This is a genomic window from Flavobacterium rhamnosi, from assembly GCF_048286515.1.
Classification (GTDB): domain Bacteria; phylum Bacteroidota; class Bacteroidia; order Flavobacteriales; family Flavobacteriaceae; genus Flavobacterium.
In genome coordinates this window covers 115343-173013 of the sequence record NZ_JBLVPS010000005.1, presented here as the reverse complement: position 1 = coordinate 173013, position 57671 = coordinate 115343, and the positions used below count along the sequence as shown (strand labels likewise).

The window sequence follows — 57671 nt, the reverse complement described above, 5'->3', positions numbered from 1 at the left end:
TTTTTACATAAATCAGAAGTTAATCTGGGATCTAAAAGAAAACGATTCCTATCACTCCTCATCTGTTCCTATATAACTCGATTAACAGTCACATCTTTTATAGTGCGTAGGATGATAAATTGATAGCTTTGTTCTTGCTAATAAAGAACTTAAGTAAAAAAATAAACAAATTATTTTTCAGTTACTGAAACAAATCCAAGACAATACATTATATTGCGTAGTCCTAAAATCTACCACGATGAAAGTTCTAAAAAAATATAGCAACAAAACAAAAGCTGCTTTTACTATACTTATTGTTATGGTTATTATCTTATTGAGTAATTTTAACACGCTACAAAACTCCAAAAAGACAAATGAGACGATCAATGGAATCTATAACGACAGGTTAGTAGTGGCTCGTTATATCTTTCAATACGCAAATGAGCTTCATTACATAAAAGCAATTACGGTACAAACGAAATTAAATGATACTCAAAAAAAAGATGAAATTACAACAGCATTAAAAAACATGAAAAATATTGATAAATTATATTTCAAAACCGTTCTAACTCCCAAAGAAAAAATATCTTTTGCGGCATTACTAGCTTCTTGTTCCACTATTGATAAACAAGCTCAAAATAAATACTGGCCTCAAGTAGCCTACTCCAGTAATCAGGCTTTAGAATCTCTGGAGCAGCTGTCCCAAATTCAAATTGACGAAGGCAGATCAAAATTGGCATACTCAAATTCCTTGTATAGAGGAAATAATACTCTTGGTGAACTTCAGATTGCCTTACTGGTTATTTTAGGTGGTATCACCTTATATTTGTTAGTGGCCAAGAAAAATAAGATAAACATCAAAATACCTCAACCTCCAAGTATGAATTAAGTAAAGGCTAACTCGGTTTAGCTCTATTTCCTCTTTTTGAATATTTAATAAGATAATGTCTGAAGATTAAACACTACTTCAATTTTTGTTCCTTCTCCAATTTTTGATTCAATTTTAAATCGGCCTTTTAAAGAAAGTGCTCTTTCTTTCATATTACTTAATCCAATACCGTTTTTTTTAATTTTCATATCAAACCCATCTCCGTTATCACTAATAGTCAGGCACAAAAGATTGTTATCCTTTCTTTGAATTAGTACATCACAATTTTTTGCATTTGCATATTTACTAATATTTAAAATTGCCTCCTGAATGATACGGTATAAATTTATCTTATAAATATTTTCAATCGTTGGCCATTCAAACATTCCATCATTCACATATTTAAACTTGGTAGTAGTATACTCTTTTTGATTTTCGATCAAACTTGACAATAATATATTAAAGTCATTACCCTCAATAAAAGAGCCCCGCTTTAAGTCATGTGCTATCATTCTTATCTCACTCTCAATATTTTGCAATTCAGAAATATATACTTTTCTTTTTTCAATTACTTTCTCGTCCATTACAGAATTAAAGAAACCTAAATTCATTCGAACACCATAAATTTTATTCATTACTCCATCATGCAATTCTTTTGCTATTCTGGCCTTCTCATTTTCTTTTGCAATATCTATTTTTTTATTTTGCTCTGTTAATAGCTTGTATATTTCGTCATTAGCTCTTTGCTGTTTCTTAACAAACTGTAACTCTTTGTTTCGATATTTTAAATACCTTAAAACTACTACTACTATAAGTACTAAAACCAACCCAAACGAAATAATTAAAATATAAAAATTCTCTTTTGTCAAAATTTTATTTTCATCCTCTATTCTTGAAGTTTCATATTCTATTCTGGCATATTTATTATGAGCATTTTGTTGAACTCGATTAATACTGTCACTTACTTTAATATATTCATTTGCATAAAAAAACCTATTATTTTGATCTAATTTGGATAGCAATTTTAATGAAGATAAAATCTCATTACTATTTTTAATTTTAATAGCTAACTGATTGGCTTCTTTTAAACTTTGAACTGATCTGATAGTATCCTTCTGGGTTAAAAAATATTCCCCTATATGTATCTTTTTATACAAAATATCCGACTCAACCCCCATGCTGTCAACAATTCTTAAGGATTCAAAAAGCATAGAATCAACATTTCTATAATTCCCGTTTTTCATTTTAGAATAAGCCAAATTGCTTAAAACATTAGCATACAATCTGGGTGATTTTTTTTTTAAATCTTCAGAACGCAAACTTTCTAATTTTGCAATAGACTTCGAAAATTCTCCTTTTAAATCGTATAAATTGCATATATTTATAACAGAAATTAAATTATAATTATTTATTTCATCATTGTCTTTACCATAACGTTTCATTTTTTCTAAACCAAGCAATGCTAATTTATGATATTGTAATGCTTCGTCATAGTTAACCAATTTTTCCAAACAATTCCCCATTAATGTATTACAAGAATAAATCAAGCGGTGATTATTCGATTTTTTCAAATACAGTAGTGCTTTAGAAATTTGAACTTCACATTCTACATAATTTCCATCATAAAATAAAACATGGGCTTTATTGAATAACATACTCCCAATATTATCGAAGTCATGCAATTTATAATATATTTTTTCTGCCTGTAAATAATAAAAGTAAGCACTGTCCCTTTTTGAGTTTTGATAACAATCGCCTATATAAAATAAAGCCTTCGGAATTCTGACACTATCGCCAGCCTGTTTTGATAACTTTAAAGCTTTTAAACTGAAAGATAAAGATTTTTCTAAATTATCAATATTATAATATTCTGTTGCGGCTTTTAAGTATACCTCTCTGACAACGGAATCATTTTCTTTGGATTTTAATAAATCACCTAGAGAATCTAAGTATTTCTCTTTTTCATTTTTTTTTAAACCAACTAAATAACTTTTATCAAATGTTATAGTTTTGTTTTTTGCAGAGCTATCTGAATGATTCTTTTGGCATGAAAAAAAAAAAGCTATTAGAAGTAAGCAGATCGTTTTTGTAAGGGTACTCAAAATGTAATTTATTATTTTATAATTTCAAATATAGCATTTTGAAACAAAAACACCATATGAATTACAAATAAATCATATGGTACTTTTGTTTCAATTAATTATATCTAAAAACTATCTTGGAGGTTTTGGATTAATTGGATCACCTTCCTGTTCAGTAACATTTGTTTCGAATTTTACTGTAGTGGAATCAATTCTTTTTGCAGTAATTTCTTTGATTAAAAGAGACTGGGGCGTACTCTTAAAATCAATCGCTTTTACTTCTTGAACTTCATAACTGTCTTCGTCGGTCGAACAGGAATAAGTTAGTAAAGCAACGGAAACTAGTCCCGCAGCTAAGTACAATTTACTTTTCATAAAAATGTAGGTTAAGTTAAACATAATCTATAACAAAATAACAACTTTGCTTTGTTTAAATATTACGGAATAACCGTAATATTAATTAATTTTGTCCCAAATTGAATAAAATATGAATAAGCCCCTTTCTATTTTGATAGTTGACGACCACCCTATGACAGTTGATAGCTATAGTAACCTTTTATCTGATAACCAATTTCAAAAAAATACGCCAAATTTTATAAAGAGCTATAATTGTCAAGATGCATACAACCAGATATTTTTTCATCTGCAACAAGATACAACTATTGATTTGGCTTTATTAGATATTAGCCTTCCTCCTTATAAGGAGTTTAACATTGAAAATGGTATTGATTTGGCTTCGTTACTACGGGAAAATTTTATAAATTGTAAAATCGTTCTTCTTACAATGCATAGTGAACCCCTTACCGTAGACAAAATTATTAAAGATATAAACCCAGAAGGTTTTGTATCAAAAAATGATATTAGCTTTGAATCATTCCCTATTATTTGTAAAAAAATTATAAGTGGAGATATCTTCCGAAGCCCTACTATACAAGAATCCCAGCGAGATTTGTTTAAAAGAAATATCAATTGGGACAAACATGATAGTCAGATTCTAATCTTACTTTCAGAAGGAGTTAAAACCACTAATCTACCTGACTATATTCCTCTTTCTATGAGTGCTATCGAAAAAAGAAAAGCAAATATAAAAGAGCAGTTACTAATGGGAAAAGGCAGCGATAGGGATTTAATAAATAAAGCCAAACAATTAGGATTATTATAAATCTAACCAATCACCAAATACTATTGTCCATTGTATTTTATATTGTTATTTTTCGCTGAGACTCCTTGAAAATGCTTGTCCATTCCTCAGCCTCTTTTGCAACCCAACACTACTTTTTTCGCCACACTCCAAAAGTCAAAGAAGGCCGTCTCAAAATAAAAGAGAAGGTCTGTATGTTTTTAAGACACCCAAACCATTTTCAAACCTCAAAAAAATAAAATACATCAGACTTTTATCTAATCTGACAATAACTCCAAATAGTGCTTTAAACTGCACTTTCCACAAACAAAATCTACATCATGTAATATACAGCTCTTTTTGTTTTGTTGCTATATCCCAAACCATTTCTTGCAATTCTACACAGATAAAAACTTTTTACCTATACTTGCAAATGCTATAAAATGACTCGATGCTTTTTAAATTAAACTCATTCCAAACAAAACCATTGTTTTACGTCTTCAGCAATCGTTTCTTCACTGATTAGACTTTCGAATTCATTATTACAAGGATTATATTGATAGGCTTTTTGCCATTCTTCATAGTTAAAAACTATTTTTTGTATCGCATCACAAACAAATAAAAGTTCTTCGTTTGCCATTGTCGGATGCAACGATAGACGCACCCAACCCGGTTTATCACTTAGATTTTTTTGAAGGATTCCCTTGGTAATTTTTCCTGACGCTTCCTGATCTATATCAAATAAATAGTGAGCATATGTACTGGCACAGGACCAACCTCCACGCACCTGAATCCCAAAACGATCATTTAAAAGTCGGACGATTAAATTATAATGACAATTTTCAACAGTAAAAGAAACACATCCAATACGTTCGGTTTTAAGATCTCCTAAAATAGACAAACCTTTTATCTTTTGAAGTTCGGCATAACCAAGAATCAACAATTCAGTTTCTCTTTTTTTCACCTTTTCGATACCCATTTGTGCTTTAAGCTCTAAACATAAAGCAGTTCGTATCACTTGTAAAAACCCTGGAGTTCCTCCATCCTCTTTTACCTCTATTCCATCACTATAACTATATTCTCCCCACGGATTCGTATACTTTACGTTTCCTCCACCTGGATTATCAGGAAAATTGCCTTTATACAGTTTCTCATTAAAAACCAAAACACCGCACGTTCCCGGTCCACCCAAAAATTTATGAGGAGAAAAGAAAATAGCATCTAATTGCTCTTCTGGATCTTCAGGATGCATATTCATTTCTACATAAGGTGCCGATGCCGCAAAGTCAACAAAACAAAAACCTCCATGCTGATGCATGATTTTGGCTAATTCATGATAAGGAGTAATGATTCCCGTAACATTGGAACAAGCGGTAAAAGACCCAATTTTTAAACTTCTATCCGAATATTTTTTAAGTGCTTCAACTAGTATTTCAGGAGCAATCAAATTGTTTGCATCACCAGGTAAAATGACAACATCAGCAATGGTTTCATACCATGGAACCTGGTTTGAATGATGTTCCATATGACTAATAAAAACTACTGGTCTGTCATCGTCATAATGAAGTTTAACATTATAAATATTATCTTCAGAACGAAGTCCCATAATTCGTTGCAACTTAGACAAAGCGGCAGTCATACCCGTTCCTGTAGTTATTAAAACATCTGATTCGTTTGCATTTACCTGCTTTTTTATAAGCTTCCGTGCATACTGGTATGCATAAGTTGAGGCCTTGCCGGTCTGACTTGAAAAAGAATGCGTATTGGCAATCATCGGTCCAATCATATTTTGCATAATCTCCTCAATTGGAGCATATAATCTTCCGCTGGCAATCCAATCGGCATATAACAGTTCTTGTTTTCCATAGATAGATTCAAAACTATGATTTACTCCAACAGTATTTTCTCTAAACTTAGAAAAATACTTTTCTAATTGGTTTGGTTTAGTTTGGTTAAGAATAGCATTCATTACTTTTATTTCTTTTAAAACAGCTTATTTTCTAAAGTTTTTGATTCCAGAATTTAGCCAGTTATAATAATTCTCAACATTAGGATTATAGGCCGAAGGCTCCGTTAAATTAGCACTCTGATGATCAACAATAACATAAAATGGTTGTGCATTCGCTTTATAGGTTTTAATTTGTAAGTCACTCCATTTGTTTCCAATTGTTTTGATTTTTTTTCCAGTGGTTTCAGAAACATACTGCTCGTTTTCTGGCAACTCCTTTTTATCATCTACATAAAGTGAAATTAAAACCACATCGTTTTTTAAAACCCCTAAAACGTTAGGATCTGACCAAACCAATTCTTCCATTTTTCGGCAATTAACACAGGCATACCCCGTAAAGTCTAATAAAACTGGTTTTTTCGCTTTTTTTGCGAATTCCATTCCCTTGTCATAATCATGGAAAGTGATAATATCCTGTGGGCCAAATTCGGCTCCTTCTGGTAAGGCAGAGGAACTTGCTGTTTCTGTATTTTTGGAAAAGCCAACTCCATAAGGAGATTCGCTGTATTGCATTGGTGGAGGGAATCCACTAATTAATTTAAGAGGTGCTCCCCACAGTCCCGGAATCAAATAAATAGTAAAACTCAAAATAAGTAATCCAAAACCCAATCTTCCAACCGAAATATGATTTATCGGCGAATCATGGGGTAATGTAATTTTTCCAAATAAATAAAATGCTAAAACTCCAAAAACGGCAATCCAAATCGTTAGAAATACTTCACGTTCTAACCAATGCAATTGTAAAACCAAATCGGCATTGGATAAAAATTTGAATGCCAAAGCCAATTCTAAAAACCCAAGAACCACTTTAACAGTATTTAACCAGCCACCTGATTTTGGCAAAGCATTTAACCATCCCGGGAAAGCGGCAAATAAGGAGAATGGTAAAGCAATAGCTATTGAAAACCCTAACATTCCGATAATTGGAGCAATCCCTCCTTTTGAGGCCGCTTCAACCAATAACGTTCCTACAATTGGCCCAGTACAAGAAAATGAAACAATAGCCAATGCCAAAGCCATAAAGAAAATCCCGATAAGCCCTCCCCTATCTGCCTGTGAATCTACTTTGTTTGCTAATGCATTTGGCAGCATAATTTCGAAAGCTCCCAAAAATGAACAAGCAAAAACCACTAGTAAAACAAAGAAAATTAAATTAAACCAGACATTCGTTGAAAGTGCATTTAAGGAATCGGCGCCAAAAACAGCGGTTACAATCGAACCTAATAAAACATATATAATGATAATCGAAAATCCGTAAATCAATGCGTTTCTGATTCCAGCTGCTTTGGTTTTACTCTGCTTTGTGAAATAACTTACCGTCATCGGAATCATTGGAAAAACACATGGTGTTAGCAAAGCGGCAAAACCAGATAAAAAGGCAATGATAAAAATGCTTATAAGTCCCTTTGATGAAGATTTTGGACTTGAATGTGTTGTAACTGCCTGGATCGTCTCCTTTTTTGTAACGTTTGTCTCCTCTTTTGAAGCTCTTGTCGAATCCGCTGCAACTACTGCTTCAGCAACAGCTACTTTTTTTGCATTCGGAAATTTAAAAGATAATTGTTCAGAAGACGGTGGTAAACAATTGCTGTCGTCACACACCATAAATTCTACGTCTGCCGTAATATTGCCAATTTTATCCGAAGTAAATAGTATCTTTTGTTGAAAAAGCGCTTTCTTTTCAAAATATTTTATCTTCATATTGAAGATTTTATCGACAACTTCGTGCCCTTTATCTTCCTCAGTTTTCCCAACTAATTTAAATTTTTTTTGTGGATTTTTGAATATAAAAGCGGTTGGAGACGGCCCGCCTTCTTCAATATATTGTCCGTACAAATGCCAGCCCGATTGTATCACGGCTTCCGCCTTCAAAATGTATTCTTTTTCTGAAATTTTTTCCACCGAAGTAGACCATTTTACAGGATTATATATTTGTCCAAACGTTGTTCCGCTAAGCAAAATCATTAAAGCGATTATTATATTTTTCATTTTTTTTGATTTGGTGTTAAAAAAAGAGCTGTCGGCAAACAGCTCTTTTAGGTCTTTCACAGAAATAATTAACTAATTCAATTCTAATAAAAAAGATGAAAGACGACTACTAAAATTTATTATAACGGATTGCCGTCCTTGTCAAGAGAGCCTGATTTGATGATAATCATTTTATCTAATTGGATATACTTTTTAATGGCATCGTTAACTTCTTTTAACGTTACTTTTTCGATGTCTTTTGGATACTGTTCAATATAACTTGGTTCTAAACCTCTTTCGATAAAACCTAAAATGGTTCTGGTCATACCGTTTGTTGTTGCCATTCCCACTTTAAAACTTCCAATTAAATTAGTTTTTTTATTTCCTAATTCTTCTAAAGTAATACCCTCTTTTACCCATTTCGTAACCTGAACCATCGTGGCATCTAACCCTTTTTGAAATAATGTAGGGTTAAAAGAGGCATTTACCATCCAGTATCCTCCAGTATTAATATTTCCTCCTAATCCTGATGATATATTATAAGTCAAACCATCTTCGTCACGAACAGTCTGCATCAAACGTCCTGCAAAACCAGCTCCTAAAGTGTAATTGGCAATGTAAAATGGAATATAATCGGCATCTGCTCTTTTTAAACCCGTATATTGTCCGATGAATAATTCGGCACTGGGTTTTTCGGCAATAGTAATTACCTCAGCTTTTGAAGTTGCTTTTGAAGTTTGTCCAAATTGTAAAGGCTCGGTAACACCTCCGTTCCAATTCTTAAATGATTTTTCTAAGGAAGCAGCCAAATTAGCACCTTCTGTATCTCCAACTATTACTAAATGCATCGAAGCTGGTCCGAAATATTTTTTGTGGAATGCTTTTACCTCGTCAAGAGTTGCATTTTTAATATTGGCTAGATTCTCTTCAACACTTAAATCATAATTTGGATTTTCTTTTGGATAAATTGCTTGCGTCAAAGCAATACTGCCTCTGGTATTTGGATCGTTTAAATCTTGCTGTGTATTTCCAATATATTGTTGCTTCAGATTTTCAAATTCAGTTTTATCAAGTAATGGAAAACGTAATTCTTCCGCTAATAAAAAAACCACCTGATCTAAATCTTTTTTAAGACATTTAAAACCAATATTAATTTTAGTTGTAGAAGCACTAACATTCAGATTAACGCCTAGATTTTGCAGTTTTTCAGCAAACTTAAATTTGTCATTACGTGTCGTTCCTTTAGATAACATTGAAGTTGTTAAAGAAGGAATCATTGTATTTTTATTTTCATTGGTAAAATTTCCTAACGAAATACTTGCAGCTACAGTGACAAAATCCTTTGCCGAAGTTTTTACCGAAACCACATCAATTCCTGCGACTTTATATCTTTTATAAGATGCTGCCCTTTTTTCAATTACATATTCATCTGTTGCTGCATTAGCGTTTGCACTATTTTTTTGTTCCGAAGTTATACTTGGCGAAGTTTTTTCTGCCGGATCATGTTTTGGATCTCTATAATAAAACGGACCATTCTCAGTCGCAAAATTGCTGGCTTTTGCTTCCATTTCTTTTTCATTGGATCCGGATTGTTTTGGAATAAAATAACCCGTTGTACTTTGATCTTCAATCAAATATTTCTGGGCTGCACGCAAAATATCTGAAGGCGTTACTTTCTTAAGTCGGTCCACTCCAGTAACATAATCAGTCCAGTCACCAGATGCAATTGCTTCCGTTAAACCAGATGCTATAACGCCTGATCCGTCGCGGCTTAAAATAGTTTGGGCACTAATTTGGGCAACAACGCGATTAACTTCATCCTGAGTTACACCATCTTTTTTAATTTTAGCGACAATCTCACTTATTTTGGCATCGATATCTTCGTGTTTTGATGTGGTTGAAAAACCTACTCCAATGGTAAAAAGCCCCACTTCTTTAAAATTAGTCGCACTTGCATAGGTATAAATTCCCATACCTGAATCCACAAAAGTTTTGTTTAGGATCGCTGAAGGCCCAGAACCAATAATTTCCGCCAGAATATTTAAGGCTGGCAAATCTTCATGAAGAGCACCCGGAATTTTGTACGCTTTATTGATTACACCTAATTCTCCAGGTTTTTTCATGATAATTTTTCGTGGCCCGTATTGCTTTGGTTCTTCGGTATACGGATATGGCATTGGGTTTGGAGCTTTTGTAATTTTTCCGAAATATTTTTCAATTAATTGAAAAACATTCTCTTTTTGAAAATCCCCTATGATCGTTAAAGTAGCATTATCCGGCCAGTAATACGTATTATAGAAATTACGCAATACTTCAATAGGTGCTTTTTCTATATCTGATTTCCAACCAATTGTAGTATGATGATATGGATGTGCAATATAAGCTGCTGCCCATATTTCCTTGGCTAACAAACTATTCGGATCGTTTTCTCCACGTTCAAATTCGTTTCGTACAACCGTCATTTCGGCATCTTTATCTTCTTTGGTCAACAAAGAATTACGCATTCTATCGGCTTCAATTTGAAGTGCCAATGCAATTTTATCACTTGGTAAAGTTTCAAAATAATTGGTGCGGTCATACCAAGTCGTTGCATTTAACTGAGCTCCTGTATTTTGCAGGACATCAGTAATGGTATTTCCGTTTTTTTTATTAAAAGTAGGAGTTCCTTTAAACATTAAATGTTCTAAAAGATGCGTTGATCCGGTATTCCCTAAAACTTCATTTTTAGAACCCACTCGATATACGATTTGTACCGTTGCAACTGGCGATGCATTGTCTTGTAAAAGCAATACATTCATACCGTTTGGCTGATACAGATACTCTTCAATTCCACCTAACTCTTTTATTTTAGTAAAGTTAGCTGATTTATTCTGCGCTGAAATCAGGGTGCAAAATGCTAATGAGCAATAGCCCAGAAAGATATATTTTTTCATTTTTTGTGATTGAGAATTTTATGAATAAGGATATAAAACGATCATTGAAGCAACAATCGTTTTATATTTTACATGAAAAATTGATTATGATTTACTGAAAATTTCTTTCAATTTTGATTGAAGTTCAGCTTCTCTTAGATTTTTAGCAACAATCTTTCCGTCAGGACCAACTAAGTAATTAGTAGGAACCATTTTTACGCCATACATGACGGCAACATCATTTTTCCAACCTTTTAAGTCAGAAACATGTGTCCAGGTCAAACCATCTTTTTCGATTGCTTTTTCCCAAAGATTCTTTTTATCATCCAATGAAACTCCTAAAACATTAAATCCTTTCTCGTGATATGTTTTATAAGCCAAAACTACATTTGGATTTTCTTTTCGGCACGGTCCACACCAGCTTGCCCAAAAGTCAACTAAAACATACTTTCCCTTGTAATCCGATAATTTTACAATTTTCCCGTTTAGATCGGCTTGAGAAAATTCAGGAGCAGTAACACCTATGGCAGTTTTATCATTAAGATCTATTGTTGCTTTTAATTGTTTTCCGTAATATGATTTTTGAACTTCCGGAGATAAAACAGCGTAGTATTTTTTTACCTGCTCAGGCGTTCCGTAGGATACAACACGATCACTAATTATTAAAGCTGCAGCAAGTTTGTCTTTATGGCCTTTGATAAATTTATCGGTAAGATTGTCTGCAAAAGCCTGCAAATCTGCCCAACGCTTATCTATTACTACTTTTTGTTCCGGAGTCAGTTTTACTTTTCCATTTTGAGTTAAGGAATCAGACGCTTTATAAACCGGACCTGCAATATTCTGAATCTTTTTAAATTCATTTTTATAAAATGATTGATAGATTGAATCCTGAGCAGCACCAGAAATTTTAGCTTTAAAAAGAGAATCCTTTTTAGCAGTAAAAGTTATCAGCTCGTTATCCAGTAAAAAATTAGTTCCAAATTCTGTGCCTTTTAGTTTTACAGAATATAATAAAGGTTCCGCCACTTTACCTTTAAAAGTAAAATGACCATCTACGACATTGGCTGAATCTTGGATTTTTTTATCACCTTCCGCAAATTCCAAATAAACGGTTCCGTCTTTCAATCCGGCAATTGTACCGTTTATAGTAAAACCTTCCTCTTTTTTAGAGCACGAAGTAACTGTGCTTATCAGCGCTAACGCCAATAAACCTGATTTTAAAATTGTGTTTTTCATTATATTTTTTTGTTTATGAGGTCAAATTATGATTTCAATAATTCTTTCAATTTTTCTTCTAAAGCTTCACCTCTTAAATTATCTCCGATAATGACACCTTTACTATCGACTAGATAAGTTGCAGGAATTGCTTTTACATTAAATGCTTTGCTTACTTTATCATCATCCAAAAGATTATGCCACTGCATGTTTTCTTGACCTAAAGCTTTCAACCAAGCTTTATCATCTTTATCAATTGAAATACTTAAAATTTCAAATCCTTTGTCTGAATAATTAGCATAAGCCGTTTTTAAATTCGGAATTTCTTTGCGGCAAGGTGCACACCATGAAGCCCAAAAATCAATTAGAATGTATTTTTTTCCTGAAACGATTTCTTTTACATTGTATGGTTTTCCGTCTTTATCTTTCAATCCAAAATTAGCAACACTTGTTCCAATTAATGATTTTGGGTTCAAATCTTTATTAACCAATTGTCCGTAATAACTTTTCTTAGCCGTTTCTGAAAATTGTTCAAAAATTGGTTTTTGCTCCGGAGTAAAATAACTGTATTGCATCATCATGAAAAATGGTCCCCACCAGGTCGCTTTATGTTTCGAAATAAGGTTTTCTGAACTTGACTGCACTTTGGCAAAAAATGCTTTTTCTTTTGCTTCAAAATTTTTCCATTCTACTGAATTTCCAATAGAATCCATTACTTTATTATTTCCTGCAACTCTTGCCTTCGAATATAGTATACCCAGCTCTTCAGTACCTTTATGATACTCTTGGTAGTCTTTCTCCAAATCTAATCGAAAAGCTGTTTCCTTACTATAATAATCATGCGATTTCGATCCTGAAATAACCTCATTTTTAAAGTTAATTCTTTCATCTTCCTGTTTTGAAACTTCGGCTTCTGCTGTTACTTTTATTTTAGAATTTTCAACTAAAACTGGAATGAATCCTTTATTTTTTCCAAACGTTGCATAAAACAAACGAGGTTCTTTTAGCTTTCCTGTAAAAGTAAATTTGCCCTCTTTAATTGTGGTTTCAGCCACTGCTGATTCAGAGGAGTGTGTCGCTCCAGGAACTAATGTTACTACCGTTCCTTCTTGAAGTCCTTTAATCGTCCCTTCAAGAGTATAAGATGAAGATGGAATTGCTTTTCTATTTTGTGCCTGATTGTTGTATGAAACCATAAACAAACAGATACACAGTCCTACTATTTTATATTTAATTGCATTCATTTTTGATTGATTTTTTTAGAAAAAGCTTCCGTTTTGGAATTCCTAATCAGGAAGCTTTTAGTTATTTATTTAGCTACATTTTGAGTTATAGTTCCATTTCCTGGATTTTTTGTCGCACCTTGAGGAAAAGGCATAGTCCATAGATAAGAATCTGAGGATAACGTATAGGTTGTGCCACTATTAACTTTAGTAAAACTAACTTTATAAACACCCTCTGCATTTAAACGGCGGGCATCGCTAAACGGAATTAAAGTTAAAATAAGCTCGTTGTTTTTAGTTTTCAAAATAGCGTTGATAGCAGCCGTTTTATCTGCAGCCGTTAAATCCTGATATGCACTTGGAAGTATCCGTGTTTTACGAACTGTATTTAATAGATCCATCGCGTCATTTAATTGATTGGCACGAGCGAAACATTCCGCTTTAATCAAATAAACTTCTACAGTTGTAATACCTCCATAATTAAAGTTGCCAGACAAGGTTCTTCTGTAATACGTTTCAGCACCAACGGTTCTAATTTTCCAACGAGACAAGAAACGAGCATCTCCAGTTTCAAAACGCTGCGCACGTTCTACCGGAATATCATTTTCTGTTGTTAAACGAGCAATGGCGCCATGACGAAAATTGTAATTCTCTACATAATTATACCCCATAGGAGATACTGTTGTGGTATACGAATTTGGAACCTGTATGATTGCTTTATTAGCATCATAATAAGCGGTCCAATCGTATAGTTTATCATTCTCTGCCAAAGCCAAATCGGCATATTTTAAAGCCTCTGTATAATTATTCATTTGTAAATAAACGCGTGAATAAAAAGCGTAACCTGCTCCTAAATTTGGGTGTAAAGCAGTTTGAGAAACCTTTGGTAAATAAGGTAAAGCCTCTTTTACATCTGCCAAAATGAAATCGTACATTTCCTGAATACTTACTTGTTTACTTGGTGCATTAATAACAGCACTTGTAATTAAAGGCACTGATAATTTTGTACCGGCAGTTGCTGCTACATAAGTATCCGCATAGAAATTTACTACATTAAAGTAAGACATAGCACGCAAAACTTTTGCTTCCGCCCAAACTGCTCTTTTTTGTTCTTCAGTAGCTTCAGTCGAAGTTAAAGCATTCTCGATAATTAAATTGAAAGTTGAAATTCCAGCATATTGTCCATAATAGCTTCTTTCGTCTGCTCGATTTAAATCTATACGGTCAGCAGTTTCATCCCACATATAATTGGCTTTTACCAATCGGTCGGCAGATAATCCGGCTATTGTCACATATTTATCGTTCAACAAGTTTAATGCTTGTGTAACATCCACGCTTTGGTTCGCGTATTCATCGCGAATAAAAGCTTCAAAATCTGCTAAAGTTGTAGGTACTTTATTCCCTTTTGGCACATCGTCCAAATAACTATCGCAAGATGTGAGAGTCAATCCTAATGCTAATATCAATACTGTCTTTATATATATTTTTTTCATCGTGTAGTCTTTTTAAATTAGAAATTAACGTTTACACCAAAAACTAAACTTGGAGATTGAAAGCCATTTAAAAGATATTTAGCATCTCTGCTTTTGGCTACAGTAAAAACATTTTCTGCATTCAGATTGAAGCGTACGTCTTGTAATTTTACTCTTTTGATAATGGCTGAAGGCAGTTGATACGCCAGCGAAACATTGCTCAATCTCACATTTGAAGCATCAAGAATATTGATATCTGCATTACGATAAATGTCACGAGAATCTGAAGTGAAATCTGATTCGTATTCGTATACTGCACGAGGTACATTTGTAAATGCTTCGTCACCCGGCTGCTGCCAGCGGTTTTCGATATTTTTATTCACAACCGTTATATCTGTTACATAATCACCCAATGCCCCAGAATAATTATTGTTTAGCATTGGTAAAAATGTATTTCTGATTTTATGTCCTAACTCGTAGATAAAAAGTGCTGAAAGCGAGAAACTTTTATAGTTTACCGATGTATGAAATGATCCGCTATGAGTAGGTACCGTTGAACCATAATCATGGATTGCCTCTAAATCACTTGGATTATAAATAACTGCAGTTCCAGACGCATCATAAACCTGAGGTAAACCTGTGCTGCTTAAGCCTGCCCATTTGTACCCGTAAATAGAATTAAAATTTTTACCAATTCTAGGATACGCTGACGGGTAATCTAATTGCAGGAAATAAACCGGAGCTTTAACATTTACATAGGTTACTTCGTTTTTGTTGTTAGCATATAAAACTGACGCATCCCAAGATAAAGAAGGTGTTTTAATGATTGTTCCTTTTAAACTAACTTCAAAACCTTTATTCGTCATTTTTCCATTATTCAGGGTGTATGTAGAATATCCCCAGCCCTCTGTTGGAATTCCGGTACTGCTGGCTAATAAATCTTCCCCTTTTTTGTTGTAGAAGTCTACTGTTCCGCCCAATCTGTTTTTAAAGAATGAAAAATCTAAACCTATGTTGGTTGTTGTCGTTTTTTCCCAAGATAATTCTGGGTTAGGTCTTGAATTGATACCTCCCTGATTTCCTCCAACATTCGGATTCGCATAATAATATGCAGTAAGATAAGGTGCAGAATCTTTAGCTACATTTCCTCCAATACCATACGAAGCACGAAGTTTAAGTGCATTTACCCATGAGACATCAAAAAACGATTCTCTGTCAATATTCCATGCCGCTCCTGTAGACCAGGTTGGTTTGTTTTGATATTTGTTATCTGTTCCCCATAGATTAGAACGGTCCCAACGCAAACTTCCTGTTACAGAATATCTTCTGTTATAAGAATAACCTCCAGTTCCATAAAATGATACATAACGATTTACCAATTCACGTTCTGCAGAAAAATCGTTTTGAAATAAATAACCGTTAAAAACAGTTCCGTAAACTTTCAATAAATCTACCTGATTTACCGGTGTAAACGATAATGTCTGCTCATCCCATCCGTATCGTGTGTTATCGCCGTACTCCGCCTTTGTGTGACGCATTTCCATACCTGCAATTGCGGTTACATCATGTACATCTTTAAAAGTCTGATCAAAATTTAACTGCTGACGGAAGTTGTAAGCATTAGAAAACTGATTCGTTTCTTTTAAAATATCACCGTAAGGTAAATTATTGACAGCCTTATTAGACGCAACAGTTACCAAACCATTAACCTGATTTCTAACACTAAACGATTCTTTGTCTCTTAAGTAACTGGTACGATCAGCACCATATTCATACTGAAACATTGCGTTGTATGTAATTGCTTTACTAAATTTCACATTAAATTTTGCAAAAGTCCTGTTCACGAAATTTTTAGTTTCATTTAGATTTCTTCCCAATTCATCCATTGGTGTGATGTCCATATTGTACAAGTCATAATTTTGCATCGATTGAAGCGTAAAATCATTGTAACGAGATGCTGCGGTTGAAGTAAAATTAGAACCATCAGCATTCACTAATTGGTTGTACGGCTGATATTTAAATTCTGGAGAAAAAGCATTATAACTTTGTGTATTGCCCTTACTGTAGTTAATATAAGTTCCCAAGTCTAAAGACAACCAGCTGTTGATTTCGGTTGAATTTTTCAAGTTGATACCAACGGATTCGTTTTCAGAATATCTATCTTCAAATTTATTTCCTTTGTAAGTCAAAGAAGCGTTAAAACTATTTGTTTCTGTTGCTTTACCTAAACTTACGTTGTGCTGAATAAAGTATTGATCGCGTTTTGCGTATTTGGCAACGTCATCGTAATATTTATATCCCTGAGACCCCAGTTGGTCTAAACGATTATTCATTTCTACCTGCGGAATTTTTCCTGCATAACCATTTAACAATGTCTGCATTCCCTGACTTGTAAAAACGGCATTTTGCAATAATGAATTAGCATAAGTACTGCTATTTGCACCTTGTAAATTAGGATTTCCTGTTGCCCATGCTCTTTCTAAACCAATAATATCAGCTGAATCAGTAAGGTTTCCTGTAAAATTTCTATAAGGAGTAACCGTTAAATTGCTTGAAAAAGAGATATTAGTTTTTCCTGCTTTGGCTTTTTTAGTCGTGATTACGACAACGCCATTAGCTGCACGCGCACCGTAGATAGATGATGCTGCTGCATCTTTCAGTATTGTAATACTTTCTATATCTTCTAAGTTTAAGTTTGGAAGATTTTCTTCTATATTAAAATATTGATTGAACTTTGTATTCTCTATTGGAAAACCGTCAATTACATACAAAGGCGTTGTTAAACCATTCATAGAAGTTGTTCCACGAAGTTTTCCGTCCTGATATCCAACAATACGTCCTTTTAAAACTGCGTCTAAGCTACTTAAACGCTGCTCTTTAAAATCTTCAGATTTTAGTTTTGAAAATGATCCTGTTGCTTGTTCAGCAGAAATATTCTGATATCCCGTAACTAGTATTTCTCCTAACTCAAGTGTTTCTTCTTTAAGAGTTACATTAATTACAGCTCTGCCCTGAACTTTAATTTCCTGTCTTACAAATCCGATGTAACTAAAAGCTATTGTAGTTTCGCTGCTAACTGCAATAATCTGATATTCACCATTAAAATCTGTCGCCACACCTCTGCCTGAACCATTATCAGAAACTGCAGCCCCAACTAATGGTACGCCTTTTTCATCGGTAACTTTACCCTTTACAATAAAATCCTGATCTTTTTTTGCTCGTACAGGCTGTATTTCTGCTACTGCAGTTTTAGGCGTTAAAATAATATGAGTACCAGTAATTTTAAAATCGGTACCCGTATTTTTAAAGATCGTGTTTAAGATCGTCTCCATAGAAACATCATTTGCTTTGATGTCAATTTTGCGCTCTAAATCAACCGATCTTACATTATATACAAATCTAAAATCGGTAGTGTATTCAATCTTTTCAATAACTTTTGCAACCGTCATGTTAATAGCATAAAAAGACATTTTGGCCTTTTTTTGCGAATACGTTACGCTGGCATGCATTACAGACAAACTGGTCAATAAAAATAATGTGGTTAGTTTCATTTTTAAATCAAATTTAAAAAAAGGCTTATCAAACCTGATTTTGTTCAAGAGTTTTTTCATACTTTTAAATGTTTTTAATTGTGGTTAGTTTAGTTAGCTGATCGCGTCTATAGACCGGGAAATGTTGACGCATTTTCCGGTTTTTTTTTTTAAAACAAACGATCCTTTTTTCCGGATTTTTGTTACATAGGCATTCTTTTTTGTTTTTTAATTTTTATCGTATTATGACTTTATTGTCTTTTACCTCATAGTCAATAGCATAACTATCACTAAAATACTTCAGCACAACATTAATAGATTCTTTTTCATCAAAACGTGCATTGAAAATTTCCTTGCTAAGGGTTTTATTTTTATTTACAAAAGTCACATTGTAATGCCGTTCCAGTTTTTTGATGATAGCATCAAAAGTCATATTTTTGAACACTAAATTTCCATCTATCCAAGCTGTATAAATATCGGTATTTACTTTTTCGGTAGTAATGTTTTGCTGACCTTTAATGTTAGAACCTTTTAAACCAGGTGTTAACTTAACCCAATTATCCTTTGTTTTTTGATCTTTATAAAGCCCTACTTTACCTTCAACAAGAACAACATCTGTTGTACTATCTTCTTTATAAGTACTTACGTTAAATTTGGTACCCAACACCTCAACATTCATTTCTTGCGTATTTACAGTAAAAGGATGTGCTTTGTCTTTGGCAACTTCAAAAAAAGCTTCTCCTGTCAAGAAAACCTGTCGGTTTTTATTTTTAATAAATTTCACAGGGTATCTCAGTGAAGTTCCTGAATTCAGGTGTACAATAGTTCCGTCTGATAGTTCTACCCCAAAACGTTTTCCGTAAGGTATTTTTAATGTATTGTAAACTAAACGCTCAGCCGAAACTTCATCATTGTAACTGATTTTACTTTTGTCTTGTTTTCCAATTATTTTACCAAATTTATCGGTAACGTTACTAGAACCGGAAGGATTAATTGTCTGTACACTTCCATCCCCTAATAGTAAAGTAATTGCCTCTTCTTTAGGAATTAATACATTGTCTTTTTGTTCAAATAAATTATTTTTTTGAAAGAAATAGGCTAACCCAATAAATAATACCAGTATAGCTACATATTTAAAATAGGATTGTACTCTTCGGTTGTAAAAAACACTATTGTCTTGTCTGATTTTTTGTATCAGTTGTTTTTTAGCTTCTGCTGTATCAAACGTATGCATCGCATAATCAATAGCATAATTGGTTTTTACAAAATCCTTAAATACTTTTTGATTATCCGTATCTTCAAGCCATTTAGTAAGAATTTCGATTTCTTCGTGATTGGCTTGATTTGTGATAAATTTCACAATTAATCGTTCTGACTTATTTACTGTCATTTTATTCTTTTTATTACTATTACGAAGCAAAAAAACAAAACCCTAACAATTTGATAATCTTTTTTTGTTTTTGTTTAACTAATCCGGATCATTTTTAATTCGGATACATTAAAATAGACTACTTAGTAATGTATTGTTGAAATTGATAGTGTTCTATGGAAGCCAAATACCTTTCAGTATCCAGAGCAGCCATACAACCTGTCCGGCAATAGTGATTGCCTGACGATACATATGATCTGCAGCATCACCCGTTAATCAGGCATTTTATTTTTTCAATTGTATTAGACATAATATGTTTTTATGTTTTGTTTCTAAAGCAGACTAACTTTCACTAGAAATGAATCCCTTTTTACTGCTATTTTCTATTTATTCTTGACGCAGTCAGTAATAAGTCGCTCTAACTTTTATAGCCTTTTTATACTATTTTTATTATTATTACGAGGCAAAAAAGAAAAACCCTAACAATTTCATAATATATTTTTGTTTTTGATAAATATTTAATTATTATTTCTTTTATTTGTTTTCATGAAAAGGGAAGATTATAATGATAATGATGTTTTACTTGAATCGCTCAGAAGCGGTGATGAAAAAGCATTTTCTTATCTGATAGATAACTATCATCATAGGCTTTGTGTGTATGCAAACAGCCTCATTAAAAATGCATATACTGCGGAAGATATTGTTCAAAATGTTTTTGTCAGAACATGGGAACAACGCGGCCGGTTGAAGCCTAATCATTCGATTAAAAGTTTCTTATATAAATCAGTATATAATGAGTTTATAGATCAATATCGGAAAAATCAATCTCTTTTTACCCTAGAAAAAAACTATCATGAGGCATTAAATTCAATTGTCATCGAAGAGGATTCGGAGTCATTTGATAAAGTACTTACAGTTGTAAAAAAAGAAATCCAGAATCTTCCTCCAAAATGCAAAGAAGTTTTCATTTTAAGTAAACAAGAGGGTTTGACTAATATTGAAATAGCGGAACATCTTAACGTATCAATAAAAACAGTCGAAGCCCAAATTACCAAAGCTTTTTCTATTTTACGTTCTTCTCTTGAGGAAAAAGTAAAAAGCTTCTTGTTTTTATTATTCGGGAAAAAGAAATTTTTCAGATTAAATTAAATCCTAATAGATCCACAAAAAGCGTACTTAATCTTTCTTAAAGCCATTGAAATTGAGATTGAAAAAGAATAAACGTTAGATGCTAAAAATTCTATTGAAGAACTTTTTGAACGATTGAGAATGGTCAAAGCCATGCTAGAACCTCTGCAATTGTTAAATTGGTACTCTAATAATCCTTTCGTTTTTTCATCTAGTTTATGGAAGACATAGGAGCCTCTTTATCTTTATTATTTCAACTTTGAATCTTCAATATTCAGCATAGGATCAATTACTGCAAAAAAAATAACACTAATTTTAACAGCAAATTATTCCTACATACTAATCAAACTTCTATTTTTGTCACTTAATTTAAATAACGCACTATTATGAAAGATTTATTCGCAAAAATTACAGCCGAAATCGAGACATTTAAAACCGAATCTGAATTACACATCGAAAAAGGAAACAAAGCTGCCGGAACAAGAGCACGTAAATCAACTTTAGATCTGGAGAAACTTTTAAAAGAGTTTAGAAAAGTTTCTGTAGAAGAATCAAAAAAATAATTCTGTTTTCAATTACTAGCCCTTTGGATTTTTCAAAGGGCTTTTTTTCGTTGGATCCTACCCTATCTCGTTTTACAGGTCCAGCCTTGCCCGGTCGTTCCAAAAATAAATCTCCGGTTACCGCATCGATGTTCTCCATTTCTTTAACTAACCAGTACGCTTTGCCAGCTTAGGAATTTTAATTTAATCATTATCCATCATTACATTAAACTCCAATTTCGACCAGTATATGCGGTTCAAGTCGGAACAATCCCCCATGTCGCTGTAATACAACATCAAATACTATGTTTCATCTTGAATTGATAAGCAAAAAAATCATATTCTGTAATGCGATATGCAATAGTACCACTAAAACATAACCGATAAGGCATAAATAGTAAAACTCATCTTACTGAATCTTGCCATTCCTTTGGTTTAAAACAAAACACAACAATCACCAATACAGCACTTTAAATCCGTAAATTACGTTAATAATTATTAAATTTACAGGATGGTTTCTACTATAGATTCAGTACTAAATCAACTTGCAATGATGTTGGATAAATACAATCAGAAACGTAATTTTAATTCCACCGGGGAACCCAAAGCGGAAGTCGAAAACTCACAAAAGGACTTGATTTTTGTCGTTCAAAAACATGCTGCCTCACATTTACATTATGACTTTCGTTTAGAATTAAATGGTGTTTTAAAAAGTTGGGCAATACCGAAAGGTCCGTCGATGAATCCAAACGACAAACGACTTGCGATTATGGTAGAGGATCATCCGTATGCATACAAGGATTTTGAAGGAAGGATTCCAAAAGGAAATTATGGAGCCGGTACTGTGATTGTCTGGGATAACGGAACGTATACATTACCGGAGGTGCAATCAAAAATAACTACTGAAAATAAATTACAAACAGATCTAAAAAAAGGACATCTGAGTTTTATACTGAAAGGAAAAAAATTAAAAGGTGAATTTTCATTGGTTAAATTAAATAGCGAGGAAGATAACACATGGCTTTTAATTAAAAAAAATGATGCGAATGCTACGGATGTCAATATCTTAAAAAAAGACAAATCTGTACTATCGAATGCAACTTTAGAGGATTTAGAAAAGAGCGCAGAAGATAATAACGATTCAAACAATAAAAAACCTATTGAAATTAAAACAAATGGAAGGGCTGAATTTATTAAGCCAATGCTGGCTCATAGCATCGATAGTCCATTTGACAAAATCAATTGGATTTTTGAAGCCAAATACGATGGCTACAGAACCATTGCTGTTATTAACCCGGACACGGTTTCTCTTTATAGCCGCAACCATCTTTCTTTTAATAAAAATTTCAGCACAATAGCCGATGAATTAAAAAAAATAAATCATGTTGCAGTACTTGACGGTGAAATTGTTATTGAAGATGAAACTGGACGTTCGGATTTTCAACTATTACAAAATTATATCAAAACGGGAAAAGGAATATTAAAATACTATGTTTTTGATATTTTAAATTTAGATGGCAACGACACTACTGGTCTGGCATTAGTGCAACGAAAAGAATTGGTCGAAATTTTACTGCGAAAATCCCAATTATCTAATGTACTCTATTCCCAACATATATCTGAAAAAGGCATTTTATTTTATGAACTCCTGGCTGAAAAAAAATGGGAAGGTATCATGGCAAAAGAAGCGAACAGCCTTTATCTAGCGGGAAAAAGAAGTACTAATTGGCTTAAAATAAGAATTTCACAACAGGAAGAAGCGATCATTATTGGAATAACAGAATCAAAAACTACGAGAAGTTATTTTGCTGCACTTATATTGGCCCAGTATGATCATAACGAATTAAGGTATATCGGAAAATGTGGTACCGGTTTTAAAGAAGATACATTGAAGGAATTATACGAAAATTTCAAGCCTTATTTTATTGATGAATCACCAATAAAAGAAAAAATATTATTGCGCGATACCGTAAAATGGATCAAACCAAAATTTGTCTGTCAGGTAAAATTTACTGAATGGACTCAGGATTACCATTTGCGTCATCCCGTTTTTCTGGGGTTGCGAATAGATAAAAAACCGAAAGAAATAACTTTTTCAGTAACCGATAAAAGATCAAATTAAGTTAAATGAAAAAATTACTGCCATGAATAGTAAAAAAGAAAATGATTTTTATATACAATTGGGAGAGATAAATCTGCACTTAACCAATCAAAACAAACTATTTTTCCCTGATGATAGTATTTCAAAAGGAGACATTGTAAAGTATTACGATACCGTTTCTGCATTTATATTACCCTATCTAAAAGACCGTCCAGAATCAATGAATCGATTTCCTAATGGTACCAAAGGGGAAAGTTTTTATCAGAAAGATGTAAATTTGGAAAATATTCCGTCATGGCTAAAAACGGAGAAAATTTATTCAGAATCGAATGATAAATACATTGATTATCTGTTGTGCAATGACAAGGCAACCTTACTATATATGGCAAATTTAGGCTGTATTGAATTAAATCCATGGAATTCAACAATTTTGAAAATTGACAAACCAGATTGGGCTGTTATAGATTTAGATCCAGCAAAAAATGATTTTAAAGAAGTGGTAAACACAGCGCTTACTGTAAAAAAAATAATGGATGAATTAGAAACGGAATGTTATTGTAAAACGTCCGGAGCAACAGGGATGCATATTTATATTCCGTTAGGTGCGCAATACAGTTATGATTCCGCTAAATTATTTTCTGAGTTAATTGCAAATGAAGTGGTTTCCAGACTGCCTCAAACCACGACTGTTAACCGAACAGTTAAAAATAGACAAAATAAAATTTACATTGATTTTTTGCAAAACAGACGAGGTCAGACTTTGGCTTCGGCCTATTCCGTGAGACCCAGACCCGGGGCCACCGTCTCAACTCCTCTAGAATGGGGAGAAGTAAATGAAAAATTATTGCCATCACAATTTACCATCAAAAATATATTGAAACGCTTAGACAAAAAAGGGGATTTATGGAAACCAGTCTTAGGCAAAGGAGCAAATTTAGAAATGATTATAAAAAAGATTTCTGAAAATACCAGCTCTAAGACGATTTGATTTTCTTGTTTTCCAAGCTTGCTTTCAACATAGCCATTAAATCATCAGACTGCTTGTGTACTACTTCTAGTTTAGGAGGAACATGTTTTTTACCTTTTGCTTTATCGGTAATAATTTTTAAAAGTTTTGCTGTATAATTGTCCTTATACATAGTCATATCAAACTTCTCGGTTAATTGTTCGACTAACTTAATAGCCATATCCATTTCTTTAGTATTCATTTCAGAAAGCGGGGGTAATTTTAATTCTGAAGTAGTGCGAATCTCTTCTTGAAATCGAATACGGTTAAGGACGATAACATTTTGGTATGCTTTCAAAATGACCAAACTTTCTTTATTCCTTAAAATAACTGTGCCCACCCCTACTTTTGACGAGGCTTGTAGAGCATCTCGAAGCAATGCATAAGCTTTCATTGCTCCCTTATCGGGTTCAAGATAATAGGGCTGTTCATAATAAATACTGTCAATTTCGTTTTCAGCAACAAAACTCATGATTGCAATAGTTTTGGTTTTTTCAGCTTCAGCAGCCTCAAAATCAGAATCTTCAACGATAACATACTGATCGTCCAATTTATATCCTTTTACGATATCGGCATAAGCAACTTCTTTGTCCGTCTTTTCGTTAACGCGCTTAAATTTAATATTAGAAAAATCATTCTTATCGAGCATATTCATTTCAAGATGGCTCTCTCGAACTGCCGAAAATAATTTAACAGGGATATTTATTAATCCAAAAGCAATTGAACCCACCCAAATTGATTTTATTCTGGTTTCCATAAAATTTTAATTTAATGATTACATAAAATGATGCAATAAGTTCGAGAGGATTCCGGTACTTAAAATCGAATAGATTTATATTCCCCCTGAAAATTTGTTTTAGCAACCACAATCTGCCAAAGATTTAATCTTCTTGAATTAAAGGACGCTGCCGAGATTGCCAGATAAAAATTCCACATTCTGCAAAACGTTTCATCATATTCCTTCTTTAAAAATTCTCTAGATTTTTTAAAATTTTCCTGCCATGCCTTTAAAGTGTAATAGTAATGTAAACCAATGTTATGCAAATCCTCCAGTAAGAGTTTTTCTTCCATTGCTTTTCCTATTTGGGTCAAAGAAGGAATTAACCCACTGGGAAAAATATATTTATGAATCCAGGGGTCAGCATTCAAATCCGTTTTGTTACTGGCAATAAAATGCAGTAAGCAGAGACCGCTATCGGTTAGATTACTACTAATAACTTTCATGAATCTGTCGTAATTCTTATACCCAACATGTTCTAACATTCCAATAGATACAATGCGATCAAATTTCTCATCAATATCTCTATAATCCTGAAAACGAATTTCAACATTCAAACCTTTGCAACGTTCAATTGCTACTTTTTGCTGCTCCTTTGAAATAGTTACACCAACCACATTCACTTTATAATTTTTCGCAGCATAATAAGCAAATCCACCCCACCCACAACCGATGTCTAATACCTTTTGTCCCGGTTTTAATTGTAGTTTCTCGCAAATCAACTTTAATTTTTGTTCCTGCGCTTCACTTAATGTGGATGCCCCTTCCCAATAACCGCAGGAATACATCATTAAAGGATCGAGCATGCTTTCATATAACATGTTGCCAATATCATAATGATGAGCAATTGATTGAAGCGCTTTAGACTTAGTTTGAAGATTAAAAAATTTTGCTTTAATGAATAACCAAAAAAACTTTCGATTATTCTGCACTTTTTTTTCTATTCCATTTGTAAATATTTTATTGAAAAAAGTGTCCAGATCTTCACAATCCCACCAGCCTTCCATATAACTTTCTCCCAAGCCAAGTGATCCCTGGCTTAAAACACGCTGATAGAATCCAGGATTATGGACATGTATATCATACGGCCTATTACCATTGATCGTAATACCAGTCTCTGAAATTAATTCTTGTACAGCTACTTTATATTTGTTCATTTTAATTTACTTATTTATACCCGTTGATAGTGCAATTAGTTTTCTAAAATAAGCAGACACACGCTATTTAATATGTTGAAATTCAACATATTAAATGTACAAAAAAAATAACATCTATGTAAAATAAGTAAAGAAATTATCCAAGGGTTATCGATTTTATAAGCCTACGATAACTGTTTATAAAATCACATCTGAAATTCATTCCAGGTAAAAACACCTGATCTTTTATTATTATCTTGGAACGCTACGTAGTATTAGAAAGTAGTTTCAAAAGCTGTAACTATTTTGGCAACTAGCTACTTCGCAGTAGCAGAATAAGGATTCCGTACCTGCCTGTGGGAAAAATTTTAACATAATTAAAATCAACAAAAAACTCAAATATCTTTAAGTAATTTACGCGCAATGACTAGTTTCATAATTTCATTTGTCCCGGCATAAATGCGTGCCACACGATTATCGGCATACATACGGGCAATTGGATAATCCCACATATAGCCATAACCCCCAAATAATTGCAGACACTCATCAACGACTTTTCCACACATCTCCGTTGCCGAATATTTAATCATCGAAGCACTTTCTGCAGTTAACTGATCCTTTGCTTGTAATGCTATGCAGCGGTCTAAAAAGGCCTGATGGATTTGCAATTGGGTAGCACATTCTGCTAATTTAAATTGGGTGTTTTGAAATCCGGAAATAGGCGTATTAAAAGCGGTTCGCTGTGTAGTATAGGCAATGGTGTTTTCGATTGCTCCTTCAGCGGTACCTACTGCGGTAATCCCGACAGATAAACGCTCACGCGCCAATTCCTGCATCATAATTTTAAATCCTGCTTTTTCATCTCCAAGCCTGTTCTCTTTTGGAACTTTTACATTATCAAAAAACAACTCTGCGGTATCTTGAGATTTCATTCCAATTTTTTTTAGTGGAATCCCTTTTTGGAAACCTTCCATAGCCGATTCTAAAATAAGTAAGGTTACGCCCTCCTGCTCTGTATTATGATTGGTTTTTACAGCCACTATAGCCATATCACACATAAAACCATTAGTGATAAAGGTTTTTTGGCCATTCACCACGTAATGATCCCCTTTATCTTCGGCAGTGGTGCGCAGTGCTTTCAAATCACTGCCGCAATTAGGCTCTGTCATGGCAATAGCAGTAATAATAGCACCTTTGGCCATTAGCGGCAAATACTTTTGCTTTTGTATTTCAGTTCCATATTTTAATAAATAAGGAGCTACAATATCAGAATGCAACGAAAAGCCCGGACCATTTATCCCCATTTTAGCAAACTCTTCAACAAGCAGGGCATTAAATGTAAAATCCAATCCTCCTCCCCCATATAGTTCTGGCATATCCAGACACAACAATCCCAATTCTCCTGCTCGTTTCCATATTTCTCGGGATACCATTCCATTTTTTTCCCACTCCTCTAAATGGTCTATTATATCATTTGCAATGAATTCCTGAATCATTGCCTGCATCATTTTATGCTCTTCAGAGGCATATATCTTTCGCTCGATTAGTAGGTTTAGCATTTTATATTTTTTTTAATTTAAACAATAAATAAGGACCTTAATCATAATAGTTGGGTAGAACCCACAATAATTGCTTTCTAAAGTTACATAATATTCGTTTTCAAAAATCCGTCTGCTTCATAAAATAAAACGCAATTACCAAATTAGCTGACAATTGCGTTTTTTATTTTACCTCTTATTTATTAAATTTAATTCCTTCCCGTTCAAAAGTAAATGGTAAATTTATATTTTTGAGTTCTAATAAAGATATAAACCTTGCACAAAAGTACCTTTTCTCTTTTCGTCTTTTTTCTATTTTGTATGATGCCAGCTATTGGTCAGATACAAAAGGACACAATCACTCTTTCTGAAATTATTCTGCAGGCATCGCCTATTAAAATTTCTATTCAAAATACGGCAGCAGCTGTATCCTTTATTGAGCGAACGGATCTCAACAAAAATGATGGTGTTATACTCACCTCCGTTTTAAATAAAATCCCCGGAGTATACATGCAACAGGGATCTCTGAATACCAATAGAATTACGATTCGGGGAATCGGTGCTCGTTCGCAATTCGGAACCAATAAAGTAAAAGCGTATTTCGAAGATATTCCGTTAACCAGTGGCGAAGGTGAAACAGTAATTGAAGATATTGATTTGGAAACTATTGGAAGCATTGAAATAATTAAAGGGCCTAATTCCACTGGCTTTGGTTCTGGATTGGGTGGTGTACTACATTTGGTTGCACGAGAAACTCCTTTGCGGGAATCCTTTGGAAAATCAGTAACCACATATGGTAGTTTTGGCTTGATAAAACAAAGTCTTACAGCAGGCTTTAGCGATGCAAAAGCAAATCTATTTTCCAGCTATACCCATATACAAAATGAAGGCTTTAGAGCTAATAGTGCCTATGACAGAAAATCTTTTAACCTGCACGGCAAACAAAAATTAAACGCCAAAGGAAGTTTGACTTATTTAGGAGTTTTTACCCGCCTAAAAGCTTTTATCCCAAGCTCCCTAAATGAAAATGATTTTAGAGACCATCCTGAAAAGGCAGCTGCCACCTGGGCTGCAGCCAAGGGAAATGAATCCTCTGATAAATTCCAGATGGGAATTGGATACGGTCATCAGTTTTCAGAGAAATGGTCAGCCAAAACTGTTGTTTTTGCCCATTTAAAAAAGGCAAATGAAGACAGACCGTTTGATATTTTAAAAGAAAAAACAAACTCCTTAGGGTTTCGCTCCACTATAAATTACAAAACAAGTTTATTTTCCATGCCATTTGAGGCATCCATTGGAACAGAATTGTTATCCGAAAAATATGTTTTTTCCCTTTTCGAAAATTTATACGTATCACAGCCCGGCCAGGGTAGTATTGCAGGAGCCGAATTCAGTACTATAAAGCAGAATCGGAATTATACCAACTATTTTTTACAAGTAGAACTTCAATTTTTGAAAACACTATTTTTAGAAAGCGGTCTGGCACTGAATACAACTAAATATTCCTTAGAAGATGTTTTTAAAAACAATACTGTAAACCAAGCCACTGCTGGTACTTTTGGAAAAGTGTGGTCCCCCAGACTCGGACTGTCTTATAAAGTAGCGGAAGGCAAAAACATTTATACTTCAATCAGTAAAGGTTTCTCAGTACCTTCGGTTGCTGAAACACTCACTCCGGAAGGGCAGATAAACACTAATTTAAAACCAGAGATCGGATGGAATTATGAAGTGGGTCTCAAAGGAAATTGGTTGTCCAATAATTTATATACGGAACTAATATTTTACAGTACACAAATCACAAACTTATTGGTTGCCAGACGTATTGCCGAAGACCAGTATGTGGGTATTAATGCAGGAGAAAGTTCCCATATTGGAATAGAATTTTTTACAAATTATAGGCTTTTAAATAATTCAAAATGGCAAATCACACCCTATTTTTCAGGAACGGTTAACAATTTTAAATTCAAGGATTTTGTGGATGGCGATGCCGATTATTCCGGTAATTCACTTACCGGAGTTCCTGATGTACAATGGAACTTGGGCGTGGATATAAATACCGAAAGCGGTTTTAGTTTGAATACTTCCTTCAGAAGCGTCGGTAAAATTCCCATGAACGATCAAAATTCGAAATATAGCGATGGCTATAGCCTTTTGGACATAAAAGGAACTTACACTTTTAAAATACACAAATTCCTAAAAACAGAACTGACCACTGGGATTAACAATGCTTTAAACACCCATTATGCGGCAAGTATTTTGCCCAATGCAGTCAGTTTCGGAAGCACACCGCCAAGGTATTATTACCCTGGAAATCCTCGGAATTTTTACGGAGGAATTTCGGTTTCCTATATTTTTCCATAAAAAACTTTGAAAGTATAAAGGATCAATAGGAGTCGTGATTCTTTTTATACCAAAAAGATTAAAAATAAAAAAACATCCTAAATGTAATTTTCAGGCATTCACAGCCACATTAAAATTTGCAGTTCTAAATTAGCAATGGTTGCGAATTATAAACTTATATAATTTTGGTTTTCTGGCAATTAAAAATTCTGTTTCCTGCAAAATAAGTTGTTTTGACTATCTTTAAAAAACGATAAAAGAAAATCATGGAAACACAATCCTATAAAAATCATATTCAGTACTATCCGCCTCATCATTTTGTTTATTATCCAATAGTAATGACATTACTGGCGTTCAGTGTATATTTTATTTTTACCACTGACGACAAATTGATCTGGTCTTTTATAAGTGCTATTTTTGTTGTTCTGTTCTATCTTGCTTTCATGATGCGCCAACATTATGCATTGACGTTACAAAACCGAATTGTACGTTTAGAACTTCGACACCGCTATTTTTCTCTAACAGGAAAAAGATTGGAAGATTTTGAATATCAATTAAATGATGATCAACTATTCGCCTTACGGTTTGCGCCCGATGATGAGCTTCCAGCTCTTACAGAAAGTACCTTGAAAGAAAAGCGTTCCGGAATCGCAATTAAAAAAGCGATCATTAATTGGAAAGGTGATTTTGACAGAGTTTAAAATTTTAAAATAATTATTTCAAATTCTGAATTTTATAGCTGTAGAATTTTGTTTCTTTGTTGCAGTATCGTTGCCTTAAACCTGAATTTAAAACCCATAAATGCCAGAATATTTTCTAGATATTGAATATAATAATATCATTTATAGCGAAGAAGAAGTCAATTTTAAGGAATTTGAGTGTTGTACTTTTACCAATTGTAATTTCTCTCAATGTATATTTTTAGCAGTTACCTTTATTGACTGCATTTTCAATGATTGTACTTTTAGCAAAGCAAAAATAAATTATGTAGCCTTTAGAACCGTAACTTTTAATCGATGCGAAATCAAAGAAGTAAATTTTGCTATGTGCGACAAACTAATTTTCGAAATTGCTTTCACAGATTGCATCCTGGATTTTTCCAAATTTTATACCTTAAAAATCAAAGGAACATCATTTACCAATTGTAGTTTAATTGCAGTAGATTTTATGTCCACTGATTTGACCGAAGTTGTTTTTGAAAATTGCGATTTATACCGTTCTGAATTTGCAAAAGCAATTGCCAACAAGGCCAATTTCAAAACCAGCTACAATTATACTATTGATCCTTCCAAAACAAAATTAAAAAAAGCCGTCTTTGGTGTAGAAGGGCTTAAAGGATTGCTTTACAAACATGAAATTGTGGTCCATTAATTAGTTACTACATTTACTTCACTAACGGATATAATCAAATGAGCAAACCAGAATTCACGATACGACATGCAAAGCTTAGCGAATTTCACGAAATTGGAAAATTAATGGTTCAGGTCTACTCACAGCTAGAAGGCTTCCCAACAGAAATTGAGCAACCAATTATTACAAAATGCTCTTAAACATCGGAGATCTCGCAACTAAACCAGAAACGGAACTCTTAATAGCTGTTTCTACTAATGAAAAAATAGTAGGAGCTGTTGTCTATTTTAGTGCGATGCAGCAGTATGGCTCGGGAGGAACCGCGACCAAAGAACAAAATGCTTCCGGATTTCGATTATTAGCTGTCGATTCTTTGAGTAGAGGAAAAGGTATTGGCAAACTTTTGATACAGGAATGTATCAGAAAAGCTACAGATAAAAAGCACAGTCAAGTAATTATTCATTCTACAATGGCAATGCAAATCGCTTGGAAAATGTACGAAAACCTGGGTTTCAAAAGATCCGAAGATTTAGATTTTATGCAAGGAGAACTTGCAGTTTTCGGATTTAGGTTACCGCTTTAAGCAAAATTATCTTCAAAAAAAGGGGGGATTACAATTTTTTTTGCATGATATAATCTTCCATCAAATAACCATTTCCAATCTCTGTATCATATTCATCCACAATTTCAAAACCTATTTTTTGGTAAAAAGTAAACGCCTTATTAAATTTATTTACATTTAAAGCTATAAAATCGGAATGGTTTACTCGTGCCAAATCTTCAACGGTACTAATCAATAACTTTCCGACTCCTTTACCCTGTGCTTGAGGAAGCAAATAGATTTTGTGCAGGCGGGTACTATTCTCATTTAAATAATTATGCTCATAAGAAGCAAATCCCAGACAAACAGCCCCGTCAAAAGCCAATAAGAAAAAATGTTTTTTATTGGTCATATTATCAATCAAAACATCTGATCTGTACCATAAATTAAGCATGTACGCTATTTGTTCTTGCGAAAGTATTGTACCATAGGTAGCAGGCCATGATTTATAGGCAATATCCTGAATTGTATCTAAGTCGGCTATCGACGCCTCTTTAATTGTAATCATTGTACTTTTGTATTGAAATTAAAGTAAGTCCCCTTTTGGAATAAAAACATAGAATTTAGCTCCAATACCTGGTTCTCCTTTTACTTTTATGAAACCTTTGTGGCTCTCTACTATTCTATTGCAAATAGCCAGACCAAGTCCAGTACCTGAATATTTAGGATCAGTTTCTAAACGTTTAAACAAAAGAAATATTTTTTCAGCGTATTCCTGTTTGAAACCAATTCCGTTATCTTCCACTACAATTTTATAATAATCTTCCCTATTAATTATTTTATAATCAAGTGCTTCTTTTTCTGTAATTTCGTTGGAGGTAATACTAATTTGAGGCGGCACCTCTTCCTTACTATAGTTAAGAGAATTTGAAATTAAGTTTATAAAAAGCTGTTTGATCTGGAAAGGTATTACTTTGATTGTTGGCAAATTCCCAATTTTAATGATTGCTTTTTTCTCTTCAATATTAGTGGATAAATCTTGGAGTGTTTCCGCTACTATTTTGTTTAAATCAGCTTCTATAAAAACCTTGTCTCCTTTTATTGTTCTGGAATAATCAACTAAATCTATTAATAAGGTCTGCATTCTATTGGCTGCTATACGGATTTTAGAAAAATATTCTTTTCCTTGTTCGGTTAGCAAGTCCAATTCCTTTTCTTCTAATCTGGAGATAAACATTTGAATCTTACGCAGCGGTTCCTGCAAATCATGACTTACAATATTGTTAAAGGCTTCTAACTCTTTATTGATATATTTAAGCTCTTTATTATTTTCCTCTAATTCAAGTGTTTTTTTGTATTGATTTGTAATATCACAATTCACACCAATCTTGATTAAATTACCATCCCCATCATTGGTAAAACTTCCTACACCCATAATATATTTTACATCTCCGGTAGGTGTTAAAAATCTAAATATCATCGAAGTCGACTGATGGTTTACCAAAGAATCCTTATGTACTTTTGTTACATAATCTAAATCATCCGGGTGAATGTATTTTCTCGTGTTTTTTATGTTGGGTTCAAACGCATTCGGCTCAACCCCCATCAGACGGAACAAATTATCTGAAAAGGTATAGGTATTGGTTTCGATATTTACCATCCAATGACCAAAACCTGCAGTCATTTCAGCAGTATTATAAGACTCATTAAGCAATTTTAATTTGTCATTCGCATTCTTCAGTTCTTCAATATCCACATTCATTTTATTGAATGACAACAGCAATATTAAAAGAGAAATTATAACTAATAAAAAAGCAGTTATAATAGAGTCCCGCAATTCAAATTGATGACTGTCATTTTGAAATTTTGTTTTTGCACTTTCTGAAAATATCATTTTTGTTACAAAAGATTTCATCATGTCGGTAACATCACTACTCTCAAGCAACTTAGCGTTTAAGTACGTCGGACCTGAATTTTTACTTTTTGCAATAATTAACGTTTGTCGGAACAGCTTAAATCTGTAATCAATGATTTTTTTAAGCTGGTCAATATCCTTACTTCTGGCCGGATTATTAGAAGTCAGTTTTTTTAATTTCGCTAAGCTTTCTTCAATTTTACCTCTACTCAAAAACCGGTTTTTTATATACGATTCCTCTTTTGTAATGATATAGCTTCGCAAACTGGTTTCATAAATACTGATTACTGATAAGAGTTTTTCTAATTCAATTTGAGTCTCATTAGAATTTGCAATTAATTCAACAGTAGAATTGAGCTTTTGCATTTGAGAATAAAATACAGATGCTATATAACAAACCACAACTATTGCTATTGCTAAAGCAATTTTAAATATTTGCGAATTTTTATATAATCCTAAAATTTTCATTTATACTCCATTAAACGCTGAAGAAAAAAGTTTCAATATTTAATCCTGAGGAATGAAATTGCCAATTCATATTTACAACTTCCTGGATCACTTTTTTCAACGAAGAAAAATCATTGGGCTTTGTAATGTAAATATTGGCCCCTTCAATAAAAGTATCTTCGATATCTTTTTCTGAGGAGGAAGTAGAATATATAGCAATAGAAACATCTTTAAAACGAATATTAGCTCTGATTTCTTTTAGACAATCTATTCCGGTTTTCCCCGGCATATTTAAATCGAGAAATAAAACATGAGGTAGCTTAATATCAGGATGTACTAAATAATCCATTAGCTCATTACCATCTTTAAACAGTGTCAACTTATTACTCATTTTAAGCTCTTGTATAGCTTCGCTAAAAAAAGCGCGATCATCTTCGTCATCGTCAGCTAAAAGAATATGCATTGAATCTTGATGTGTAATCATAAAACATTGAGGCTTTTAAGAAATTTTATTTATTCATTATTTGACAACTGTCTCCTTTTTTCAACTATTCTTTTAAACATCGAAGGCGTTAATCCTGTTACCTTTTTAAACTGAGTTGATAAATACGCTACGCTACTGTAATTTAGTTCGTGAGAAATTTCAGTTAAAGTCAGTTCTTCTTCAATTATTAATTTTTTTGCTCTTTCAATCTTCTGAATAATAATAAAATTCTCAATTGACGTATGGGTATATTCTGAAAAAACATTCGTAATATATCCATATCTAAAGTTCAATTTATCCGAAAGATATTGCGAAATTGTTATGTTAGGAAATTTATCTTTTTCATAAACAATTTCAATTATGGCATCTTTAATTTTTTGAATCAATTGCCCTTTAGGACTATCAATAATATGAATCGCATACTTCTTTAAACTATCCTGAAGTGCTGTAAAGCTACCTTCTGAAACATCATCTCCGATTTCGATTTGTCCTAGATCTAAAAGTTGATATTTAATATCTAAATTCTCTAATTGATCTTGCAATATCGCCCTGCAGGCAATATTCCCATCATAATTAAAATTGAGTTTCATAGCAATTATCAATCATTAAAGTTAAAATTAAACCCTAAAAGTAAATCAAAATTTTTTAATCCGTCACAAATAAATTAATTTAAATGTTAAACATTACTTTCATCAAAACACAAAAACCATAAAAAGCTGATTATTAATAGCTTTAAACAAGCTGTGCTTTTTATAGATAAAAATCAAAAATATCGAAACTAAACTCAGCCATGAATCGTTTCACTTTTACCGTAATTTGTTATAACATTATCCTCGAACTCAAGCCATTCTCTCCAACGTTTTTCAACATCAATTCCTACTCCATATTTTCTTGCATAGGTTATAAAAGTCGTATAATGACCTGCTTCACTCTCCATCAAATCTCTATAGAACAGCGATAATTCTTCATCCTTTATATTCTCCGAAAGTACTTTGAAACGCTCACAACTCCTTGCTTCTATCATAGCTGAAAACAACAACCGTTCCACTAAGGCTGAAACTCTGCTCCCATCGCCGCTTTTCTTCATATACAAATACAATTCGTTCACATAATCATCTTTACGCTCGCGTCCTAACTTCAGGCCACGCTTGATGATAATGTTATGTACTTGTTCAAAATGGTCAATTTCTTCTTTGGCCAAAGCCAATAAATCCCTCACTAAATCTTGGTGCTCCGAGTTGTTCGTGATAATTGTAATAGCATTTGTAGCTGCTTTTTGTTCGCACCAGGCATGATCTGTTAAAATCTCTTCAATGTTCTTTTCTACAATATTCACCCATCTCGGATCGGTTGGTAATTTTAATCTCAGTACAGCCATTATTTTTAGTTTGAATGTTATATAAACTCAAAAGTCGAAAGTCAAAATTAAGAAAGAACGATTAAATTCCTCCTCAAGACTTTCGACTTTCGACTTTAAAAATTGTAAGACCTTAGTATTAATATACGAAAATAGCTCTTTCGCTCATCATTTCGTTTACTTCAGCCGCCACTTCTTCGATAACAGTTTCGTTAGTATGATCCATCAACACTCTGTCAATTAAAGCTACAATGGTTTCCATATCTTCTTCAACCAGACCACGAGTGGTAATGGCTGCGGTTCCAACACGAATTCCTGAAGTTACAAATGGTGATTTATCATCAAATGGAACCATGTTTTTATTTACAGTAATTTCTGCTTTTACCAATGCATTTTCAGCATCTTTCCCAGAAATATTTTTGTTTCTTAAGTCAATCAACATCATGTGATTGTCTGTACCTCCAGAAATGATTTCGTATCCTCTTTTTACAAAAGCATCTGCCATTGCGTTAGCATTTTTTTGCAATTGTAAAGCGTAAGTGAAAAATTCATCGTTCAGTGCCTCTCCAAATGCAACAGCTTTTGCAGCTATGATATGCATTAATGGACCTCCCTGATTTCCAGGAAAAACAGCTAAATCCAATAGTGAAGACATCATTCTGAGTTCCCCTTTTGGAGTAGTTAAACCAAATGGATTTTCGAAATCTTTACCCATCAAAATCAAACCGCCACGAGGACCACGCAATGTTTTGTGAGTCGTAGTAGTAACAATATGACAATGAGGTAATGGGTCATTCATCAAACCTTTTGCGATAAGACCGGCAGGGTGAGAAATATCAGCTAATAAAATAGCCCCAACACTGTCAGCAATTACTCTGAAACGTTCAAAATCCATATCACGAGAATATGCCGAAGCACCTGCAATGATTAATTTTGGTTGTTCTTTTGTTGCTATTTCCTGAATTTTATCATAATCTAATCTTCCTGTCGCTGCATCTACACCATAGAATGAAGGTGTATACAAACGTCCTGAGAAGTTCACCGGTGAACCGTGAGTCAAATGTCCTCCATGAGACAAATCAAAACCTAATATTTTATCTCCAGGTTTGATACAGGCATGATAAACTGCGGTATTTGCTTGTGAACCAGAGTGAGGCTGTACGTTAGCGTAAGCAGCTCCAAATAATTCCTTAGCTCTATCAATAGCTATTTGCTCAATAACATCAACTACTTCACAACCGCCGTAGTATCTTTTGCCAGGGTATCCTTCTGCATATTTATTGGTTAAAACAGAACCGGCTGCTTCCATTACTTCGTCACTTACGAAGTTTTCCGAAGCGATAAGTTCTAATCCGTGTATTTGTCTTTCTTGTTCTTCTAGAATAAGGTCAAAAATTTGTTCGTCGCGTTGCATTTCTTTGATTTTCGTTAATATGTTGCAAAAATACAAAAAAACGTTTGGTTAATAGTTAGATTATAATATATTTGATGAGTAATTTTCAACAAAATAATTAACATCCATATGCCTATAACTGCCAACAATACTAACAGAAAATCATGGTTAGAAGTTGCTATCAATAGTGATTTTCCCATTCAAAACATTCCTTTTGGCGTTTTTCTTACTAAAGAGAACATCGTAACTGTAGGAACTAGAATCGGAGACTTTGCTATAGATTTAGGAGCTTTACAACAATTAAATTATTTCGAAGGTATTGAGCTGACCGATGATATGTTCATGCAGGATACTTTGAATGATTTTATTTCGGATGGTCAGAAAACGTGGCGTTTGGTTCGAAATCGCATCGCCGAAATTTTTGACGAAAAAAATCCAAAACTACGTGATAATGTAAAAGAAAGAGATATTGTCATCTTTAAAATGGAAGATGTAGAAATGCAATTACCGGTACTGATTGGTGATTATACAGACTTTTACTCTAGTAAAGAGCATGCTACTAATGTAGGAAAAATGTTCCGCGATCCTGAAAACGCATTATTACCCAACTGGCTTCATATCCCTGTAGGTTACCACGGAAGAAGCTCTACTATAGTTCCTTCGGGAATTCCGGTACACAGACCAATGGGGCAAACCTTGCCAAATGGTGAAAACACACCTGTTTTTGGTCCTTCCCGCTCGGTAGATTTTGAACTGGAAACCGCTTTTATTACAACCGATGTCAACATAATGGGAGAAAACATTGCTGTAACGGAAGCTGAAGAGTATATTTTTGGAATGGTTTTATTGAATGACTGGAGTGCCCGTGACATCCAAAAATGGGAATATGTGCCACTAGGACCATTCTTGGCGAAGAACTTTGCAACTTCAATTTCGCCATGGATTGTAACTATGGACGCTTTGGAACCGTTTAGAACCAAAGGTCCAAAACAAGAGCCAACGCCACTTCCCTATTTGCAGCAAAAAGGTAAACATTCTTTCGACATTAATTTAGAAGTAGCGATTCAACCTGAAAATGAGGAAGCAACAACAGTTTCTCATTCTAATTTTAAACATTTATATTGGTCAATGTCCCAACAATTAGCACATCACACCTCTAATGGCTGTCGTGTAAATTCTGGTGACATGATGGGCTCAGGAACAATTTCCGGAGCAACAGAAGATAGTTTTGGCTCCATGCTGGAATTGACCTGGGGCGGAAAAAATCCTATCAAACTTAGCGATGGAACCGAACGTAAATTCATCAATGATAACGATACTGTAATTATGAAAGGTTTTTGCCAAAACGGACAAGTTCGCATTGGTTTTGGTGAAGTTTCCAGTAAACTACTACCTCCTTTTGTAAGAAAATAAAAATATAAACACACGTTCTAAAACCTAACATTCATTCTATTTTTGTTAGGTTTTTTTATGGCATTATTTTTGAAATTTCAATTTTAAAAATAGAAATACAGCTTCAAATAAACATTTACTTACTTTTATGCTTATGAAAAAAATTACTCTTTTCTTATCCTTCTTTGTATTTATTTCGTCTTGTGGCGTAAAGCAAACTCAAAACCTATTAAGCTCTGGAAATTACGATCTGGCAATCGAAAATGCAATTTCAAATTTACGGAGCAATAAAGATAAAAAAGGCAAACAGGATTATGTTTATTTGATCGAAGAGGCTTTCGCCAAAGCAAAAGACCGTGATTTGAATACAATAAACCTATTGGCAAAAGATGCTAATCCGGTGCAATTGGAAAAAATATACACCACGTACCTACTATTGAATGATCGTCAGGAAAAAATAAAGCCATTACTTCCTTTAAGACTAATTAAAGAAGGTCGAAATGCGATTTTTCCTTTTGATAATTACAACGATCAAATTATAGATAGCAAAAATGCCTTATCCGCTTATTTATATGGTAATGCAAAAAAGTTAATGTTGACTTCTGACAAAATCAATTTCCGTAAGGCGTATGATGATTTGGATTATCTGAATCAGATAAATCCAAATTACAAAAACGTTTTACAACTCATGGACGAAGCTAAATTAAAAGGGTCCGACTATGTTTCAGTGTACACCAAAAATGAAACCAGGATGATTATTCCTGCTGGTCTGCAAAATGATCTGTTAGATTTCAGCACCTATGGCCTTAACGACAAATGGACTGTTTACCACAGCACTAAACAGAGAGGAATTGAGTACGATTACGGTATGCTAATTAATTTTAGACAAATTTACATTTCACCGGAGCAAATCAAAGAGAGAGAATTTGTAAAAGAACGAATGATAAAAGATGGTGTTAAAAAACTGATTGACGCTAATGGAAAGGAAGTATTAGACGAAAAAGGCAAAGTGGTTATGGTTGACAATCTTAGAACCGTAAACGCCCGAATTTATGAATTTAAGCAATTCAAATCTTGTCAGATCACAGCTAAAATTGACTATATAAACCTCAAAAGCAACCAATTAATTCAATCCTTCCCGCTAACAAGTGAGTTTGTTTTTGAAAACATCTATGCAACCTATAAAGGAGATCGACGTGCTTCTGATGATAATTATTACTCTTATTTTGATAAAAGAGCCATAGCTTTTCCTACCAGCGAACAAATGGTGTATGACACTGGAGAAGATTTGAAAGCCAAATTAAAAGACATCATCAGTCGAAATAAATTCCGAAACTAATCATGCGGATCAATACCACCAGAAAGACTCCGACTCCCTGAAACGATTCTGTTACAGGGAGTTTTTTAGGTATAAAAAACAAACATTGTATTAAAATTTTGTTACAAAAAGCAAAACAAGTGTTCTATTTGCAAAATAATTGTATTTTTGCACCCATGAATAATATAAGTGTACATATAACTTCTATATCACGGACAAACAGACCTACGGCTTCTCCCGAAGTACGGATGCTATAATATAGTACCCACAACGTGTTTTGTTTTTGTTTTTTATTCATTTTTCATTTATACCGTTTTGAAATCATCCCAGTTATCCATTGGATTAGTATATCCTAAAAAAACTATATTTTCCTGTTCATTAGCCAACATAATGCTATGTGCCGGGTCAATGTCTTTTTTTGTATATATTTCATTTGATTGGTACAACTCTTGTTTTTCAAAACTTGAATCCAACTCATTTTTTAACTCAAAATTAATCTCTTGAAATGAACATTTCTATCATTGTAACTCAGGAAGAACATTATAAATATTCGCAGGAAATCTGCGATACTATTGAATCGTCCGCCCTATTGAGAGGTACTGGGATTGCTAAAAGAACTCCTGAGTACATCCAGAAAAAGATGGAAAGCAAAGATGCTGTCATTGCATTAGACAATGGTAAATTTGCTGGTTTTTGCTATATCGAAAGTTGGCAGCACGGTAAGTTTGTGGCACATTCTGGCTTGATTGTACATCCTGATTACAGAAATTTAGGTTTAGCAAAGCAAATCAAATCAAAAGTATTTGACTATTCGCTGGAAAAATATCCGGATGCTAAGGTATTTGGAATCACTACTGGTTTAGCGGTAATGAAAATCAATTCCGATTTGGGATACAAACCAGTTCCTTTTTCGGAGCTTACCAGCGATCCAAGTTTTTGGAAAGGATGTCAAACCTGTACCAATTACGAAATCCTAAAAAGTAAAGACAACAAAATGTGTTTGTGTACCGGAATGCTTTATGATCCAAAAGAAAAACCTAAAGACCCGCCCAAACACCCATTTAATGTCAGAGTATTAAACAGATTAAAATCAATTAAAGAAGCCTTGTTCTTAAAAAAATAATATCATGAAAAAAGTTGTATTAGCTTATAGTGGAGGATTAGACACCTCTTATTGCCTAAAATATTTAAAAAACGAAAAAGGATGTGAAGTTCATACCGTTCTTATAAATACAGGAGGATTTGATGAAGCGGAACTAGCCGCTATCGAAGAAAGAGCCTACGAATTAGGAAGTGCACAACATGCAAATCTTACAATCGTCGATAAATATTACGATAAAGCTATTAAATATTTGATTTATGGAAATGTATTAAAGAACAACACCTATCCATTATCCGTAAGTGCTGAGCGTGTTTTCCAAGCTATGGAAGCTATTAAATATGCTAAAAAAGTAGGTGCAAACGCAATCGCTCACGGAAGTACTGGCGCAGGAAATGACCAAATTCGTTTTGATTTAATTTTCCAAACCATCGCTCCAGAGATAGAAATCATCACTCCTATCAGAGATTTAAAATTATCCAGACAAGAGGAAGTTGCTTACTTACAAGCTAATGGTGTTGAATATTCTTGGGAAAAAGCACAATACTCCATTAACAAGGGACTGTGGGGAACCAGCGTAGGCGGCAAAGAAACATTAACTTCAAATCTTCCCTTACCAAGTGAAGCTTATCCTTCACAATTGCAAAAAGAAGGTGAAGAAAAAGTGACTTTGGAATTTGTAAAAGGAGAATTAGTTGCTGTAAATGGCCAAAAAGACAAACCTTCAAATAACATTGTTGCTCTTGAAAAGTTAGCCAGTGCTTATGCTATCGGCAGAGATATTCATGTTGGCGATACGATAATCGGAATTAAAGGAAGAGTTGGTTTTGAAGCTGCTGCGCCTTTAATCATTATCAAAGCACACCATCTGTTAGAGAAACATACGCTTGGAAAATGGCAACAATATTGGAAAGAACAATTAGGAAACTGGTACGGAATGTTGTTTCATGAAGGACAATTTTTGGATCCTGTAATGAGAAATATCGAAACGTTCCTTGAAGACACTCAAAAAACAGTGAATGGAATCGTAACCGTTTCGTTGAAACCATATCACTTTTCGCTTGACGGAATTGAATCTGAAAATGATCTTATGAACACCGGTTTTGGTCAATACGGAGAAATGAACAACGCCTGGACATCAGACGATGCCAAAGGTTTTATTAAAATTCTAGGGAATGCCCAAAACATATTTTCATCAGTAAACCATCTTGATTATGATTAATGTTGGAATAATTGGCGGCTCCGGTTACACTGCAGGGGAACTCATCAGAATATTGATGTACCATCCCAATGCAGCGCTTGATTTTGTTTACAGCACTACCAATGCCGGAAAACCGTTATCGGTTGCGCATCACGATTTGATGGGCGATATAGAAATGAATTTTACGGATACCGTGAATCCGAATGTAAATGTTGTTTTCTTGTGCTTAGGACATGGTAAATCAAAATCATTTTTGGAGCAAAATCAATTTGCGAGCCATACCAAAATTATCGATTTAGGAAATGATTTCAGATTGACAAAAGACAAAGATTTTGACAGTAAATCTTTCGTTTACGGACTGCCTGAATTAAACAAAGCATCTATCAAAAATGCACAGTTCATAGCCAATCCAGGTTGTTTTGCTACAGCTATTCAATTGGCATTATTGCCACTGGCAAAAAACGAAATGCTTACTGCTGATGTTCATATCAATGCCACAACCGGAAGTACAGGAGCTGGAGTTTCGCCTTCGGAAACAACGCATTTTAGCTGGAGATCCAATAATATGTCGCATTACAAAGCTTTTGAACACCAACATTTGGGTGAAATAAACCAAAGTGTAAACCAATTACAGACAGATTACACAAACGAATTGATTTTTGTACCCAATAGAGGTGATTTTGCCAGAGGAATTTTTGCAACATTATACACAACAATCGAAGAAAATTTAGAAGATCTAGTTGCAAAATACGAGTCTTTTTACAAAGACCAACCTTTTGTAACCGTTACTACCACTGGAATAAATATGAAACAAGTAGTTCAAACGAATAAATGTATCATTAGTTTAATGAAAAAAGGAAACCGGCTATTGATTACTTCAGTAATTGATAATTTAACAAAAGGAGCCTCGGGACAAGCCATTCAAAACATGAATTTAATGTTTGGACTGGATGAAACTACAGGATTACATTTAAAACCTAGCGGATTTTAATTTTCTGTTTTAAAATTCAACATTTAAAATACTAAAAAATGAACTTATTTGACGTTTACCCATTATATAGCATCACTCCTGTAAAAGCACTTGATTGCACTATTACAGATGAAAAAGGAGTAGAATATTTAGATTTATATGGTGGCCATGGGGTAATTTCCATAGGACACACACAACCGGAATATGTTGCCAAATTAAAAAATCAACTGGATAACATTGGTTTTTATTCCAATGCGATCCAGAATCCATTACAGGTAGAACTGGCAGCCAAATTAGGAAAACTTTCAGGATTGGAAGATTACACCTTATTCTTATGCAGTTCTGGTGCTGAGGCCAATGAAAATGCATTAAAATTAGCCTCTTTTCACAACAATAAAACAAGAGTAATTGCTTTTGACAATTCCTTTCACGGAAGAACTTCGGCGGCAGTTGCCGTTACGGATAACAAAAAAATTGTTGCGCCGATCAATGCACAGCAAATCGTTACTTTTTTACCCTTGAATAGAATCGAACTGGTAGAAAACGAATTAAAAAAAGGAGATGTTTCTTCTGTTATTATCGAACCGATTCAAGGTGTTGGAGGTTTAGACCAGGGTACAACTGAATTTTTTCAGGAACTGGAAAAAATATGTGCAGCATACGATGTGGTTTTAATTTTAGACGAGGTGCAGTCAGGATACGGAAGAAGCGGGAAATTTTTCGCGCACCAACATCATGCAATAAAAGCGGATATTATTTCACTCGCTAAAGGAATGGGTAACGGATTTCCTATTGGTGGAATCTTAATTTCTCCAAAATTCACAGCAAGTTATGGAATTCTGGGGACTACTTTTGGCGGAAATCACTTGGCTTGTGCTGCCGGAATAGCAGTTTTGGATGTGATTGAAAGCCAAAAATTAATGGATAATGTAAACGATGTCTACGCCTATTTTTTAGACGCTATCAAACAGGTTCCCGAAGTAATTAAAGTAAAAGGAAGAGGATTGATGCTGGGTGTAGAGTTTGATTTTGACGTAAGTACTCTTCGTAAAAAAATGATTATTGACAAACATATTTTTACAGGAAATGCTAATAATAAAAATTTATTAAGAATTCTTCCTCCATTGACAATCACAAAGGAAGCAATCGATACCTTTATTATAGCTTTAAAAGAAACATTGAAAGAAATACAGTCCTAATTATGAATACGCTGTTACCAATAGAAAGACGAAATTCAGTTTTAAGACGTATGTCCGAACTTCTTGAACAAGAAAGAGCCAGCCTTAAAACTATAAATCAACAGGATTTAAATAATTATTCTGGGGATGACCTGGCCATGGAAAAACGGCTGTTGGTTGATGATGCCAAAATTGACGGTATGATTCTATCCTTGCAGCAATTGTGCGGTCAGGAAGATCCTATTGGCGTAGAGCGTTTTAATTTCGACCATGCAAATGGAATGAAAATCATCAATAAAACAGCGGCGTTTGGAACCATAATGATTATTTATGAATCCAGACCTGATGTTACTGTTGAAGCAGGAGGAATCGCTTTCAAATCCGGAAATAAAATTTTGCTGAAAGGCGGAAAAGAATCCTTGCTATCCAATTTAAAAATTGTGGATTTGTGGCATCAAGCCTTAAAAGAAAGCAATGTAGCAACACAATGGGTTGAATACTTGAATTACAATCGGGAAGAAACTCAGGCATTTTTAGAAAAACCAACACAAAAAGTGGATTTAATCGTTCCTCGTGGTGGTGAAAAATTAATTGCTTTTGTAAAGAAACATGCTACTTGCCCGGTGATTATAAGTGGCCGAGGAAATAATTTCGTCTATGTAAATGCTGAAGCGGATTTGGACCAGGCACTTGCTATTATAATTAACGCAAAAACCTCAAACATCTCCGTTTGCAATGCTTTAGATAAAGTTTTAATCGATACAAATCTTGAAAACTGGGAAGCCTTTGCTAAGAAAATAATTGAGGAATTACAACAAAGAAACGTTACCGTTTTAGGAGACGAAAGCATTTCGAAAGCAACAAACGTTCCTCAGATTGAATCGGATTTAATTTGGTACGAAGAGTTTTTAGATTATAAAATTGTTATTGGAACTACAGATTCAAACCAAGAAGCTATTGGTAAAATCAACAAATACTGTGGTGGACATTCGGCTTCTATAATCACAAAAAATAATACAATTGCTCAGGAATTCATGGAAAACGTAGATACTGCAGCTGTTTATCAAAATGCCTCGACTCGCTTTACTGATGGAGGACAATTTGGTTTAGGTGGAGAATTGGCGATCAGCACGGACAAATTACACCAACGCGGACCAATTGGATTGCAACATTTAGTTACTAATAAGTGGTATATTTACGGAAATGGACAAATCAGGTAAAAAAAGAATTTTATTAAAATTAGGAAGCAATACGTTAACCAAAGAAACAAATCATATTTCGAGAGGAAAGATTGAAGATATTGGTATGCAGATAGCAGCCCTTAAAGACGATTACGAATTTGTAATTGTTAGTTCAGGTGCCATTGCTGCTGCCAAACAATTTGTAAAGCTGGAAAGTCAAGACAAAGATGTTTTTGTAAAACAAGCGTTGGCCTCTATTGGTCAGCCTCATTTGATGCGGATTTATCATGAAAATTTCAGTGATTTAGGATTACTAATTTCGCAATGTTTGCTTTCTTATTCTGATTTCGAAAAAGAACAATCCAAAGTAAACATAGTAAACACAATCAATGTCTTAGTCAAAAACAGTTACATCCCGATCATCAATGAAAATGATACCGTGGCAACAGATGAGATTCGATTTGGTGATAATGATAAATTAGCCGCTTTAACAGCCGTTTTATTAAATGTTGACATTCTGATCATTGCTACCAATACGAACGGAATATATACTAAATCCTCAATCAATGATGCCGTCCCTGAAACTATTTCTCTGGTAACCGATTTAAAATTATTGCAAAAAGAAATTGGCGATTCTAAATCTTCACACGGAACTGGCGGAATGCAATCCAAAATAGAAGCATCGGCAATTGCCAAATCCGCTAATATTGAAACTTGGATTGTCAATGGGCTGGAAGACAACTTTATTTTGAAAGCTTTAAAAAACGAAATACCTTTTACTAAAATTATATAACCATGAACTATATCTCCATACAAAACATAGATTCGCTCAACAAATGGGTGAAACAAGCATTAAAAATCAAAAAAAAACCGCTTAAAAATAAAAAACTGGGTAAAAACAAAACCTTGGGAATGCTGTTTTTTAATTCCAGTCTTAGAACCCGTTTGAGTACCCAAAAAGCAGCTTTGAATTTGGGGATGAACGTGATGGTAATGAATTTTACCAGCGAAGGATGGACATTGGAGTTTGAAGATGGAGCTATCATGAATTCAGGCGCTTCCGAACACATTAAAGAAGCGGCAGCAGTTGTTTCTCAATATTGTGATATTATTGCCATCAGAGCTTTTGCCGGACTTGCAGACAAAGAAAAAGACAATGCAGAAATCGTACTTTCCGGTTTCTTAAAATATGCCACTGTACCAGTTGTTAACATGGAAAGTGCTACGGGACATCCTTTACAGTCATTAGCTGATGCTATAACTATGGCGGAACACAAAACGAAACACAGACCGAAAGTAGTTTTGACCTGGGCCCCACATCCTAAAGCCTTACCTCAAGCTGTTGCCAATTCCTTTGTGCAAATGATGCAGTTACAAGATGCCGATTTTGTCATTACGCATCCACTAGGGTACGAATTGAATCCTGAAATCACTAAAGATTCCAAGATTGAACACGACCAGAATAAAGCATTCGAAAACGCAGATTTTATCTATGCTAAAAACTGGAGCAATTACAATGAATACGGCCAGATTACAAATTCTGACCCAAACTGGACCGTAACTGCCGATAAAATGAAACTGACCAACAATGCTAAATTCATGCACTGTTTGCCAGTAAGACGTAATGTAATTGTTACGGACGAAGTAATAGACAGCGAAAATTCAATTGTTATCGAGCAAGCCAATAATAGAACATACGCTGCCCAATTAGTGCTGCAAAAAATATTGGAAAATGGAGAATAAAAAACCACTAACCATAATAAAAATTGGGGGAAACATTATTGATAGCCCAACAGAACTGTCACAGTTTTTATCTGATTTTTCTAAAATTGAAGGCTATAAAGTACTCGTTCATGGCGGAGGAAAATCAGCTACTAAAATGGCAGAAAGTATCGGTTTGGTCCCTCAAATGATTGATGGAAGAAGAATTACCGATGCCGCTATGCTTGATGTGGTTGTGATGATTTATGCCGGACAAATCAACAAAAATATTGTTGCTCAATTGCAGGCATCTAATACCAATGCGATGGGATTTTCCGGTGCTGACGGGAATTTAATTCAATCTGACAAAAGAAACCATCCGACAATCAATTATGGTTTTGTAGGCGATGTAAAAAAAGTAAATACAAAAGTATTGGAAACGTTACTTTCAAATGGTATTATTCCAGTATTTTGCGCAATAACACACGATGGAAAAGGACAATTATTAAATACGAATGCCGATACCATCGCAAGTGAATTGGCAATAGCTTTATCTGAAATTTTTGAAGTAACTTTGAATTATTGTTTTGAAAAACCAGGAGTTTTATATGATGCCGAAGATGATTCTTCAGTAATCTCGACGATAAATCAAGAATTATATTCGAAATTAAAATCCGAAAAAGCGATACATTCGGGCATGATTCCTAAATTAGACAACTGTTTCAATAGTTTGTCTAAAGGAGTGCAAAAAATCAAAATTGGTCATCACAGAATGTTGCAGGACACGACGGCATTGTACACTACAATTACACTATGAAGAGTATAGAAATCCTTACACAAGAGGCTATTGCATTATTAAAAGCATTGATTGAAACACCTTCCTTTTCAAGTGAAGAAGACAAAACAGCACTTTTAATCGAAAAATGGTTTACGCAAAACAGCATTCCTTTCGACAGAGAAAATAATAACGTTTGGGCATTCAATACCCATTTTGACAAGACCAAACCAACGCTTTTACTGAATTCACACCACGATACCGTAAAACCAAATCAAGGCTATACTAACGATCCTTTTCAAGCCATCCTAAAAGATGGTAAATTATTCGGATTGGGAAGTAATGATGCCGGTGGTTGTTTGGTTTCCCTTTTAGCCACGTTTGTTCATTTCTATTCCAATGAAAATCTGCCTTATAATATTGTGATGGTAGCGTCAGCCGAAGAAGAAAGCAGCGGAAAAAATGGATTAAACAGTGTACTAAAACATTTACCGGAGCTGGAATGTGCCATAGTTGGAGAACCTACTTTGATGCAATTGGCCGTAGCCGAAAAAGGTTTATTGGTACTCGATGTCATCGTAAAAGGTACCGCAAGTCACGCCGCGCATAACAATCCGGATAATCCGATTTACAATGCGATACCTGTTATTCAATGGTTTAACAGCTATCAATTTGAAAAAGTATCGGAGGTTTTAGGTCCCGTAAAGATGACCGTAACACAAGTGACTGCTGGAAAACAACACAATGTAGTCCCTGCCGAATGTCATCTGGTTATCGATATCAGGGTGAATGATTGTTATAATAATCAGGAAATTTTAGATACCGTAAGACAGCATTTAACTGCCGAGGTCAATCCGCGTTCTATGCATTTGAATGCGTCATCAATTCCTGTTACACATGGATTGGTACAAGCCGGAATCGCACTGGGAAGAACAACGTACGGGTCGCCTACGCTGTCGGACCAATCTGTTTTGAGCTGTCAATCCCTGAAATTAGGACCTGGTGAAACCCTGCGGTCACACTCGGCAGACGAATTTATATTCATAAACGAAATAGAAGAAGGAATTCAATTGTATATTAAAATATTAACTGATTTTTTCAAACAATAAAACAAACCCTGTCAGGGTTCAAAAGCCTACTTGGTTAAAATAACTATCTTATGAAACTTTGGGAAAAAGGAATACCAACCGATAAACAAATCGAACATTTTACAGTTGGAAATGACAGAGAACTGGATCTGGTTCTAGCAAAATATGATGCCTTAGGTTCTATTGCACATGCAAAAATGCTAGGTCAAATCGGTCTTTTAACAGATTCAGAAACTGTTTCTTTGGTTTTGGCATTAGAAGAAATTATAAAAGATGTTGAAAATGGACAATTCGAAATCGAAGACAGTTTTGAAGACGTCCATTCCAAAATCGAATATTTACTAACGGTAAAACTAGGCGACGCCGGGAAAAAAATTCACACTGCCCGTTCTCGCAACGACCAGGTTTTGGTAGACGTTAATTTATATCTGAAAGACGTTCTTAAAGAACTGAAAGAACAAGTAAAAAGCCTTTTTGATTTGCTGATGGAATCAGCAGAAAAACATCAAAACGTTTTATTGCCAGGGTATACACACCTTCAAATTGCTATGCCATCTTCTTTTGGAATGTGGTTTTCTGCCTACGCCGAAAGCTTAATTGATGATGTAACGATGCTGAATGCTGCTTTAAAGATTGTAGATCAAAATCCATTAGGTTCCGCTGCAGGATATGGAAGTTCCTTCCCTATCAACAGAACATTCACTACAGAGCAATTGGGTTTTGAGACTTTAAAATTCAATTCTGTAGCAGCACAAATGAGCCGTGGAAAATCAGAGAAAACAGTTGCTTTTGCGATGAGTAGCGTTGCCGCTACCCTATCCAAATTCTCCATGGACGTCTGTCTGTACATGAGTCAGAATTTTGATTTTATTACTTTGCCTTCGCATCTGACAACAGGTTCCAGCATTATGCCGCATAAGAAAAATCCTGATGTATTCGAATTAATTCGTGGAAAATGCAACAAAATTCAAGCTTTACCCTACGAAATCACTTTAATTACCAACAACCTCCCAAGTGGTTATCACAGGGATTTACAATTGTTGAAAGAGGGGTTATTTCCAGCAATTCAAAACTTAAAAGCGTGTTTGGATATCGCAATTTTTGCTATCAAAGACATTAAGGTAAAAGAACACATCCTAGACGATAAAAAATACGATTATTTGTTTACGGTAGATTCCTTAAACGAAATGGTGGTTGCCGGAATGCCTTTTAGAGATGCTTATAAGGCCGTCGCAGAACAATTAGAAAATGGCACTTTTAAATCTCCTAAAGAAACAAAGCATACTCATGAAGGGAGTATTAACAACCTTTGTTTAGCCGCCATAAAAAATAAAATGAAAGATTCTTATTAATTCAAAACCAAGCAGTTGTTACAAAAAAATCCATTCTATTTTTTTTTAGAATGGATTTTTTTGTATTTTGAAATTAAACGTTGCGTTTTAAACCTTCCTTCCCAATTCCCGCGCATCAATATCGCTATGCGAAACATTGTAAACTGCGATTCCGTCTTTTATTAATAGTAATTGTGGCGATTGATGAGTAACTCCAAAACGATTCGCTATCTCGTTAGAAATATCGCGATGTGTTATTAAATCTAAAAAATAAGGCGTAACTTTATCTAAGCTATCAAACTCATTTTCAAACTGTTTCAGTGCCATCCTGCTTACGCTGCAACGGGTACTGTGTTTAAAAATCACTACCGGTTTTTCATTCGAAGTGAAAATAATTTCATTCAGTTGTCCTAAATCGGTTAGTTCATTCCAGTTAATTTTGTTTTCTTTTAAATCCTTGTCTTCTGAACTATTAAAAATATTTTTAAAAAAACTCATAATTGTCTTATTTTAAGACAATTTGACTTTAAAGTATGATAAAAATCATGAAATTTCCGTCAATTTGTCTGTATTATTGTATTGGAATATATATTGAATATAATTTGCAAAGTTAGTCAAATAACACAAAACAATATAAGGTCATGAACATAAATAAATTTACAATCAAATCCCAGGAAGCGATTCAGCTTTCCCAGCAATTGGCGCAAAGCCACGGGCAACAACAAATAGAAAACGAACATATTTTCAAGGCTATTTTTGAAGTAGATGAAAATGTAGCGCCTTTTATATTGAAGAAACTCAACGTAAATGTGAGCTTGTTGGAACAAATAGTAGACAGCACGATACAAAGCTTCCCGAAAGTTTCCGGTGGCGAAATTATGCTTTCCAGAACCGCTAACTCCACATTGAACGAAGCGGAGATTATAGCAAAAAAAATGAATGATGAATTCGTTTCTATAGAGCATTTACTTTTAGCCATATTTGGTTCTAAAAGCAAAGTTGCTCAAATTTTAAAAGACCAGGGAGTTACCGAAAAAGGACTAAAAGCCGCTATCGACGAATTGAGAAAAGGGGAAAGAGTGACTTCGGCATCTGCTGAGGAAACCTACAATTCACTAAATAAATACGCTAAGAACCTAAACGAACTTGCCCGAACCGGAAAACTAGATCCTGTTATTGGTCGCGACGAGGAAATTCGCCGCGTTTTACAAATTCTAACCCGCAGAACCAAAAATAATCCAATGCTGGTTGGTGAACCCGGGGTAGGTAAAACCGCCATTGCAGAAGGATTAGCGCACCGAATTGTCGATGGAGATGTTCCTGAGAATTTAAAAGATAAAATCGTTTACTCTCTCGATATGGGAGCACTGATTGCTGGCGCCAAATACAAAGGGGAATTTGAGGAACGATTAAAATCTGTTGTCAAAGAAGTGACTTCTGCCGAAGGGGACATCGTACTGTTCATTGACGAAATTCACACCCTTGTGGGAGCTGGCGGCGGCGAAGGTGCTATGGATGCCGCTAATATTCTCAAACCGGCCCTGGCTCGTGGCGAACTGCGTGCCATTGGAGCCACAACATTAGATGAATATCAAAAATATTTTGAGAAAGATAAAGCACTCGAAAGACGTTTTCAAAAAATAATGGTTGAAGAACCAGATACCGAAAGTGCCATTTCAATTTTACGCGGAATCAAAGAAAAATACGAAACACACCATAAAGTTCAAATTAAAGATGAGGCAATTATTGCCGCTGTAGAATTATCACAACGTTATATTACGAATCGTTTTCTTCCGGACAAAGCCATCGATTTAATGGACGAGGCAGCTTCTAAACTGCGCATGGAAATCAATTCTAAACCCGAAGAACTTGACGTTTTGGATCGAAAAGTCATGCAATTAGAAATTGAAATTGAAGCAATTAAACGAGAAAAGGACGAGAGCAAACTCAAAATTTTAGGAATGGATTTAGCGAACCTCAAAGAAGATCGCAACGAAATCTACGCCAAATGGAAATCAGAAAAAGATGTAGTCGATAACATTCAAACGGTAAAAACTGAAATTGAAGACTTCAAATACGAAGCAGAACGTGCCGAGCGTGATGGTGATTATGGAAAGGTAGCCGAAATTCGTTATGGCAAAATCAAAGAAGCACAAGAACGTTTGGATATTCTACTCAAGGAATTACAGGAAAACCAATCCGGAACATCCTTGATAAAAGAAGAAGTTACCCGTGAAGATATTGCTGAAGTCGTGGCCAAATGGACCGGAATTCCAGTGATGAAAATGCTTCAGGGCGAAAGAGAAAAACTACTGAAACTGGAAGATGAATTGCATCACAGAGTCGTAGGACAAGAAGAAGCAATTCAGGCGGTGAGTGATGCTGTACGCAGAAGCCGTGCCGGATTGCAGGATATGAAAAAACCGGTGGGAACCTTTCTTTTCCTGGGTACAACGGGAGTTGGTAAAACAGAATTGGCAAAAGCCTTAGCCGAATATCTATTCGACGATGAAAATGCAATGACCCGTATCGACATGAGCGAATACCAGGAACGCCACAGCGTAAGCCGTTTGGTGGGTGCACCTCCGGGATATGTGGGCTATGATGAAGGTGGTCAATTAACAGAAGCCGTTCGTAGAAAACCCTATTCCGTGATTTTATTGGATGAGATTGAAAAAGCGCATCCGGATACATTCAATATCTTGCTACAAGTCTTGGATGAAGGGCGTTTAACGGATAATAAAGGGCGTCTTGCCGATTTTAAAAATACGATCATTATCATGACTTCAAATATGGGAAGCCAGATTATTCAAGATAAATTTGACAATCTAAAAGGAAGTTTGGAAGCCACAACCGAAGCTGCAAAAGTGGAAGTATTGGGGCTATTGAAACAAACGGTGCGTCCGGAATTCATCAATCGTATTGATGAAATCGTAATGTTCACTCCGCTTACCAGTGAAAATATTGCTCAAATTGTAGGTTTGCAGTTAAAAAGTGTAACCAAAATGCTGGCGCAACAAGGCATTACGATGGATGCCACTCCGGAAGCCATAGCCTATTTGTCCGAAAAAGGATATGATCCGCAGTTTGGAGCGAGACCCGTGAAAAGAGTGATTCAAAGAGATGTTCTCAATGAATTATCCAAAGAAATTCTATCGGGAAAAATAACGACAGACAGCATCGTTTTGATAGATGCATTTGATGGAAAGTTGGTTTTTAGAAATCAAAGTGAATTGGTAAGCTAAAGAGTTTACCCTAAAAAAGCTATGCCTAAGTTTTGAACTTTGTCTAAGCGGATAAGAAGCATCAGTCGAAAGGCTGGTGTTTTTTTATGCTTTTTAGGAGCAACAAAACAAATGCAATAACTGCGAATGAGAAAAAACAATATCCCTATCTTTGGGCCTGATATCCAAAGAATCGAAATGCTAAATTTTTCGATTCTTATAAAAATAAAAAATGAAATTTAAAGGAATTATTTTTGATTTAGACGGAACACTGGTGAATTCACTTGAAGATATTGCGGATGCGATGAACAGTATCCTACAAAGTCTCAACTTCCCTACACATAGTTATGATACCTATCAATATTTCATAGGTAGCGGCCTTAGAAATCTGGTAAGCAAAGCACTACCTGCCACAGCCAATGATGAAACACAGGTTGACCGTTGTTACCTTTTGATGACAGCAGCATATCGTGACATTTGTACGCATAAAACAAAAGCCTATGATGGGATATTCGAATTATTAGACGAATTAAAATCACGCAATATAAAACTAAGCGTGTTCTCGAATAAAGCAGATGACCTAACAAAGGAAATTACAACAACCCTATTTCCTGATTATTTTGACCCAATAATAGGCTTGACGACAGAAACACTAAAAAAGCCAAATCCGTTTAAAACAGTGGAAATAAGTAAAAACTTTGGATTAAAAGCCGAAGAAATCATTTTCATAGGGGATTCCGGTATTGATATGCAGACGGCAACGAATGCCAATATGTTTGCCGTTGGGGTTTTATGGGGCTATAGACCAGAAGAAGAATTGCTTTCAAATGGAGCAAAATATGTATTAAACCAACCCTCTGATTTAATTGGTATTTTATAATTAAGAAAAAGGAGAAACCACATTATTTTATAGCTGCAATTTCACATATTGGAAAGTGCACAATTGGAAAATTACACGAATTGGCTATAAAACAGAGTTGGTTTGCTTTTTTATGCAAGCTAAGTGCCTCTGCTATTTTTTCTTTGTTGCTAATACGAACTCTGGGATTCAGTTTAATTCCAATAAAACGCCCGCTACCGTCATCCATCACCTCAAGGGTTGCCTGTGCTTCGTCCGTATAAGACACTACGTCAATATCATTTTGTTTACAAACATAGAGGTACGACATCATGTGACAGGAAACAACACTGCTCAATAAGAGGTCTTCAGGATTGTATAAAGCAGGATCACCTTTGAAAGCTTTAGCAGCCGAAACATTTAAAACAGCCTTCCCGTCAATCGTAATGGTATGACTTTTAGCATACGTTCTCCCTCCCTTTTTAGAAAAGAGCCAATCTAATTTGGCTGTAAATACCTGTTTGAATCCCATATTCTTTTTATTTCAAAAGTAAATAAAAACAGTACTACTAACCGAAACATTTTGGGTGAATATTTAACTAAAAATTTACTTTTTTTATAAATAGAGTAAGTCAAAAAGTAGTAGCTTCGCAGCAATAAACAATCAAAACTCGTTACTCAAATTTTGGTAAGGCAATCCCAAAAGCAACGCAGTTCCTAAAACAAATTATAATGGCATCAGGTTTTTTCGCACTATTAGATGATATCGCAGCAATGATGGACGATATTGCAGTAATGAGCAAATTTGCAGCAAAAAAAACTGCTGGTATATTAGGTGATGATTTAGCTGTTAATGCAGAAAAAGCTTCCGGATTTATTTCTTCACGAGAAATCCCTGTATTATGGGCAATTGCTAAAGGATCATTTATTAATAAATTAATCATTTTACCAATAGCATTTCTGCTAAGTGCTTTTTCACCTTTGGCTATTATAATAATTTTGCTTCTTGGCGGGCTTTTTTTAGCGTATGAAGGTGCAGAAAAAATATACGAATATCTATTTCCTCATAAGCATGTAAAAGCTGAAATTACAATGGAAACTTTTACAGAAGAGCAAGTTTTAGCACTCGAAAAAGAAAAAATAAAATCAGCAATTGTGACCGATTTTATTTTATCAGTAGAGATTATCATTATTGCACTGGGCACCGTAATTGGAAAACCCATTTCAATACAGATTACTGTTGTTTCCATAATTGCAATAATTGCAACTGTAGGTGTTTACGGAATTGTAGCAATGATAGTACGAATGGATGAATTAGGTTTTAAACTAATTGCAATGAATAATGACGAGCGTAGTTTATCAAAATTTATAGGGAATATACTGGTACAGGCCCTACCAAAAGTAATTAAAAGTTTAGCAGTTATAGGTACAATCGCTTTGATTTTAGTAGCTGGTGGTATATTTGTGCATAATATTGATTTTTTACATCATTTGCTACCCCAATTACCGTCAATTTTAAAAGAATTTTGTATCGGACTTCTGATTGGTCTGATTGTTTTGGGAATCGTAAATCTATTTAAAAAGGTGATTGGAAAAAAGTAAGGAACACAAAATCGAATCCCTTTTAGTGCTGTCAATAACTAAAATGGATTCGATTATATAAAAAGTAAGCCTGAGCCTGCATCTATTTACTTTTACATTTGGCAATCGCCCTGGTACAAACCGTACCCAACAACTAACTATCCTCGCCGGAGCGTGTTAGAAACAGGTTTGTTTTGTCTCGTAAAATCGTACACTCTGTATTTTTATCGGAATTAATTTGTAAATAGTCATTTATTGGATACATTTGGGTAATCGATTACATTTTTGTTTTTAGTAGTAAACAGAATACTTTTTTAAACAAAATCTAATTAATAAATGCAAAATACAATTGCTCTGGATTTAAAACATAAAGTAAATAGATGGGAACAACTATACGATTAATTGCAGTACTTTTTATCAGTTTTTCTCTCGTTTCGAAAGGGCAAACCCAGGAAATCAAGAATAAAACGATTAAAAAAACAGAATGGATACTAGCCAATTTGCTCCGTGAGAAATCAAGTGCTATTGAAATTAGTGGAAAACCTCAAATAATCAATTCTCCCTATGGAGAAGCAGTTTCTTTTAATGGAATAGACGATGCTTTTTTATTAAACGAAATGCCGCTGAATTCACTTCAGGAATTTACTGTGGAAATGATATTCAAACCGGAGATAAATGCTCCGTTTGAGCAAAGAATCCTGCACATAGGCGAAATTAAGAAAGACCGTATGTTACTTGAAATTCGAGCGGTTGATTCCAACTGGTACTTCGATGCTTTCGCCGTTTCAGGCACCAATAAAAAAACACTTGTGGAGGAGAAACTAATTCATCCTTTAGGGCAATGGCATCATGTTGCTTTTGTGATAACACCAAAAAGTCTAACCACTTATGTAAATGGAAAACAGGAATTACAGGAAGAATTTTCTTTTCTTCCAATTGGAACAGGGCAGACTTCTATTGAAGTTCGCTTAAACAAAGTGTCATGGTTTAAAG

At 34.3% G+C, this 57671-nt stretch carries 48 protein-coding genes (1 of these 48 cut by a window edge); 26 read left to right on the top strand and 22 right to left on the bottom strand.

Annotation, left to right across the window (positions count from 1 at the left end; translation table 11 throughout):
- The first annotated feature begins 238 nt into the window (after positions 1-238).
- On the top strand, positions 239-868 hold the full coding sequence (locus tag ACNQGN_RS06255) for an MCP four helix bundle domain-containing protein (protein ID WP_417986986.1): 630 nt from the start codon (positions 239-241) through the stop codon (positions 866-868).
- A 44-nt stretch (positions 869-912) separates the two neighbouring features.
- Here the strand turns inward: ACNQGN_RS06255 and ACNQGN_RS06250 are convergent, their stop codons facing one another.
- Both ACNQGN_RS06250 and ACNQGN_RS06245 read right to left on the bottom strand, forming a co-directional pair.
- Entirely contained in the window at positions 913-2949 is a 2037-nt protein-coding gene (locus ACNQGN_RS06250; protein ID WP_417986985.1) for an ATP-binding protein, read from the bottom strand.
- Between the two features lie 111 nt (positions 2950-3060).
- Positions 3061-3303 (bottom strand): hypothetical protein, encoded by a 243-nt coding sequence (locus ACNQGN_RS06245; RefSeq protein ID WP_417986984.1) that lies wholly within the window; start codon positions 3301-3303, stop codon positions 3061-3063.
- 112 nt (positions 3304-3415) lie between these two features.
- On the opposite strand from ACNQGN_RS06245, the gene ACNQGN_RS06240 reads away from it, so the two are divergent.
- A complete protein-coding gene (locus tag ACNQGN_RS06240) occupies positions 3416-4090 on the top strand; it encodes a response regulator (RefSeq protein ID WP_417986983.1) in 675 nt (224 codons plus the stop codon).
- 427 nt (positions 4091-4517) lie between these two features.
- On the opposite strand, the gene ACNQGN_RS06235 is transcribed toward ACNQGN_RS06240, so the two are convergent.
- The 8 genes from ACNQGN_RS06235 to ACNQGN_RS06200 all read right to left on the bottom strand — a co-directional run bounded on the left by ACNQGN_RS06235 (position 4518) and on the right by ACNQGN_RS06200 (position 19766).
- Positions 4518-6017, bottom strand: a complete 1500-nt coding sequence (locus tag ACNQGN_RS06235) for an aminotransferase class V-fold PLP-dependent enzyme (RefSeq protein WP_417986982.1) — start codon at positions 6015-6017, stop codon at positions 4518-4520.
- Positions 6018-6041: 24 nt separating this feature from the next.
- Positions 6042-8045, bottom strand: coding sequence for a protein-disulfide reductase DsbD family protein (locus ACNQGN_RS06230; protein ID WP_417986981.1), 2004 nt, complete (start codon positions 8043-8045; stop codon positions 6042-6044).
- A gap of 119 nt (positions 8046-8164) precedes the next feature.
- Positions 8165-10957: a M16 family metallopeptidase gene (locus tag ACNQGN_RS06225; protein ID WP_417986980.1), complete on the bottom strand. Its 2793-nt coding sequence runs from the start codon at positions 10955-10957 to the stop codon at positions 8165-8167.
- Positions 10958-11041: 84 nt separating this feature from the next.
- Positions 11042-12172: a redoxin domain-containing protein gene (locus ACNQGN_RS06220; protein WP_417986979.1), complete on the bottom strand. Its 1131-nt coding sequence runs from the start codon at positions 12170-12172 to the stop codon at positions 11042-11044.
- Between the two features lie 26 nt (positions 12173-12198).
- Positions 12199-13395: a redoxin domain-containing protein gene (locus ACNQGN_RS06215; protein ID WP_417986978.1), complete on the bottom strand. Its 1197-nt coding sequence runs from the start codon at positions 13393-13395 to the stop codon at positions 12199-12201.
- 65 nt (positions 13396-13460) lie between these two features.
- Complete coding sequence (locus tag ACNQGN_RS06210) at positions 13461-14867, bottom strand: RagB/SusD family nutrient uptake outer membrane protein (protein WP_417986977.1); 1407 nt, start codon at positions 14865-14867, stop codon at positions 13461-13463.
- 17 nt (positions 14868-14884) lie between these two features.
- Complete coding sequence (locus tag ACNQGN_RS06205; protein ID WP_417986976.1) at positions 14885-18397, bottom strand: SusC/RagA family TonB-linked outer membrane protein; 3513 nt, start codon at positions 18395-18397, stop codon at positions 14885-14887.
- A gap of 214 nt (positions 18398-18611) precedes the next feature.
- Positions 18612-19766: a FecR family protein gene (locus tag ACNQGN_RS06200; RefSeq protein ID WP_417986975.1), complete on the bottom strand. Its 1155-nt coding sequence runs from the start codon at positions 19764-19766 to the stop codon at positions 18612-18614.
- A gap of 525 nt (positions 19767-20291) precedes the next feature.
- Between ACNQGN_RS06200 and ACNQGN_RS06195 the strand changes: the two genes are divergently transcribed.
- The 4 genes from ACNQGN_RS06195 to ligD (ACNQGN_RS06180) all read left to right on the top strand — a co-directional run bounded on the left by ACNQGN_RS06195 (position 20292) and on the right by ligD (ACNQGN_RS06180) (position 24504).
- A complete protein-coding gene (locus ACNQGN_RS06195; RefSeq protein ID WP_417986974.1) occupies positions 20292-20894 on the top strand; it encodes an RNA polymerase sigma factor in 603 nt (200 codons plus the stop codon).
- A 365-nt stretch (positions 20895-21259) separates the two neighbouring features.
- Positions 21260-21436, top strand: a complete 177-nt coding sequence (locus ACNQGN_RS06190; RefSeq protein ID WP_417955597.1) for a histone H1 — start codon at positions 21260-21262, stop codon at positions 21434-21436.
- A gap of 490 nt (positions 21437-21926) precedes the next feature.
- Positions 21927-23537, top strand: a complete 1611-nt coding sequence (ligD, locus tag ACNQGN_RS06185) for a non-homologous end-joining DNA ligase (RefSeq protein ID WP_417986973.1) — start codon at positions 21927-21929, stop codon at positions 23535-23537.
- Between the two features lie 22 nt (positions 23538-23559).
- Positions 23560-24504 (top strand): non-homologous end-joining DNA ligase, encoded by a 945-nt coding sequence (gene ligD / locus ACNQGN_RS06180; RefSeq protein ID WP_417986972.1) that lies wholly within the window; start codon positions 23560-23562, stop codon positions 24502-24504.
- Here ligD (ACNQGN_RS06180) and ku read toward each other — a convergent pair.
- From ku to ACNQGN_RS06165, 3 genes are all read right to left on the bottom strand, one after another.
- The gene (ku, locus tag ACNQGN_RS06175) at positions 24491-25279 is read right to left on the bottom strand and encodes a non-homologous end joining protein Ku (protein ID WP_417986971.1); all 789 of its coding nucleotides are present in this window, start codon (positions 25277-25279) and stop codon (positions 24491-24493) included. The genes ligD (ACNQGN_RS06180) and ku overlap by 14 nt on opposite strands.
- 59 nt (positions 25280-25338) lie before the next feature.
- Positions 25339-26457 carry a cyclopropane fatty acyl phospholipid synthase gene (gene cfa / locus ACNQGN_RS06170; protein ID WP_417986970.1) on the bottom strand — a complete coding sequence of 373 codons (1119 nt, stop codon included), beginning with the start codon at positions 26455-26457 and terminating at the stop codon, positions 25339-25341.
- Between the two features lie 374 nt (positions 26458-26831).
- The gene (locus tag ACNQGN_RS06165; RefSeq protein WP_417986969.1) at positions 26832-27995 is read right to left on the bottom strand and encodes an acyl-CoA dehydrogenase family protein; all 1164 of its coding nucleotides are present in this window, start codon (positions 27993-27995) and stop codon (positions 26832-26834) included.
- Positions 27996-28295: 300 nt separating this feature from the next.
- Between ACNQGN_RS06165 and ACNQGN_RS06160 the strand changes: the two genes are divergently transcribed.
- The 4 genes from ACNQGN_RS06160 to ACNQGN_RS06145 all read left to right on the top strand — a co-directional run bounded on the left by ACNQGN_RS06160 (position 28296) and on the right by ACNQGN_RS06145 (position 32247).
- Positions 28296-30335, top strand: a complete 2040-nt coding sequence (locus ACNQGN_RS06160) for a TonB-dependent receptor family protein (protein WP_417986968.1) — start codon at positions 28296-28298, stop codon at positions 30333-30335.
- 245 nt (positions 30336-30580) lie between these two features.
- The gene (locus ACNQGN_RS06155; RefSeq protein ID WP_417986967.1) at positions 30581-31015 is read left to right on the top strand and encodes a DUF6526 family protein; all 435 of its coding nucleotides are present in this window, start codon (positions 30581-30583) and stop codon (positions 31013-31015) included.
- A gap of 100 nt (positions 31016-31115) precedes the next feature.
- Positions 31116-31685 (top strand): pentapeptide repeat-containing protein, encoded by a 570-nt coding sequence (locus ACNQGN_RS06150; protein WP_417986966.1) that lies wholly within the window; start codon positions 31116-31118, stop codon positions 31683-31685.
- A 169-nt stretch (positions 31686-31854) separates the two neighbouring features.
- Positions 31855-32247, top strand: a complete 393-nt coding sequence (locus tag ACNQGN_RS06145; protein WP_417986965.1) for a GNAT family N-acetyltransferase — start codon at positions 31855-31857, stop codon at positions 32245-32247.
- 28 nt (positions 32248-32275) lie between these two features.
- On the opposite strand, the gene ACNQGN_RS06140 is transcribed toward ACNQGN_RS06145, so the two are convergent.
- From ACNQGN_RS06140 to glyA, 6 genes are all read right to left on the bottom strand, one after another.
- Positions 32276-32773, bottom strand: a complete 498-nt coding sequence (locus ACNQGN_RS06140; RefSeq protein WP_417986964.1) for a GNAT family N-acetyltransferase — start codon at positions 32771-32773, stop codon at positions 32276-32278.
- An 18-nt stretch (positions 32774-32791) separates the two neighbouring features.
- Positions 32792-34588, bottom strand: a complete 1797-nt coding sequence (locus ACNQGN_RS06135; protein ID WP_417986963.1) for an ATP-binding protein — start codon at positions 34586-34588, stop codon at positions 32792-32794.
- Between the two features lie 10 nt (positions 34589-34598).
- Positions 34599-35051, bottom strand: a complete 453-nt coding sequence (locus ACNQGN_RS06130; protein WP_417986962.1) for a response regulator — start codon at positions 35049-35051, stop codon at positions 34599-34601.
- 29 nt (positions 35052-35080) lie between these two features.
- Positions 35081-35641 (bottom strand): helix-turn-helix domain-containing protein, encoded by a 561-nt coding sequence (locus ACNQGN_RS06125; protein ID WP_417986961.1) that lies wholly within the window; start codon positions 35639-35641, stop codon positions 35081-35083.
- Positions 35642-35835: 194 nt separating this feature from the next.
- Positions 35836-36429, bottom strand: a complete 594-nt coding sequence (locus ACNQGN_RS06120) for a MiaE family protein (RefSeq protein ID WP_417986960.1) — start codon at positions 36427-36429, stop codon at positions 35836-35838.
- A gap of 118 nt (positions 36430-36547) precedes the next feature.
- Positions 36548-37822: a serine hydroxymethyltransferase gene (gene glyA, locus ACNQGN_RS06115; protein WP_417986959.1), complete on the bottom strand. Its 1275-nt coding sequence runs from the start codon at positions 37820-37822 to the stop codon at positions 36548-36550.
- Positions 37823-37930: 108 nt separating this feature from the next.
- On the opposite strand from glyA, the gene fahA reads away from it, so the two are divergent.
- Positions 37931-39214, top strand: a complete 1284-nt coding sequence (gene fahA / locus ACNQGN_RS06110) for a fumarylacetoacetase (RefSeq protein WP_417986958.1) — start codon at positions 37931-37933, stop codon at positions 39212-39214.
- Positions 39215-39347: 133 nt separating this feature from the next.
- Positions 39348-40532 (top strand): hypothetical protein, encoded by a 1185-nt coding sequence (locus ACNQGN_RS06105; protein ID WP_417986957.1) that lies wholly within the window; start codon positions 39348-39350, stop codon positions 40530-40532.
- Positions 40533-40816: 284 nt separating this feature from the next.
- Here the strand turns inward: ACNQGN_RS06105 and ACNQGN_RS06100 are convergent, their stop codons facing one another.
- Positions 40817-40984 carry a hypothetical protein gene (locus ACNQGN_RS06100; RefSeq protein ID WP_417986956.1) on the bottom strand — a complete coding sequence of 56 codons (168 nt, stop codon included), beginning with the start codon at positions 40982-40984 and terminating at the stop codon, positions 40817-40819.
- A gap of 32 nt (positions 40985-41016) precedes the next feature.
- Between ACNQGN_RS06100 and ACNQGN_RS06095 the strand changes: the two genes are divergently transcribed.
- From ACNQGN_RS06095 to argH, 10 genes are read left to right on the top strand one after another with little or no spacing between them, the layout of a single operon-like run.
- The gene (locus ACNQGN_RS06095; RefSeq protein WP_417986955.1) at positions 41017-41634 is read left to right on the top strand and encodes a GNAT family N-acetyltransferase; all 618 of its coding nucleotides are present in this window, start codon (positions 41017-41019) and stop codon (positions 41632-41634) included.
- Positions 41635-41638: 4 nt separating this feature from the next.
- The gene (locus tag ACNQGN_RS06090) at positions 41639-42832 is read left to right on the top strand and encodes an argininosuccinate synthase (protein ID WP_417986954.1); all 1194 of its coding nucleotides are present in this window, start codon (positions 41639-41641) and stop codon (positions 42830-42832) included.
- Complete coding sequence (gene argC, locus ACNQGN_RS06085; protein ID WP_417986953.1) at positions 42825-43802, top strand: N-acetyl-gamma-glutamyl-phosphate reductase; 978 nt, start codon at positions 42825-42827, stop codon at positions 43800-43802. The genes ACNQGN_RS06090 and argC overlap by 8 nt, the downstream gene beginning before the upstream one ends.
- Positions 43803-43840: 38 nt before the next feature.
- Complete coding sequence (locus tag ACNQGN_RS06080; RefSeq protein WP_417986952.1) at positions 43841-44980, top strand: aspartate aminotransferase family protein; 1140 nt, start codon at positions 43841-43843, stop codon at positions 44978-44980.
- Between the two features lie 2 nt (positions 44981-44982).
- Complete coding sequence (locus tag ACNQGN_RS06075; protein WP_417986951.1) at positions 44983-46179, top strand: glutamate-5-semialdehyde dehydrogenase; 1197 nt, start codon at positions 44983-44985, stop codon at positions 46177-46179.
- On the top strand, positions 46163-46933 hold the full coding sequence (gene proB, locus ACNQGN_RS06070; protein ID WP_417986950.1) for a glutamate 5-kinase: 771 nt from the start codon (positions 46163-46165) through the stop codon (positions 46931-46933). The genes ACNQGN_RS06075 and proB overlap by 17 nt, the downstream gene beginning before the upstream one ends.
- Positions 46934-46935: 2 nt before the next feature.
- Positions 46936-47883, top strand: coding sequence for an N-acetylornithine carbamoyltransferase (locus ACNQGN_RS06065; protein ID WP_417986949.1), 948 nt, complete (start codon positions 46936-46938; stop codon positions 47881-47883).
- The gene (gene argB, locus ACNQGN_RS06060; protein ID WP_417986948.1) at positions 47873-48658 is read left to right on the top strand and encodes an acetylglutamate kinase; all 786 of its coding nucleotides are present in this window, start codon (positions 47873-47875) and stop codon (positions 48656-48658) included. The genes ACNQGN_RS06065 and argB overlap by 11 nt, the downstream gene beginning before the upstream one ends.
- The gene (locus ACNQGN_RS06055) at positions 48655-49725 is read left to right on the top strand and encodes a M20 family metallo-hydrolase (protein WP_417986947.1); all 1071 of its coding nucleotides are present in this window, start codon (positions 48655-48657) and stop codon (positions 49723-49725) included. Before argB ends, ACNQGN_RS06055 begins: the two co-directional genes overlap by 4 nt.
- 50 nt (positions 49726-49775) lie before the next feature.
- On the top strand, positions 49776-51056 hold the full coding sequence (gene argH, locus ACNQGN_RS06050; protein ID WP_417986946.1) for an argininosuccinate lyase: 1281 nt from the start codon (positions 49776-49778) through the stop codon (positions 51054-51056).
- A gap of 87 nt (positions 51057-51143) precedes the next feature.
- Here argH and ytxJ read toward each other — a convergent pair whose 3' ends face one another.
- On the bottom strand, positions 51144-51533 hold the full coding sequence (ytxJ, locus tag ACNQGN_RS06045; protein WP_417986945.1) for a bacillithiol system redox-active protein YtxJ: 390 nt from the start codon (positions 51531-51533) through the stop codon (positions 51144-51146).
- A gap of 143 nt (positions 51534-51676) precedes the next feature.
- On the opposite strand from ytxJ, the gene clpB reads away from it, so the two are divergent.
- Positions 51677-54280 carry an ATP-dependent chaperone ClpB gene (gene clpB, locus ACNQGN_RS06040; RefSeq protein ID WP_417986944.1) on the top strand — a complete coding sequence of 868 codons (2604 nt, stop codon included), beginning with the start codon at positions 51677-51679 and terminating at the stop codon, positions 54278-54280.
- A 211-nt stretch (positions 54281-54491) separates the two neighbouring features.
- The gene (locus tag ACNQGN_RS06035; protein ID WP_417986943.1) at positions 54492-55139 is read left to right on the top strand and encodes an HAD family hydrolase; all 648 of its coding nucleotides are present in this window, start codon (positions 54492-54494) and stop codon (positions 55137-55139) included.
- Positions 55140-55161: 22 nt separating this feature from the next.
- Here the strand turns inward: ACNQGN_RS06035 and ACNQGN_RS06030 are convergent, their stop codons facing one another.
- On the bottom strand, positions 55162-55629 hold the full coding sequence (locus ACNQGN_RS06030) for an OsmC family protein (RefSeq protein ID WP_417986942.1): 468 nt from the start codon (positions 55627-55629) through the stop codon (positions 55162-55164).
- Between the two features lie 200 nt (positions 55630-55829).
- Between ACNQGN_RS06030 and ACNQGN_RS06025 the strand changes: the two genes are divergently transcribed.
- The gene (locus tag ACNQGN_RS06025) at positions 55830-56699 is read left to right on the top strand and encodes a DUF808 domain-containing protein (RefSeq protein WP_417986941.1); all 870 of its coding nucleotides are present in this window, start codon (positions 55830-55832) and stop codon (positions 56697-56699) included.
- 359 nt (positions 56700-57058) lie between these two features.
- Positions 57059-57671, top strand: partial view of a LamG-like jellyroll fold domain-containing protein gene (locus tag ACNQGN_RS06020; protein ID WP_417986940.1) — the 5' portion only. It continues 65 nt past the right edge of the window; only the first 613 of its 678 coding nucleotides appear in the window; its start codon is at positions 57059-57061; its stop codon lies beyond the right edge, outside the window.

What these genes read in the sequence shown, in the direction of transcription:
- ACNQGN_RS06055 (WP_417986947.1), top strand. Translation starts at nt 48,655, where the DNA reads ATGAAGAGTATAGAAATCCTTACACAAGAGGCTATTGCATTATTAAAA.
- ligD (WP_417986973.1), top strand. Translation starts at nt 21,927, where the DNA reads ATGGTTTCTACTATAGATTCAGTACTAAATCAACTTGCAATGATGTTG.
- ACNQGN_RS06200 (WP_417986975.1), bottom strand. Translation starts at nt 19,766, where the DNA reads ATGACAGTAAATAAGTCAGAACGATTAATTGTGAAATTTATCACAAAT.
- ACNQGN_RS06155 (WP_417986967.1), top strand. Translation starts at nt 30,581, where the DNA reads ATGGAAACACAATCCTATAAAAATCATATTCAGTACTATCCGCCTCAT.
- ACNQGN_RS06030 (WP_417986942.1), bottom strand. Translation starts at nt 55,629, where the DNA reads ATGGGATTCAAACAGGTATTTACAGCCAAATTAGATTGGCTCTTTTCT.
- ACNQGN_RS06125 (WP_417986961.1), bottom strand. Translation starts at nt 35,641, where the DNA reads ATGAAACTCAATTTTAATTATGATGGGAATATTGCCTGCAGGGCGATA.
- ACNQGN_RS06090 (WP_417986954.1), top strand. Translation starts at nt 41,639, where the DNA reads ATGAAAAAAGTTGTATTAGCTTATAGTGGAGGATTAGACACCTCTTAT.
- ACNQGN_RS06225 (WP_417986980.1), bottom strand. Translation starts at nt 10,957, where the DNA reads ATGAAAAAATATATCTTTCTGGGCTATTGCTCATTAGCATTTTGCACC.
- ACNQGN_RS06105 (WP_417986957.1), top strand. Translation starts at nt 39,348, where the DNA reads ATGAAAAAAATTACTCTTTTCTTATCCTTCTTTGTATTTATTTCGTCT.
- ACNQGN_RS06145 (WP_417986965.1), top strand. Translation starts at nt 31,855, where the DNA reads ATGCTCTTAAACATCGGAGATCTCGCAACTAAACCAGAAACGGAACTC.
- ACNQGN_RS06240 (WP_417986983.1), top strand. Translation starts at nt 3,416, where the DNA reads ATGAATAAGCCCCTTTCTATTTTGATAGTTGACGACCACCCTATGACA.
- ACNQGN_RS06130 (WP_417986962.1), bottom strand. Translation starts at nt 35,051, where the DNA reads ATGATTACACATCAAGATTCAATGCATATTCTTTTAGCTGACGATGAC.
- ACNQGN_RS06160 (WP_417986968.1), top strand. Translation starts at nt 28,296, where the DNA reads ATGATGCCAGCTATTGGTCAGATACAAAAGGACACAATCACTCTTTCT.
- ACNQGN_RS06165 (WP_417986969.1), bottom strand. Translation starts at nt 27,995, where the DNA reads ATGCTAAACCTACTAATCGAGCGAAAGATATATGCCTCTGAAGAGCAT.
- ACNQGN_RS06235 (WP_417986982.1), bottom strand. Translation starts at nt 6,017, where the DNA reads ATGAATGCTATTCTTAACCAAACTAAACCAAACCAATTAGAAAAGTAT.
- ACNQGN_RS06095 (WP_417986955.1), top strand. Translation starts at nt 41,017, where the DNA reads ATGAACATTTCTATCATTGTAACTCAGGAAGAACATTATAAATATTCG.
- ACNQGN_RS06080 (WP_417986952.1), top strand. Translation starts at nt 43,841, where the DNA reads ATGAACTTATTTGACGTTTACCCATTATATAGCATCACTCCTGTAAAA.
- ACNQGN_RS06065 (WP_417986949.1), top strand. Translation starts at nt 46,936, where the DNA reads ATGAACTATATCTCCATACAAAACATAGATTCGCTCAACAAATGGGTG.
- argB (WP_417986948.1), top strand. Translation starts at nt 47,873, where the DNA reads ATGGAGAATAAAAAACCACTAACCATAATAAAAATTGGGGGAAACATT.
- ACNQGN_RS06215 (WP_417986978.1), bottom strand. Translation starts at nt 13,395, where the DNA reads ATGAATGCAATTAAATATAAAATAGTAGGACTGTGTATCTGTTTGTTT.
- ku (WP_417986971.1), bottom strand. Translation starts at nt 25,279, where the DNA reads ATGGAAACCAGAATAAAATCAATTTGGGTGGGTTCAATTGCTTTTGGA.
- ACNQGN_RS06205 (WP_417986976.1), bottom strand. Translation starts at nt 18,397, where the DNA reads ATGAAACTAACCACATTATTTTTATTGACCAGTTTGTCTGTAATGCAT.
- cfa (WP_417986970.1), bottom strand. Translation starts at nt 26,457, where the DNA reads ATGAACAAATATAAAGTAGCTGTACAAGAATTAATTTCAGAGACTGGT.
- ACNQGN_RS06230 (WP_417986981.1), bottom strand. Translation starts at nt 8,045, where the DNA reads ATGAAAAATATAATAATCGCTTTAATGATTTTGCTTAGCGGAACAACG.
- clpB (WP_417986944.1), top strand. Translation starts at nt 51,677, where the DNA reads ATGAACATAAATAAATTTACAATCAAATCCCAGGAAGCGATTCAGCTT.
- ytxJ (WP_417986945.1), bottom strand. Translation starts at nt 51,533, where the DNA reads ATGAGTTTTTTTAAAAATATTTTTAATAGTTCAGAAGACAAGGATTTA.
- ACNQGN_RS06245 (WP_417986984.1), bottom strand. Translation starts at nt 3,303, where the DNA reads ATGAAAAGTAAATTGTACTTAGCTGCGGGACTAGTTTCCGTTGCTTTA.
- fahA (WP_417986958.1), top strand. Translation starts at nt 37,931, where the DNA reads ATGCCTATAACTGCCAACAATACTAACAGAAAATCATGGTTAGAAGTT.
- ACNQGN_RS06195 (WP_417986974.1), top strand. Translation starts at nt 20,292, where the DNA reads ATGAAAAGGGAAGATTATAATGATAATGATGTTTTACTTGAATCGCTC.
- ACNQGN_RS06190 (WP_417955597.1), top strand. Translation starts at nt 21,260, where the DNA reads ATGAAAGATTTATTCGCAAAAATTACAGCCGAAATCGAGACATTTAAA.
- argC (WP_417986953.1), top strand. Translation starts at nt 42,825, where the DNA reads ATGATTAATGTTGGAATAATTGGCGGCTCCGGTTACACTGCAGGGGAA.
- ACNQGN_RS06150 (WP_417986966.1), top strand. Translation starts at nt 31,116, where the DNA reads ATGCCAGAATATTTTCTAGATATTGAATATAATAATATCATTTATAGC.
- argH (WP_417986946.1), top strand. Translation starts at nt 49,776, where the DNA reads ATGAAACTTTGGGAAAAAGGAATACCAACCGATAAACAAATCGAACAT.
- ACNQGN_RS06025 (WP_417986941.1), top strand. Translation starts at nt 55,830, where the DNA reads ATGGCATCAGGTTTTTTCGCACTATTAGATGATATCGCAGCAATGATG.
- ACNQGN_RS06140 (WP_417986964.1), bottom strand. Translation starts at nt 32,773, where the DNA reads ATGATTACAATTAAAGAGGCGTCGATAGCCGACTTAGATACAATTCAG.
- ACNQGN_RS06075 (WP_417986951.1), top strand. Translation starts at nt 44,983, where the DNA reads ATGAATACGCTGTTACCAATAGAAAGACGAAATTCAGTTTTAAGACGT.
- ACNQGN_RS06120 (WP_417986960.1), bottom strand. Translation starts at nt 36,429, where the DNA reads ATGGCTGTACTGAGATTAAAATTACCAACCGATCCGAGATGGGTGAAT.
- ACNQGN_RS06035 (WP_417986943.1), top strand. Translation starts at nt 54,492, where the DNA reads ATGAAATTTAAAGGAATTATTTTTGATTTAGACGGAACACTGGTGAAT.
- ACNQGN_RS06210 (WP_417986977.1), bottom strand. Translation starts at nt 14,867, where the DNA reads ATGAAAAAAATATATATAAAGACAGTATTGATATTAGCATTAGGATTG.
- ACNQGN_RS06135 (WP_417986963.1), bottom strand. Translation starts at nt 34,588, where the DNA reads ATGAAAATTTTAGGATTATATAAAAATTCGCAAATATTTAAAATTGCT.
- ligD (WP_417986972.1), top strand. Translation starts at nt 23,560, where the DNA reads ATGAATAGTAAAAAAGAAAATGATTTTTATATACAATTGGGAGAGATA.
- ACNQGN_RS06255 (WP_417986986.1), top strand. Translation starts at nt 239, where the DNA reads ATGAAAGTTCTAAAAAAATATAGCAACAAAACAAAAGCTGCTTTTACT.
- glyA (WP_417986959.1), bottom strand. Translation starts at nt 37,822, where the DNA reads ATGCAACGCGACGAACAAATTTTTGACCTTATTCTAGAAGAACAAGAA.
- proB (WP_417986950.1), top strand. Translation starts at nt 46,163, where the DNA reads ATGGACAAATCAGGTAAAAAAAGAATTTTATTAAAATTAGGAAGCAAT.
- ACNQGN_RS06220 (WP_417986979.1), bottom strand. Translation starts at nt 12,172, where the DNA reads ATGAAAAACACAATTTTAAAATCAGGTTTATTGGCGTTAGCGCTGATA.